The sequence below is a fragment of the Lysinibacillus sp. GW821-FHT14F06 genome, from assembly GCF_058803665.1.
This window is the reverse complement of the sequence record NZ_JBXAPF010000029.1, coordinates 1-57,671: the sequence shown is the minus strand read 5'-3', so window position 1 is coordinate 57,671 and position 57,671 is coordinate 1. Positions and strand designations below refer to the sequence as shown.

The following is a 57,671-nucleotide window of genomic DNA, read 5'->3' as shown; positions in this document are numbered from 1 at the left end:
CGACAAAATCATTCGACTAAATACGACAACAGCAAAAACCCATCTATTGAATAATAACTTCTAATAGATGGGTAAAATTTAGATTTTCTGGGATAAAGGGCAAATGAGTTCATTGGACAATTGCTTATAAGTTGGTAGCCCATTTGCATTGTCACAATTCACTCATTGCCTATGCTAGATAGTGCTAGCAGTATAATACACAACTAAGGAAAGTTATGTATAATTCACTAATATAACTGAGAAATTAACCTTCTCGTAACAGTAGACGAGCAACCATTTAAATAGTTACAAAAAAATCTATCAAATTTTTAATAGCCTTACATCAAATAAGGATTACACATTGTTAACTTTACCAGAATGAAGGATATTGTCGTGTTTCTCGTAAATTATTAATCACTATACCAAAAAAGACAATAATCAATGCACCTATTAGTACAGGCATCACCAAATAGCTCCATCCATATCCTCCTAAGATGATAATAATTGGGTTAGCTCCTGCGGGTGGATGAATAATTCCTGTAATCGCCATTATGAAAATCGTTAATCCTACACCTATGCTAATGGAAATAATACTTGTACCTAGAAGGGAATATATAGATAAGCCGATAAAGGCAGAAATAAAATGCCCTCCAATAATATTTCGCGGCTGAGACAATGGTGCATTCCAAACGACAAATACGAGGACACAGCTTCCTCCAAGTGAGGCCATTAGCCAAGGTGTCCCTGTGTAATTAGTCAGCCACAGTAGTACAAAAATACATATTAATCCTCCGACCGCACCTGTAATCGCGTCAGCAAAATTTGTTCTCGAAGGTGCATGTCCTCCTCCTTTCATTTTATTGATATATGCTTTAATACTATTTGTTTTTTCTCTTTTTTCTTGTAAACGCACAAAATCTGCCATGAGTCACCATCATTTCTATGTAAAAATAGAACTATAAGAATCTTTTAGCTATTTAAAGCTTGTTCTATTATAGCAACTAATCAATAGAAAACAATTTTTATTTGTCAACTTTTAGACAAAAGTCTTTGCCAACAAAAAGAAAGCAAACCAGAAATAGTTTTCATAGTTTGCTTTTGTGCTTATTTTTATCGATCAATCATATTGTTTCTTCACTGGTTTATAAATTCGTGCTTTTTTCAGTACAGTTTTTGGTACCTGGAAGGTTGCTGTTACAACTCCTGGATGACGACCAATTTCGATGGAGCCTGTAATGGTTGCTCTGTTCATTACCTCTGGCTCACTCATCTCAAACAGCTTTGCTGCACGACTTAAGGCATTATTTGTTGCCTCATTTAATGATGTTCCAGACCCAATAACTGCTACAGGGAATGCTTCCTCCACCTGTTTAACGCCAAATTCCTCCGCAAGCTCACGAGCACGGCGTTTTTCTTCCTTTGTAAAAGGTTTTGCTGTATAAGGTAGATCTTCAGTATTTGGCAATAAAATTGGACCTTCCAATGCCACTTTTTTCAATACACTAACCTGAAGTTGAACAATGCCAGCAACATCTGTTGTATGTCCTGCAATTTCACCGTCACCTTGCATGGCATGCATATCACCAATATAAACACCACCTCCAGGAACCTTAACTGGACAAATAATGGTTGCTCCCTCACGAACACGGCTTATATCCATATGTCCATCTGTACGATGTTTATCCAATTCCTCTTGTGTAAAGGCATATTCATGTGGTGCTCCAATTAAAAATGAACCAAAGTCACCTGCATTATGAGAGTCTGGCATAGCCTTTGATGGCGTCGTACCTAGTTGTCCTAAAAATGGACGCATTCTAGCCATCACCCCGATTAAATCACTCGGGGCTAATGCTACTACCGGATTTTGTATAGAATTTTCAGGTGTGCGCATATAATTTTTCGCATCCAGTGCAATACGACGTGCTCCTTCTCGACCAACAGTAACACCAACATTCCCCTTATGATCAAATGCCATCGTGTAGCCATTGGTCATTTTAAAAGGTGCCGTTTCTGTATTACATGTAGAACAGCGTATGGCATGCTGACCGATTCCCTTAACAATAGTGCTCGGATGAAGTTTACCGCAGCCTGGACATTTTACAGAGACGAATGGGTCACCAATAAATCGATCATTAATAACCTCATCATGTCCAGATGCTGTTGCCAATGAAGTCACTTGAATGGATTTAATTTTAATGACAATGGCATCTCCTACCTCTGCTCCTTCTACAAATACTGGTTTTGTCACTTCATGTCCGCCACGAATTGTAGGTGTCAGCATGGGTCCCCAGCAACCTGGTGTTGTATTAGCAATAATCGTTCCACCATCTTTAACAGGTCCAAGCATTTTCTGGGAAGGGTCTAAAATACCATCTATAAACTCATTTACGAATAATGTTTCGACGGCTTGCGGCGGCTGTTCGAAATTTTCATTTTCTATTCCTGTTTCTTTTTCTAGCACATGCAATTCGTTTGTCATTCTTCGTCACGCTCCTAGTTTGATTTTATGTATTTATGTTAAAAACGCTCTCCACAAATTGCAGAGAGCTATTCTTCCTTAATTGTTCATATATAAATCATAAACGTGTGAGAAATCTTCTTTTTTATATTTGTCCTTATGGTCAATCATCCAGCTATTTGCAAAGCGTGTAATTTCCTCAAATGATGTAGAAGGAGTGACGTTATCATTACCGATTCGTCCAATGGATGAGGAAGCAATCTGCAAGCTTTTTTCCGCTGCCTCTAGCTTGTAGGCATTTTGCTTTTGCTCATAGCTGATTGCATGTAACGCTTTATATAAGTCTTTAATATCATCAATAAAACGTTTATGAATGTCGATGGATAATGGAGAATTATCTATTGTAAATTTAATTTCGACATCAAGATCAATTGTTCCTGCTGTTTCGAGAAAAACTTCTGTAATAGAATACATAGAATAATCATAACGGCGTAGTAATCGCTTCTTGCTCATGGCACTTTCACCGTCTACATGAATAATCGCTCGATTGGTAAAGCAATACTCGTCTGCCTTCGTTTTAATTAAAAAATAAATTTTCTCGTCTATTTCATGCAAAATAAAATCATCTGCATCCGTTTTATCATAATCCTCACGCGGCACAACTACGCCAATATCCGACAATCCTAGTGCATCTGCTGCTATTTTTTTGAACATTTGCTTTCCCTCCTAGTTATTTAATACTCTCTTTACGATTTAAACTCTGTAAAAGTTTCAAAAGGTCTTTGTGTACTTTAAAGCACAAAGACCTTTATTCCCTTCATTTATTTAATTTATTGGAAGTGTGACAGGATCCATCTTCTTTATTTCCATTCCTTTTCCAGATCCTAGAGAGAAATAGATCACTGGAACAAATGTAATGGACTTAGCGGATGAGTTAATAGCTTGTATAGTAGCACTAGATTTGTAGGAAATACCCTTGTCACGACTTGTTGCGCCATTTCCATGCACTGTATAATTATTTCCTGCATCATCTTGTAGCTCATCAAATTGAACTGTCACTTCTGGCCATTTTTTCAGTATCTCTGGATCAATCTCATATTCATAATGAATAATTGTGGACATATCATTTTTTCCAAGGGCGGTAAATCTAGCAGTGATATCATAATTAGTAACAGTTTCATTTAATAACTGCAGCTCACCTGCAAGTTTTGAGACTTTAAAATGAAAGGCCCAATCACCTTTTACTATCTTATCTGTATTTACATAGAAAGCCTGTGGCGTCCAGCTTACCTCTACTTCCTCTGGTGTTTCTTTGTCAAAATAGGGTGTGACATTTGCTAACCCAACATATTTATTATCACTTATTTTCTCTAGTCGACTACCTCCTCCCATAGCCTCTGAGCCTTTTATATCAATAAAATTACCTTGAATAAATGGATGGGACCCCAAATCTGTATCACTCTCAAGAGCAAAAGAAATCGTGAGGGAAGTACCATCAAAAACTGCATTTTCGATCATCATTGATATGCCGTTGCTAGCTTGAACCTGACCAATCTCTGTAGCGTAATTATCAAAATTCTCGAACATTGTGTCTTTATTATTAAAATAACTAGAAATGTTTTTCATAAAAGGAATTTGTGAGGCTAGAGTCGGAAAAGCAGTTGTTACAGTTGTTACAGTGCCGATGCCAATGATTGCCGCAGCTGATAAATGACGTACCCATTTTGGTACACGCTTTTTACCTGTTTGCTGCTTAAGAACCCTTTGCTTTAGCCTTACCTTTTGCTGTGATGACAATTCTAGTGGTTCTATATTTTCAATATCTAAACTTAACCAATCTTTATAGCTTTTCGTCATATGAATACCTCCCTTAGCTTTATTGATGTAGCTAGCTTTTTCTTCCCTCGGTATAGCCGGTTTTCTACAGCTGCCTTTGATAAATGAAGTGTCTCTGCTATCTCAGTATTAGTTAGCTGTAAAAAATACTTCATCATAAAAATATCTCGATCAACACTTTCTAAGCAGCTAATTGCGAATAATAAATCATTTCGTTGCTCCTTTTTTAGAAATTCCTGCTCTGTCTCTTTTATATCAGGCTTTCGTGAAAGCTCCTCGTCTCCCTTTTCTCGTGCTTGTTGTTTTTCAAGCCTACGAAAAATATCTATCGCTTTATATTTTGTTAGCATACCTATCCATTTTTTAAAATCTTCAGGCTGACCTTCAAATTGTTTAGCATTTTGCCAAATAGCTAAAAACACATCATTCACACATTCTTCAATAGCATCTTTATTGATGTCTGAAAGAATTTTATAAGCTATTGCATTCACGAAACTAGAATAATGCTCTATCACATAATCAAGTGCATCTTCTTTTTTATTTTGTAAACGGCTAATGAAATTTTTAGCAGTGCACCTCATCATTTCGCCTCCCTATAAATCTTTTGAAAAAGCTTTTTCACTAACTATATCGAAGCCAAAGTGCTAAAACTCTCAACTTTTTAAACAATTTATTTTATAATGATTTTCATAAATGAGCATACTGTAAATTTAATAATTCATTAATCTTTGTTCGGCTTTCAAAAATTAAGGCTATACGCTATTCTTAAATCTCTAAGATGATTATAAAAATAAAAGGATGTGTCCCCATGCAAGAACCAACTATTTTAGTAGTGGATGATGAGGCTGATTTAGCCAATTTGCTAAAAGTCAGTCTGCAAAAAGAGGGCTATAAGCAAATTTATACCGCAGGCACTATTCAGGAAGCATGGACGAGCTTTCAGCAAACACAACCAAATATTGTGCTACTCGATGTGATGCTTCCAGATGGTGAGGGCTATGATTTATGTAGACGAATTCGAGAAGTATCGCATGTCCCAGTCCTTTTTATGTCAGCGAAAAATGAGGAAATTGATAAAATTTTAGGGCTGGCCATTGGGGGCGATGATTATATTACAAAGCCCTTTAGTCCAAAGGAGGTTGCCTATCGCGTTAAGGCACAATTACGTAGAGCTGGCTACCAAACACAGGAGACAACACCGAGTATTGTTGAAAAAGCATTACAGGTTGGACCATTCCAGCTAAATGCTGATGAAACTGAAGTACAGAAGGATGGGGTTTTATTGGAGTTAACGGCTAAGGAAATTGGTTTAATGGCATGCTTTATGCACAATCCTAATCGTATTTTAAGTAAAGAGACTCTTTTTGAGCGTGTGTGGGGAGAGGATTTTTTTGGTTCTGATAATACTGTCATGGTGCATATTCGACGTCTACGCGAAAAAATTGAGCAAGATGCCTCTAAACCTATGTTTATCACCACTGTAAAGGGACTTGGCTATAAATTCGTTATACCAAAAGAGGCACAAGGATGAGGTGGAAATTAACAGCACGCTTTCTCCTTTCAGTATTATCTATTGTCATCATCGTTATTTTTGTCAATACAGCTATTCTTATCGGCCTCCTTATTTATCGGCTAGCGAATGAAAATGATAGCTTTGTTCCATCTACAGAAGAAAGTTTTGTACGTGATTTCCAAAAATATATTGATATAAGTAATGAAAAGCCTTCAATAAGTAAAGAAGGACTTGAACACTTGCATCAGCGAAATGCTTGGATTCAGTTACTTGATGTGAATGGTCAAGTCATCGATTCCCAGTTTGCACCAGAAAAAGCTCCTTCACACTATGCACCCATAGACTTAATTCAAGTATATAAATATAAAGAATTCGATACTGATACTACGGTTTATGCTGGCAGTAAGGATGATGTTAGTTATCTCATTGGTATCAAAGGTAGTGGCGTTACAAGATTTGTTATGCATGTCTCTGGCACTTCATTTTTACAGTTTATTGGAAAATTCGGATTATTTATTGTTATTGCTGATTTATTAGTTGCCACATTGGTTGGCTGGCTTTTTGGTCGTACATTAACTAAGCCACTATATGCAATGATAGAGCGTATTCGTCATTTAAAAAATCATGAGCATCAAACTATTAAAATGCCTGGTGGTGTGTATAAACCAGTATTTGAAAATTTAAACGAGGTATCAAGAGAACTAGCTGCACATGAGCAGGAACGCAAGCGACTAGAATTAATGCGTGAAGAATGGATTAGCAATGTCTCACACGATATGAAAACGCCCCTTGCCTCTATTCGTGGTTATGCAGAGTTATTAGATGATGAAGCACTAGCTCCTCAAGAGCAAGCTGAATATGCACAAATTATTGAAAAACAATCATTGCATATGCAAGATTTGCTAGATGATTTAAATTTAACGATGCGCTTAAGACATCAGCAGCTTCCGCTCACACTAAGAGAAATTGACATGGTGTCTTTTATTCGTGAGATTGTAATTGATACATTAAATACACCACAATATGAGCTTGCCAATATTGAGTTTGAGGCAACCTCAAATAACAATTGCCATCAAATTGATGAGCATTTTATGCGCAGAGCTATCATGAACTTTTTACACAATGCTCTACTTCATAATGGTCCAGATGTAACTGTTCATGTGTCTGTGGATGAGAATACTATTACGATTTCTGATAATGGCAAAGGGATAGCAGCAGCAGATTTAGAGCATATTTTTGAACGCTACTATCGGGGTACAAATACAAAACAAACAACTGGCACTGGTTTAGGCACAGCTATTGCTAGGGATATTATTGAGGCCCATGGCGGAACTGTTACCATAACCTCTGATGAAGGAAAAGGTACAACCGTTACTATCTATCTGAAAAAGGAGCAGTCCTAGTGGCTGCTCCTCTTTGTTATTTCATTTGATCCTGCACCTTAGCAGGTAGCTCATGGAATTTCACTTCATCATAGGAAGTGACTTCCGTTTCTTTTTTTACATATAGCTTTAAATAGGCATCATGGCGTAAATTTTTCTGAGCGGAGAACTTTAATGTTTGTTCTTCTCCATTTTTATTGTAAGTAGGTATCTCGTACCAATACATTTTAAAGATTTCTCCGCTATTTGCCTTATATTCTTCCATCTCTCCATCAGTTGTAATATGGACATAGTATGTGTCTTTATTTAAACGGTTAAAGTCTACAGTCATCAATACTACCAATCCTGCAACAAATAGGATAAACAATGCACCTATTCCTAAAAATACTTTTTTCATATTAATTCCCCTGTCTTACAATTTTATAAAATGCACGTACGGTAAAGATATAATAAATAAAGTAAATAGCTGAGTACGCAACCATCCACAGTATTACTGGCTTCGTAATATTCATACCAAACAACTGTGAAAATGCTAGTAACGCAAATGCACTATGCACAATACCCACGATAAGTGGTGCGCTAAAGATAACAGCCACCTGTCCAGCCACTGTTTTTAAAATTTGCTTACTATTCACACCTATTTTATTTAAAATGGCATATTTCGCCTGATCTTCCTCTGCTTCTGTTAAAATTTTGAAGTAAATAATACTACCTGTTGCCGCTAGGAAAACTAAACCTAGGAAGCTGCCAACAAACAATAGTGCACCAACTGTCGCTAAACTATCCTCATAGCTTTGTGGAACACTAGAGAAGGATTCTTGTTGTTCTTTGGACAATTGTTTAAAAATATCTTGTGAGATGGCCTGCTGCTTTAAATCATTGTCCAATCCAACAACCTGCATCTTTACCTCTTCCGCATTAGTTTCAGCGAACTCTTGATCATTTACAACAAGTACTGTTCCAGCTGCTATAAAGTTTAGTACGCTTTCTGTGTACATTTTATCTACGTGGAAGGAATCTCCGTTTTGTAGCTTAAAGTCTTCCCCAGTAAAATCATGTGAAAATCGTTCATCGTAGGCTGCATCAAGTAATACGGCTGATCCATCTGTAATGTGCAGTTCTTGATCCTTACCTTGGAATTTCGCTAAACGATTATAATCCGATTCCTTCAGTAATGTATATTCAAAAAACGACAATTCATTATCGACACGTAATTTTTTCACAGCTAGTGATTCATTATATAAAACGTCTTTCTGAGTAAGTTCTACTGAATCGCCCTTCCACATAAATGTATTTGGCAACATCTGTCGTACAGTTGCTTCTGCATTGTAATACATACCGAAGACACCACCGCCAGCAGTAATCGTTGTTGCACTTAAAATCGCAATGATCGACAACGATTTCGCATTTGCTCGGATGCGATACAATAGCTGTGAGACACCTATTATATTTAAGCCCTTCCAAGACCAAGACGTTGCTCGTTTTAATGCTGTTAACACAAAAACACTAACACTATGGAATAGAAGATAAGTCCCTGCAATGGTTACTCCTATGACCATTAACGGCGTACCTAAAACAGTGAAGAATCGCCAAATTTCACTAGTAAACATATCAGAGGCAGCTGTATAATAACCAAATGCAATGAGTGCTGTCCCAAGTAAAGCAGCTACTAAAGATGCACGTGGAATTTGCTCACCCTGTTTTTCTGCATGAAATAAATCAATTAACTTAAATTGATAAATAACACGATAGCCTTGTAAGGATGTGAATAAAAACAATAGTGTAAAAATACCAGTTGTATTAATTAGTGCTTCCACTGAAAAAGTTAGGCTTCCAACAACCTCATAGCCCATTAACCGTACTAATATCATTAATAGCCCCTGTGACATAAAGAATCCTAGAACAATACCAAGTACTAGAGAGACTAGTCCTATGACTAAATTCTCGAAAAAGAGCATGAGGCCAATCTTTTGCTTACGCACACCTAATAATGAATAGAGTGCTACTTCCTTTTTCCGTTTCTTCATAAAAAATGAATTAGAATATGCCATAAAGATGACAATAAAGAACAATAGCACAACCGACGATGCGCTCATCAATCCTTTAATTTGCTGAGAGGATTGTTTTAAGGCTGACAGATCATCATTATATTTGAGCGTCACAAACGTGAAGTAAATAACAATACTAAATACCATCGAGGCAATATATAAAAAGTAATTCGACAAATTGCGTTGAATATTTTTACGCGCTAAGCTAAATAACGTCATTTACTCCACCCCCGATGCTAGACAGCACCTGTAGGATCTCTTGGAAAAATTGCTTCCTTGTTAGAGTCCCACGATGAATTTCCTTAGATAACTGCCCGTCCTGAATAAATAATATGCGCTGACAGAAGCTAGCTGCAAAGGCGTCATGGGTAACCATCATAATGGTAGCTGCTTGGGATTGATTTAAATCACTTAGACTTTCGAGTAAATCTGTTGCTGACTTTGAATCTAGTGCACCTGTAGGCTCATCGGCAAAGATTAATTTTGGCTCTGTCACTAACGCTCGTGAAGATGCTGTACGCTGCTTTTGTCCCCCAGAAATTTGATAAGGATACTTATCTAGTAAATCACTAATGCCAAACAAAGAGGCAATGCGATCAACCCTTGCGTTAATAGCCTTTGTTGGCATCTTTGCAATAGCCAATGGCAAAACAATATTTTCTCGAACCGTTAAAGAATCAAGCAAGTTATAATCTTGGAAAATAAACCCTAAATTATCACGACGAAAATCTGCTAACTCCGCATCCTTCATACGTGCTAGGTTGGTATCACCAATTATAATTTCACCAGTCGTTGGCGTATCTATTGTTGCTAATACATTGAGAAGCGTAGATTTCCCAGCCCCTGAAGGACCCATTACACCAACAAACTCTCCTTTTTCTACTTCAAATGATATATTTGACAGCGCTGTAAAAGTATTTGCGCCTTTGCCGTAAGTTTTTTCAACGTTTTGTACCTTTAATAATGGCGTCATATACGCTCACCTCTTCTTTCTGATCTTAGTATACGACCCCAAACTTACAGTAAATTTGTCGTAAGCTTACAGTAACCTTAAATCATTTGTTTGTTATCGAAAAATTAACGCGTTTTATCGAAACAATTCCTTCTTTTATCACCCAATTTTTAATAAATATCGACATAAAAAAAAATTCACACACAGATTGTGCATGAATCCTTCTACCTTATTCTAAGACTTTTTTAATATCATCCTCAAAGCTATGTGGCTTATCTGCTGATGCGTAACGACCAACAACCTCACCATTACGATTCACAAGGAATTTTGTAAAGTTCCACTTAATGCTGTTGCCTAAAAACCCTTTGGAGTGAGAAGTGAGATAATCAAAAATAGGATGCGCTTCCTTACCATTCACCTTGACAATTTCATGCATTGGAAACGTCACTCCATATGTCAGTCGACATTGTGATGCAGCTTCTTCCGCAGTTGCAAGCTCTTGCTTAAACTGATTTGATGGGAATCCGAGGACAACAAGACCTTCCTCCTGATATTTCTCATAGAGACCTTCTAATTCCTCAAACTGTGGTGTAAAGCCACATTTTGAGGCTGTATTGACAATTAGCATAGGCTTTCCCTTATATCGTTCTAGGTTATAGACAGTACCATCCTCTAAAGTTACGTTAATATCATAAATGCTCATTTCCCTACCTCCTATTTACAAACGTCCATTCTTTCTTGCAATCTGCTGCAATGGGTCCCAAACACCGTTGAATGGTGGTGCATAGGCTAAATCTAAATCTAATAAATCGGGTAGTGTCATTTTACTGTATAATGCTGTTGCAAAAACATCAATACGCTTATCAACACCAGAAGGTCCTACAATTTGAACACCTAACAACAGTTGATCTCGCTTTCTCACAACAATTTTTATATACATTCGTTGTGCACCGGGATAATAACCTGCAATATGGCGAGCCGATAATTTAAAAGCCTCATAGTCAAATCCCAGCTCTTTTGCCTTTTGCTCATTAATACCAGTTGTAGCAATTGTTAGATTGAAAAACTTTAAAATAGAAGTACCCACTATGCCACGAAACGGTGCAAATTTACCTGACATATTGAGTCCAGCCAGCCGCCCCTGCTTATTAGCAGTGGTTCCCAGCGGTATATAATCTAAGCGTTCCTTGACAATATTGAAATGCGTAGCACAATCACCAGCAGCGTAAATATTTTCGATAGAAGTCTCTAAATGGCGATTAACAATGATTGCACCATTTTTCAACATTGCAATACCTGTTCCCTCTAAAAATTGTGTATTCGGCTTAATCCCTGCAGCCATAATCACTAAATCCGTTTGGAAGGCACCTTTATCCGTCAACACTCGTTCTACACGGTACTGACCTTCAAACGCCTCTACGTTGGTATTTAGCAACAGGTCAATATCATTCTTTTTTGCCTCATCATGAACATGTTGGGCAAATTCTTCATCTAAAATTCTAGCAACATAGCTGCTTCGTTGAATTAATCTTACCTTTTTACCACATGCATGAATGGTTTCAGCCATTTCTAGACCAATATAGCCACCACCTATAATGGTAACAGTTTCTATATCTGGTGTTAAATCAGCTAGTAAATCCTCTAGCTGAGGAATTGTTTTCACCGTGTGTATACCTGCTAAATGCACACCTTTTTTCACTGGCATAGTTGGATTTGCACCTGTTGCGATAAGAAGTTTATCATAGGGAAGTTCAAAGGCTTCCCCAGATGCCTGTGTACCAAAAACTAGCTGCTTGTCTATGTCTATTCCATTTACTTCATGACCTACTCGTGCATCAATGCCATACTTATCACGAAATGTTTCTACATCTCTTGCAATAAGCCGCTTTGTCGATGAAATACGTCCATCTACTACATAAGGCAATCCACATTGCCCATATGAATAAATAAACCCACGCTCTAAGGATGTTATCTCTGCGCCTGGTACATTTCGATATATCTCCATTGCTGCTGACATTCCGGCAGCATCTCCCCCGATGATTACGTATTTCATTCAACAATCCCCCTTATTTTTTCTCGTTGCCACCAATCCAGCATATTCATCAATAAACAGATGATGCTTCCCCCCACTTATTAAGACACGAGCTACATGTATGACAATTATAAGTCTAATAAGTAGCGCAGCCAAAAATGCTACTAATGTAATTACTATTTGTAGCACATAGAAGGGCGAATCCATATTTAGCTTAATTTTCCCTAAAATCGCAATCATCTCTAAAAGACTGATCGTTGCTAATATCGCGAAGCAGCGTCGCCATGTTTTATGAATAATACCGTTGCCCTTTACACTTGTCATCGTAAAGCGTAGAACCTTCATACCAATGGTTGCACCACCTGTAATAGTTGGAACTAGACCAAATAGCAGCATATACAATAGGAACTTTAAAACAAATTCAAAAATGCTATTATTGGGTACTACCACCCCTGTTACTATCAAAATAAGTTGCACAATAAATAAATCAATAATGATGGCTAGCAATATAGATAGTGGTTTGACGATATCATTTTTTGCAATTTCTGCTGCCTTAGCCTGCACTGCCTCATGAGATGGAAACAGCGCCCATACAATAGGTGCTAAAAAGAATCCAAGCCATGCACCAACACTATTAAGCATTAAATCATCTACATCAAAAATACGGTACGCACAATTAAAAATGCCATAAACTCCTGTAACTTGTGTTACCTCATAAAACAATGTTAGCAAAAAGCTGATGATAAATGCACGTTTCCAGTACTCTCTTTTTTTAAGAAAATAACGCAAGTAGATCCCAAATGGCATAAGTAATAAGAAATTATAAAATGCTTGAAAAAATGCTGGTTGCTTCGTTATATAAAGCCATGTTGAGGGACTTGTTAGAACGATTCCACTATCCTTTAAAATATCTCTAATAAATTGAAATGGATGTAGATTATAGTGAACAGTATCTGCAGTTTGCAGAGAACAAGTATCACGAGTTGAAGGAAACGGTAATAGGACTAAACATAATGCTGATAAAAAGTAAAAAATAAAGGAGAACATAATAATCGTTTTAGATATGGATAAATAACCATATTTTCGATACGTATAAATTAGCCAAGGTATAAACAAAGCAAAGGATAAAAAAATAGTTATGAGAAAAGCCACCATAATCGAATGTGTATATAAAGACATAAAAGCACCTCTTCGTTTTAAATTCCCGTTTTTAACTCTAAAACTTAGTCTACCCTTTGAACTCAACACTACTATTTCAGCAATCTTACATAATTCTTAAATCAATTATGCCCCAGTGGATTGCGTCTGATTTATTTCGTGCTCGCTATATTCTGATACTTCGTTTTCGCATAGTGATCTGCTGAATCAAGATAAAAAAACAGGTAAAGAGTTGTTCTTTACCTGCATCCTTTAAATGGGTTATTAAGCTTTTGCTAATTCCTCTTTGCAGAAGGCTAAAATTTCATTTAATTCCTCTTCCTCTAATGCAAAGTCTAAATACTCACCCTCTGCCTTTTCCATAACAAAGTAGTTTAAAATAAATAGTTCTTCACCTTTTTCAGCGATTAGTACTCGTACTTCAATACCTGCTTCGTGGTAAAGCTCATCTTCTTCGTCCACTTCCACGTCTAAAATAAACTCGTAACGCTTCCCCTCAATTATGTTTGTTGGATCTAAAATTTCTTCCATTGAGAATTGTGTAATTTCCATAATACTAGCTCCTTTATGTTAACCTGTTCTTTTATATATTAAATCAAATTCAGCATGGGTCAACTAGAAAACTCGTATACACCTATCCTTAATTATGACACAATAAATTTAAAGAGATGCTTCTCTTACGGATACACTACATAAAAGGAGGCTTTTTCTTGAAGGAGCTATTATATTACCAAGACGTGATGCTGCGAAAATTTGATGCGACTGTTAGTAGTAATGGAACTGATGAAAATGGTCGAGACTTCATCGTGCTTTCAAATACTACATTTTATCCTACGGGTGGTGGACAACCGCATGACACAGGGACCATAAATGGTATTGAGGTTATTGATGTTGAAAAGGTGGGCGATGAGATAAGACATTATATTCAGGGTGACGCTTCCATTTTGACTGGAGACGTGCAAGGACAAATAAATTGGCAACGACGCTTTGATCATATGCAGCAACATGCGGGGCAGCATATTTTAACAGCGGCTTTTGTCGAACTGTTTAATATACAAACCGTTAGCTTTCACTTAGGCAGTGAACAGGTCACAATTGATTTAGCTGTGGATACAATTTCAGAAGAACAGCTTATAGAAGCTGAAGCTCTTGCCAACGATATTATTTTAGAAAATCGTCCAATTGAAACAAAGTGGATTACAGAAAATGAACTGGAGAACTATAATCTACTTAAGGATGTAGCCGTTACGGGAGATATTCGACTAGTGATTATTCCAAATTTTGATTATAACGGTTGTGGCGGGACTCACCCAACCTCCACAGGACAAGTTAGTGCAATTAAAATTTTGGGCACTGAAAAAATGAAGGGCAATCTTCGTGTCTCCTTTGTTTGTGGTCAACGAGTTTTAAAAGAGCTTGCCATGCGTAAAAAAGTACTAGCTGATGTGGCAAGGCAGTTAAGTGTACCTGAAGTAGAAGCCTCTGCTGCGCTTGTTAAAGTTTTATCAGCACAGAAAAATACGGAAAAAGCACTTGTACATGCAAAAGAAGAGCTGCTCCAATTTGAAGCAAAAGCACTCATTTCCACTTACAACCATATGGTTGCTGCAGCCTTTTCTCAACGTACGATGCAGGAGCTTCAAAAGCTAGCACGTATGATTGTTACTGAGCGGGCAGATGCTATCGTACTTCTTGTCACTGAAAACGAAGGCAAGCTTCAGTTTGTTGCGGCAAAAGGTCCAGCAACTGAAAGAAGTATGAAAGATATTGCGGCAAAGGCTTTACCACTCATAAATGGAAAAGGTGGTGGAAATGATCAAATGGTACAGGGCGGTGGAGAGCATTTAATCTCTAAGGAACAACTCCTTAAAGCCATGCAAGAAATCCTTATTTAACCCTTTAAAACAAAAAAGGAGCTGCCTTATCATCAGTGCAGCTCCTTCATCTATTTAAAGTTTAAATTTTTGGGTAGCACCATACAATCGTTTTGCCATTTCAGAAAGTTTAGCAGTTTGATCGTTCATCATTTCTACTGTTTTCATTTGCTCTGTTGTAGCATCTGTCACTTCATGCACGTAGTCACTTGCTGCATGAGCTGTTGCCGCCATCTCCTCCATCGAAGCTGACACTTCCTCCGTGTTCGCAGACATTTGTTCAGCCGAAGCATTCATTTCCTCGATTTGACTTGAAATTTCACCAACTGCATGTACCATTTCATCAAAACGCTTATCCAAAGTCTCAATAGATTCTAATCCACGATCAACATTTTCCTCACCTAATTCAGCGGCTTTCACTACTTCTAATGTGTAGGACTGTACTCTTTCTATAAGTACATTGATCTTTGTAGCCGATTCAGCTGTTTGCTCAGATAGCTTGCGAACCTCTTCTGCTACAACTGCAAATCCTTTACCCGCATCTCCTGCGCGTGCTGCTTCAATCGATGCATTTAATGCCAATAAATTCGTTTGGTCAGAAATATCCGTAATCATTTTTGAGATTAAGCTAATTTCTTCAGACTCTTGTTCCAGTTTACGGATGATTTCTAGTTCTACCGCAGTACCTTGTTGAATTTCATTCATTCGTGTAATGGATTGTTGAACAGCTTCGTTACTTTCGCTAATTTTCTGGGAAATAACTTGCGTATTTGAGGCAATTGTAGAAGCCACCTCTGCGACATTTTGAACCCCCAAAGCCATTTGTTCCATAGCTGACGCGCTTTCCTCTGCCATAGCTGTTTGGCTTTGCGCACCACGATCGACCTCATTTATTGCCCCAGCAATTTGCTTTGATTGTTTTGTTACAGCCTGCACATCCCCCATTAAATCGCATGAGGCTTCATTAACCGCAGTAGCTTCCTGACCCACATGCGAAATCATTTCCCGCATATTGTCCGTCATTTGGTCTAATGCTCTTGACATGGTCCCCATTTCATCAAGTCGTCTTAAATACTTATCAGGTATTTCCTGAGTAAAATCGCCTTCAGATAGCCCCTCAGTAATGCGTAAAACATGACGAAGCGGCTTACTGACAGATTGGGAAATTGCAAACGAAATGAGTAGCCCTAGTATAGAGACAACAATAGTTGTGATGATGAAGTTGGTTTTCAAACGTGAAAGACCTGACATCATTTCACCCTCTAGAGCAATAACACCCATTTTCCAGCCGTTTTCTAAAGTGTGATACCCTAAAAGGTTGGTTCCAGTTTCATCATTTTCAAAGGAAAAGTATCCTTGCGTATGATCAACCATTTCCTGTGCTGCTAATGCCCTTCCTGTCATTTCTCCAGTTTCTTCAGCGACTTGAATTGGATTATTTTGCTCTTTTACATAATCATGATTGTTATGACCGATAATAGTGCCTTTTGCATCTAACATAAAGGCATAGCCATTATCGCCTACTTTTATGTCCTCTACGATTTTTGATAAATAGTAACCATCAATTCGAGCCAATAATAATGCCTTTTCACCTGTAATTGTGTCGATAGGTGAAACGATTAAAATAACTGGTTCACCTGTTACACGACTTATCGTTACATCAGACATAACAGACTTGCCTGCGAACCCTTCCTTTACATATTCACGATCCCCTAAATCAGCTGTCGTATTATCTAAATAGTGTGCAATCCCATCAGCAGTAATAATCCCAAATCCTAAATAATTCTCATTATCTGCAAGGCGCTTCGTTAAATAGCTCTTTTGATCTTCAAAATTCATACTACGAATTGCTTCCTGCTCGGCAATTGCCTCTACCTCCACTAAAGTTAATTGGAAGTGCTCCTCTATGTATTTTGACACATCTGCCGCTCTAGAAACTAAATTAGATTCAACCTGCTCACCCACTGCCTTGGTGCTACTAATCATGGTAGAAGCACCAAGCGTTCCACATGTTACAAATACTAGAACTATAATTGCGACAACTAGTTTACCACCTATACCTTTAATCCACATATTCTCTTTTCTCACATCTCCCATATTTAACATCATTTTAGTATTTTTTTGTCCTTCTCCTTCAGAGTAAGGTCACAAAAAGAAGAAGTCAATAAAACTTTTCCAATAAGAATAATAAATGTTTAATAATGGTATATACACTACCGTTATAGTGCTTACATTTCTGAACAAATTATTCACATATTTCTTAATTACATTCGAATGGATTTTACTACTGGATATAAATAAATTTTTTTCCAAAAGGTTTGATTATAATTTACTTTTTTTGCTGATTATAAAAGATAGGAAAGTTTCTATACATTTGAGGGGAGGATTTCCATGAGTTCAGAAAACAATGTTTCACGTCGAGATTTTCTAAAAACAACAGGAATTGCAGCAGGTACATTAGTCGGAGGTGGAATAATCGGAGGACTTGTAGGCTATAACCTACCAGGCAAGGGAACTTCCACACTAGAGCATGGTCAGCATGGCACTACGAATGAAGCGCTTGGCTCACCAAAAGCAAAAATGTTCTTTATGAATCAAAGAGATTTTAATATTTTATCAAATGCTACGGAACGTATTTTCCCAGAAGATGATTTAGGTCCAGGAGCAAAAGGCTTAGATGTCCCTTACTTCATTGATCATCAGCTTGCAGGACAATACGGAAGTAATTCTAAAGAATATATGCATGGTCCATTTGCTGAAGGGGCCCCAACACAGGGCTACCAAAGCCGCTTAACACGTGGAGAAATTTTTAAGCAAGGAATCCAAAAATTAGAAGCCGAGGCTCAGAATCGCTACAAAAAAAGCTTCAATGATATAGATGGTAAACAAATGGATGAAATTTTAACAGCCTTCCAGAAAGGTGAAGTACAAATGAGTGGTGTCACTTCTGCATTCTTCTTTACGTTATTGCGAGCAGCAACATTGGAGGGGGCATACTCTGATCCTATGTATGGCGGAAACAAAAATATGGATGGCTGGCGTATGAAGAACTTCCCTGGTCATCAAATGGCATATGTATCACAAATTGAAGATCCGAAGTTCCAAAAAATTGAGCCTAGTTCATTAGGCGGTCATTAACAGAAGGGGGTTAGCAAATGGCAACAACATTACCTAGCGTAGACGTTGTAACTGTCGGTGTAGGCTGGACTGGCGGCATTGTCGCTGCAGAATGTTCGAAAGCTGGCTTGAAGGTCGTTGGCTTAGAACGCGGGCAAAAGCGTGGGACAGAAGATTTTATGAGTATTCATGACGAGTATCGTTATGCAATTCGATATGATTTAATGCAAAATCTTTCAAAAGAGACGATAAGCTTCCGAAACAATCGCAACATGAAGGCATTACCTATGCGACAGCTTGGCTCCTTCTTACTTGGAGAGGGACTTGGTGGCTCTGGCACACACTGGAATGGTATGACATATCGTTTCTTACCCTACGATTTTCAAATTAAAACATTAACAGACAAGCGCTATGGCCCAAATAAACTCGGACCTGATTATCTAATTCAGGATTGGGCTTTAACATACGATGAGCTGGAGCCATATTTCGACAAGTTTGAAAAAACAGCAGGTATTTCTGGAGATGGTAAAAACCCATTTAGTGGAAAACGTTCAAGTCCTTATCCTACAGGACCTATGAAAATGACACCGATGCTTGAGCAATTTGAAAAGGCAACAAAAAAACTTAAGTTATCACCCTATATGGTTCCTTCTGCAAACGTATCAGAGGTTTATAAGAACCCAGATGGTGAAACAATTAATGCTTGTCAATATTGTGGCTTTTGTGAGCGCTTCGGCTGTGAATATGGAGCAAAATCATCTGCGGAAGTAACGGTTGTACCAACTGCCTTAAAAACAGGGAATTTTGATTTACGCTATAACTCCAATGTTGTAGAAATTCTTAAGCAAGGCAATAAAGTAACCGGAGTTAGATATATAGATACAATATCTGGAGAAGAATTTATTCAACCTGCAAATGTCGTTGTTCTTACAAGTTATGTCTTTAATAACGCCAAGCTATTAATGGTCTCTAATATTGGGGAACGCTATGATCCAGAAATTGGAAAAGGAACACTTGGAAGAAATTATTGCTATCAAATACTTCCTGGTGCTGCTGGATTCTTTGATGAGCAGTTTAACACATTTATGGGGGCAGGCTCCCTTGGTGTAAGTGTTGATGACTATAATGGGGATAATTTCGACCATAGTGACTTAGATTTTATTCATGGCGGAAATATAGCACTGACGCAAACAGGAGCGCGTCCTATCGGTTCAAATCCAACTCCTCCTGATACACCAACATGGGGACCTGAGTTTAAAAAGCAATCTATTCACTACTATACACGCTCATTCGGTATTGGTGCTCAAGGTGCTTCCATGCCACATAAAGAAAATTATTTATCTCTTGATTCAACCTATAAGGATGCTTACGGTTTACCTTTAATACAGTTAACGTACAATTTTACAGATCAGGATCGTGCACTTCATAAATTTATCTCCGCTCGTGCAGCTGACATTATGAAGGAAATGGGCGCAAAAACAGTGGTTCCAAATGCTGAAATCACTGACTACAACATTGTACCGTATCAAACAACACATAACACAGGCGGAACCGTAATGAGTGTAAAGCCTGAGGATGGGGTTGTTAATAATTATCTTCAGCATTGGGGTGTAGAGAATCTATTTGCTGTGAGTGCTGGAAACTTTGCTCACAATAGTGGTTATAATCCTACTGGTACGTTAGGTGCACTAGCATATCGTTGTGCAGAGGGTGTAGTGAAATATAGTAAATCAGGCGGTTCTTTGGTGTAAAAAATATAATAATTAAAGGAGACGAGACTATGGGAGGTCTTGGAGCAATTGGAGTACCTGGACTAATTATTATTTTAGTCATTGTTTTAATTGTGTTTGGCCCAAAAAAACTGCCAGAAATTGGCGGAGCTGTTGGTAAAACGTTTGCAGAGTTTAAAAAGTCCACAAAGGGGCTTATGGATGATGATGATGATGAGCAAGCGAAAAAAACCGAAAAAAAATCTGATGCTTCGTAGGAGGTGTTCCTATGGATCCATATGAAGACAGAAAAAGAAAATATTTAAGTCCCCTCGATAAGAAAGAAGCTGAGCCTCTCACATCTGTGGAGGCTTTTGTTGAAACGCCAGCTGAAACAATTGAAAAGGCTATGGTGACGGATGAACCACTTTTTCCACTGGCTTCATTGCTTGAGCATATTACAGAATTACGCAAGCAAATTATTAAAGGGCTAGTGGTATTTATTCTATTTTTTATTGTGGTATTCTCTACAATTAATTTTTGGTTTCCTTATGTGACTCGAGGTCATTCACTTATTATTTTAGGCCCGTTAGAGGTAGTCAAGTTTTACATGACAATCTCTACCACACTTGCCTTTGGTCTTTCTATGCCATTTCTCGTTCACTTTTTATGGAGCTTCGTAAAGCCAGGTTTAAAGGAGGAAGAAAGTCGCTTTCTTGGACTCTATGCACCTGTCATGCTTGTACTCTTTTTAATGGGGATAGCCTTCGGTTATTTTATTGTTAATCCACTTAGTTACACATTCCTAGTGAACATAGGAGCTGCTAACTTTGATGTCATGGTGTCTGCAAGTGAATATATGCATTTTTTAGTTATGACCACAGTTCCTCTTGGACTGCTATTTGAGTTACCTATCGTCGCCCTATTTTTATCGTCCATTGGTGTACTCACAGCTGAATCTATGAAAAAAATCCGCGGCTGGTCTTATATTGCGATGGGCGTTGGTTCGGCAGTCATTACACCACCTGATTTTATCAGTCAGCTCCTTGTACTAATTCCGATGATTATTTTATACGAAATAAGTATTTATCTTGTGAAGCGTATTGAACGAAAACAGATAGAAAGCACTGCGTAGCAAAGACGCAGTGCTTTATTTTTTCTTTAATTCCATTACGACAATTTCTGGCAGATTAAAAATTCGAAAAGGTACAGAACTATTCCCTAATCCCCGGCTAACGACCATAGTTGTAGAATTTTCTTCATATACGCCTGCCGTATATTTTGGGAATAATCCCTGGCCCCTAGCGAAGATACCGCCAATACCTGGAATACGAACCTGTCCACCGTGAGCATGCCCTGCAAACACTAAGTCAATTCCATAATTTACATACGTTTTAAACACTTCTGGTCGATGTGCTAGTAAAATGGTTAGAACATCTGGTTGTACATGTTTTCCTACCATCTCTAGCATGTCTTCTGTTGTTCTACCCATTAACGGATCTTCTATCCCAATAATCGCTAAGCGCTCCCCGTCGCGCTCAATAAATGTCGATTCATTAGCTAACACATGTACACCTAACGATGAAAGCACCTCATAAATTTCTCTTACCTTATTAGTTGCTACTTCATGGTTTCCAAGTACATAGTAGACATCCGCAAGTCCCACTAATCCCCTAACAGCCTGCAAGCTTCGCTCCAAGTCATAGCGATTACTATCAATTAAATCACCTGTAATAAAAATAAGGTCAGGATTTGTTGTCTTCACCTTTGCTATGAGTTTCTCTTGTTGTTCACCAAAAAGAGCATCCTGTAGGTCTGTTATTTGGGTAATGCGTAGCCCATCGAAGCCAGCAGGCACTTTTTCCGACTCGAATACATGCTTGCTGACAACCAGCCAGTGATTGTTTACGTACAAAAAAATGACTATAAAAACAAAAAAGAAAACTACATATAATAATTTTTTCAATCGCAATCGCTCACCCTGTGGCTACTTATTCAGAATAATTCTGACTCTCCTATTATAAGCAAAAAACAAAGTACATGCACTTAGAATACTCAAATTGTCTATCTCAAATTCATTTTGCCTATATTTATTTCCTAACTTTTCACATGATATACTATGAACAGGTTATTATATATGCTAATTAAGCAGATAAAGGAACAATGATATAGATGAAAATACCCACTGACTTTGGATGAAAAAGGGTGAAATTATGTTAAAGGCTGTCATTGTAGACGATGAAATTTTGGCAATCCATTTGTTAGAGGCAATGCTAATGGAAAGCAATTCGGTTGATGTTATCGGAAAGTTTCTAAATCCCTTAGATGCCTATACAAACATTTTGAAGCTGAAGCCAGATATTCTATTTTTAGATATTGAAATGGCAGAAATGAGTGGGATTGAATTTGCCAGTAAAATAGAAGAACCAGCGCATTTGATGGATATTGTTTTTGTAACTGCCTATGAGCATTATGCTTTAGAGGCATTCAATGTCCAAGCAGTTGATTATATATTAAAGCCTATAGATAAAGAGCGGTTAATCAAAACCATTGATAGAATCCGTCAGCGAAGGGGTAAGCTTGGTTTTTCAGCAAATACTCTACTAGATGAAGATATTAAAATCATTGGCTCTTTTCACTTTCATGTTCATTCTGGCAGGGTTTATATCGTTAATACTTCATTAGCATTATCTACGAAGGAGTTTCAGATCCTATTCTTTTTAGCACAACGGCCAGGACAAATATTCCATCCCTCTGAACTGTACAAACTTATTTGGGCGGAAGATAGTATTGGACAAACAAAGGCGTTAAAGGTTCATATTAGTAATTTACGAAAAAAATTAGAATCTGCATCAGGACATCAAGCAAAAATTGTAACGGTAAGAGGTTATGGATATCAGTTACTCTTTGAATAATAATGATGAAAAAGCACGCCAATCTATTAAATATTGGCGTGCCCCTATTTAATATGCTATTTTTTTGCAGCTTCTTGAATTTCGTAAAATGCCCAATGCTTGGTAGGGACATCAGTAAATAATGGTGTTTGTGCTTCTGTCGTAACCTGACGTTCAAACAGTCGGTTTAATACCTTCACCGCCTGTGCACGGGTTAAGAAGCTATCCGGGTTGAAAGTGTCATTCGTAACACCTGTCATAATCCCTGATACATTTACAGTATCAATTGCTTTAGCCGCCCAATGATTAGCACTAACATCTTTGAATACTGTGCTTTGTGAAGCTGGTGTACAGAAAGTTGCATTTAAATTTTCAGCACAATGCTGCTCTATCCACCGAGCAGCTACTGTTGCCATTTGTGCACGAGTAATTGAGCCGTTTGGATTAAAACTAGTAGCTGTTACACCTTTAAATAATCCCGCTCCTTTGACAAACTCTATAGCATTTTTTGCATCATGTTGCAATGTATCTGTATATGTTACCTCTGCCTGTGGAACCGCATTTCCCGTTAAATGACGGGCAAACATACTCGCCATTTGAGCTCGAGTAACTGGAGCATTCGGGCGGAATGTGCCATCAGAATAGCCATTGATATAAGGTGTATATATGGCATGAACAGGAGCTGGTTCCTCCACTTTTTCCTTCCCTGGTAAATAAAGAATAGAGAAGGTCGAGAATTTATGAACCTCAAACTGCAAGCCAAGCACATCTTTTTGATAATCTACAATTTTCCCACGCAAGACTTCTTTTGTACCATCACTATGCTCAATATAGATAGCAAGATGATCAAGCTGTTCCTGTGTTAAATCTGTAGGTAGAGGTAAGGTTAAAGTGACAGCACGGCTTTGCATATTTGTTTCAATGGTCATTGGACGACCAAGCAACTCAACAACTGTACTTTCTACCAATTGCTGCACCACTGTTTCCCTTTTCGCTTGTTCTTTGATCTGCAGTTGTTTATCCTGCCCTTTTATAGGAACAAGTCGGAAATAGAGATCATCTTTAAACATTTCCAATGATGTTTTAGGCACTTCAATTCTAATGTTATCTGTGACAATTTCAAGATGGACTGCACCAGTTTGTAGTAGTGTCACCACATTTTTGGGTATGGACACATTGATCTGATTTACTTGATCCTGCTGGTCTGGAATGATAATCCGTGCTTTATCATTTCCCTGTTCCTTTAATTTCCTAATCGTCTCTGTTGCACTCTCTGTTGTTAATGTCACTTCATCCTTCATTGTGTTATCTACATTTTTTGTTCGTTTTATTGTTGTTTTAGAAACTAGGTCACCGTCACCAGACTCAACATCAACCACAATTTCCTCTACATTGGTTGAAGGTGTTGATGAATCTGATTCAGGATTTGGTGACGGATCAGTATTGCCACCACCTGTATTGCTACTAATCCATTTAGCATAAATCCTTGTGTTCGCTGTAATCGTATTATTAAAATTATATGGCGTTGTGTAAGCACTACTTGTATACCAGCCATCAAATGTATAACCAGCTTTCGTCGGTGCTGGCGTCGGCTGACTTGCTTTTCCGCCATGTGCTACTGACTGATTAGATACAGCGCTTCCTCCTGCTACATCAAAGCTCACTGTATGCCTCACAGTCACAGGGTTCCATTTTGCATACACCATCGTGTTCGTTGTTATTACACTATTAAAATCATATAACATTGTGTAAGCATTACTTGTATACCAGCCATCAAATGTATTGCCAGCTTTTGTTGGCACTGGCGTCGGCTGACTTGCTTTTTCCCCATGATTTATTGTTTGATTCGATACGGTACTTCCCCCAGCTACATCAAAGCTCACTGTATATTGATTAACTGCCCAGCGTGCAAAAAGTGTGATATTCTCGGTTGCTATTTTAAAGGTATCATTTGGTAGATAAAAAGTACCTGTACCATCCGCCTTTGAATTCCAGCCTATAAAAGAGTGTCCTGTTTTAACTAGATACCCATCATTAGCAGCTACAGTAACATTGTCGTTTTGGCTATATGTTGCATTATCTTGTGGTACAGTTCCGCCTGTATTACCGTTACCATCGTATAAAACAGTATAAGTTAAAGGTGAAATGATTTTAGCTGCTGATGATACTCCTTGATCCCCATCTAAAATTAATAGTCCATCACCTTTTGGCTGTACAGTAAAGGTATAGCTTCCTATACCATTTGTTTGGAATGCGGAAGTAAAATCAACACCTTCATGGACTTTTCCGGCTAATACATTTGTTGCTGCTCCAACTGCTGTCCCTCCCTTATACAGAAGCACATCATAGCTCTCCGCATTAGGAATGCTCTGCCATTTCGCAATATTTCCATTCCAGGCTAAACCATTTGTAATGCTTGCCAGTTTAACAATCGTCTGTGTATTAGAGGAGTTTGAAGAAATTCCATCTGAATATGCAATTCCGTCTCCCTTTGCTGTAACCGTAACTGAATATTCACCCGCTCCAGCCGTACGCATTGCTGCTAAGAAATTATGAGATGTTGTATTGGCTATTACATTGATGACATCACCGATTGGTGACCCATCTTTAAAGAGCTGTACATTATATGAGGATTCATCACCTATATCTGACCATGTCGCCATACCGACAGCGCTTAAGTTAACATTGTTCACTTTTTCAAGTGAAGGCAATGCTCTTATCACAGTAAGAGTATATTCTTTTGATACTACTCCATTTTCAGCAGTCACTATAATAGTAATAGTGTTACTACCTACATTTAGAGAAACTGTTTTCAATTGCCCATTTGCGATGGAGGCACCATTTAATGTAAGAGTTGCGTTATTATCTGCTGTTGGCGTTAAATCAATAGTTGCAACATTATGAGCTACATTGACTTGATACTCTAGTATACTATTTGTAAAATCCGGGTCTAAACTACCAGAAGAAATAAGTAAATTGTTTAAATAGGCATTATCACTTGGAAGTAAAGTTGTAAAACGCCATATATTATTAGCTGTTATACCTGCTATACCTTGATTGGCTGTATCAACGAAGGCCCCATCATCCATCAATCCATAATAAGTTGTTGCTTTTGTTAAATTATTGATTAATTGAATTGACACGATACTTCCATTCACTGTCACATTTGCTGCAGTGGCTTCTATCGTTTCTATTAGATTATTATCTTGATCATAGATACGAAGATGTTTTCCCGCAATACCACTCACACTCTTGCTAAATGTTAGCGTTAGCGTAGGATTAATAGAAATAGTTGTCGCATTGTTAATTGGCACTGTTGATACCAGTGTGGGAATCGGAACTTCAATGATATCTGTCACCGAAATAGTAAATATTTTTTCAAAAGATAGGCCGCCTTGATCTGTCACCCTAATCCTTACACTGTAGCTATTTTTTATTTCATAATCAAATGGACTATTCGTTTGTAGTTTATCCCCAGCTATGCTAAAGCTACTATTATCTGTTGAGCCCGCTCCACCTACTAAATTATACGTAAAAGAGGAACCTGCATCAGGGTCAGCGGCACTTAATGTTCCGACCTTGGTTCCTGATGGTTGATTTTCTTCTACTGATGTCGGGCTTAACGAAATATCTGTTGGGGCTTCATTGACATCTGTAATGGAAATAGTAAATGCTTTTTCAAAAGTCAATCCTCCATTATCCGTTACCCGAATTCGAACACTGTAACTGCTTTTTATTTCATAATCAAAGGAACTATTTGTTTGTAGCTCATCCCCTACTATGCTAAAGCTACTATTATCTGTTGAACCCACTCCACCTACTAAATTATACGTAAAAGATGAACCTGCATCAGGATCAGCGGCACTTATTGTTCCGACTTTGGTTCCAAATGGTTGATTTTCTTCTACTGAAGTTGAGCTTAATGAAATTTCTGTTGGGGCTTCATTGACATCTGTAATATTTATAGTGAATGCTTTTTCATATAAATTATTTGCGCTATCAGATACTTGAACCCGCACACTGTAGCTATTCTTCGTTTCATAATCAAACATCCCTGCGGTTTTTAGCTGATTTCCATCAATGATAAAGCTACTGTTATCTGTAGCTCCTGTACCAGCCACTAAACTGTAAATAAACGGTTCTCCAACATTAGGATCAGTTGTGCTAAATGTACCAACAACGGTTCCGACAGACTCATTTTCCGCTACTGTCAGCTTGCTTAGCGTAATATCTGTTGGACTCTCATTTAATTCAGTCACTGAAACGGTAAATATTTTTTCAAATGTTAATCCACCATTATCCGTTACCTGAATTCGAACACTGTAGCTGTTCTTTGTTTGATAATCAAACGAACTATTTGTTCGTAGTTCATTCCCTACTATGCTAAAGCTACTATTATCTGTTGAGCCCTCTCCACCTACTAAACTATACGTAAAAGAGGAACCTGCATCAGGATCAGCGGCACTTAATGTTCCGACCTTGGTTCCTGTTGGTTGATTTTCTTCTACTGAAGTCGGGCTTAATGTTATGTCGGTAGGTGCACTATTTTGCGCATCACCATAAGTAATTTTTAAAGAAGGTGCCAATGGTGCCACTTCAGGATCCATCGAGCTACTAAATTTAACTACAGTCATCTCATTTGAATCACTCGTTAATATAAATGTTACATTATTTCCAATAATTGCTGATGAATTTGTTACTAAATCTGTCACATCAATCAATTTTTCATAAACTTGTTCACCGTCACCTTGAGCTACAGCTTCATTTTTTGCAGGAATTCCCTGAATAAAATCGGGAAATTTGTTTCCTGGAGAAGCACTATCCCAATCATCATCATTACCTATTCTAACTTCTAGATTAGAAAAAGGTTTATTATCTTGATTTATTCCAGCTAAAGCAAGCTGAGCTGAAAGGATAGGTTGAGATGTATCAATACTAAATTTCAGGGCAACAAAATCTTTATTACTATTGATAGTTGCAACATTCATCATATAAGGGTCATTATATTTCGTAAGAATTTGACCGTTAGAATCCTTTTGGACATTCATCTGATCCACGGGAGATAACTGTACTGGAGAACCAGCACTTGCAGGTTGTATTCCTAAGGTTGAGAAAACCATTGCAGAAATGGTTATAATTATTAATATTTTATATACTGTTGTTTTTATAAAAGAAGCTAAATCCATTCTCACTCCCCCTTCTTATGGTTTCTGAGGAAATACTCCCTCTAAACAAATAATAAAGTTCATTGCGACAAAAGGCTGCATATTATTATGTGGCTGATTACCACCTTGTGGCTTTACTATATCTACTTTCATTGCGACTGGATTTTTTACATTAACATATGGTTTTGCCGAAATCGCTAATTCACTTCCCCAAATGGCATTAGTGGGGTTGTTGATACCACCTGCTACTACAGATGAACCCTGTACTCTATGTTTATGAATAGGCATTTGCGTTTCATTAAGTGTTACTGTACTTGTTCCTATTGGTTGCGCAAATGGCCTTGTTGTTAAACCAGGGCCATCTCCATAGTGCATGGGAGCACGCCCCCTTAAATCAGGTAACTGAAATGTTGTCTTACCATCGCCACCATAAGTTATTCCGATAATGGAAAATAAAGCATTATATTGAGCAATAGACAATAGTCTGCCATCACATAATGCCCAGTCCCTCGGAGCATAGTTTCCTGCAAAAATTCTAATTTCACCTAAATACGGATCTGCCATTCCCTGATTCCCCCTTATCCTCTACTTGGAAAAATACCCACTTTTGCGATACAAAAAGATACGCTTAAATAGGGCTGCATATTATTATGTGCTTTATTCTGTCCTGTAATTGATAAAGCAGCTTCATTCATAGCTGTATTATCCTTTTTAGCATAAATATTCTTTCCGTTAACTGCACCCCATGTATTGTTTTTTGGTGAAGGCTTATCTGTTGTTGATGAGTCTGCTGTTATTTGATGGGTATGAGAGGGTATCTCATTAATCGTCAATGTATGTGCTTCCTCTCCTCCTACCGTTCCGTAAGCAATCTGATTACCTTGATGTAATGGTACTCTTCCTTGTAAATTTGGAAGCGCAAAGGTTGTCTTCCCATCCCCGCCATACGTACACCCTAATAATGAATAAAGCGCAACATTTCCAGTTATCGGCAACAATTGACCATTACAAGGGAGCCACCCATTTGGTATTTTATCGAAACTAAAAAGACGTATTTCTCCTAAAAATGGCTCTGCCATTATACTCACTCCTTTTTATTGAAAATCCGGATAAAGACCCTGCTTTGCAATAATAAAATTAATGACTAATGATGGCATGATGTTACTATGAGAGTAAATCCCACCTACATTAGAAACTAACTCGTTGTTCATTTGTACAATATTACTGGAAACATTCGTTTGATAATTTGTGAGGGTTGATATACCCCATGTATTATTAGCTGGCGAATTCTCTGTTGCTTCAGTTGTTATATTATTGGCATAAACACCATGAGTATGTGCAGGTAAATTTTCCTCCGTTAACGTAACTGTCTCCACTCCACCTTTACTTGCCCATGGATACTGAGAACTATTATGAATCGGTAATCTTCCACGTAAATCAGGTAAAGCAAAATTCGTTGTACCATCTCCCCCGTATTTGACACCTATTAATGAAAAAAGTGCCTCATTACCTTTAATAGTCAGTAATTGACCATTGCATAATTCCCACCCTACTGGAGCATATTTACCGCTAAACATACGAATTTCGCCTATATATTGATCTGACATTATGCACACCCTCCCTTATTGTAATTTTAATGAATACTATTAAAATGCATTAGCAACACTCGCTAACACATCCTTATTCGCATCTTGAATAGACATCGACTGTTTGGATTTCCGTATCTAAAACCTTCGCTATCTCAGATGGTGTATGTTTCGTAAAGAACAGACACATTGCCTTGATCTTTTTGCTTGTTCTATAGAAAATTATAGATGCTATAAAATTCCATTAATTAGAATTTGTCCTCTATGAAATCATATTCCAGCAAAATAGTAGTGACTTTTTGCAGGGATAGCTTGATGTTGTAAACGGTGGCATCTCTTTATAGGCTAGTCACAATTCTCTAATACTTTTTTTGTTAAGTGTTCACTACATTTATAAGTAGCTGTATGTACTATACCTATTAAAGATTTTTGTAAATCTTATTGTAGTATCTTAGTTCTTCGAAATATTTTTCTTTTAATTGGTGAAAAATTCAATCTCATGCTTATTTATTGCCATCTCATTTTTAAATACATTTCATCAGTTGACACTACTTGAAATCCTAGTCTTTCATATAGATTTCTTGCAGGGTTTGTCTGAAAAACTTGCAATATCACTGGTTTATTTTCTTCTTTTGCCGTCTGCTGAAGTTTTGTAATTAGATATGTTCCTAATCCATTACCTTGGAAACTTGGCAAAATAGAGATATCAATAAGATGAAGATGTTGTGGTAAGTTTTCTGTTAACAACCTACCTGCATATTTATCATCTGAAAGAATAATACAGTGGCTTGCCTCAGGAAATTGTTGCTTATATGAGACCTGCTGTGCGTACCACTGCATTTCTAAAAAATGCTGTGTTTGTTCAGCAGACCATCCCCATAAATCTATCTCTTTTCGTCTAGTAGAAACATAGACTTCGTAGAGGAATGAATCATCATCTTTCGTAATAGGTTTAAGCTCTACTCTCATCTCGACTAAAAATCCTTAGTGGTTACAATGATAGATCGCACAAAGTTATGACCCTTTTCCGGTAGGTCTTCCCAGCTATCTATATGGAATTGATGATCGGCTAAGCATTCAGCTCTATTTTTACTTTTTTGGGGGATATCTAATGATAGCGAGATAGTGCCATAGGATTTTTCACCTGATGGTACCTTATCTCGCCAAGAGCACGAACATTCATAGCCATTTGGTCCAGTTGAAGCCTTAATACCTAATGCTTGAATAGTTGTATTAGGCGGAACATTAAGAGGCTCCTGCCCCTCAATATCCTCTGTATTCCAAATACCCCAAGTTCGCTGCTTATGAAAAACTTCTAATTCACGATCTGTTGCATTTGTAATCATTAACGAAAAAGTCCAAGTTGCCATTTTAACACTCTCCTCCTGTGGTTACTTTTTTCTTAGCATTGTCCATAACATCGTATTCATGTGTACGGTTCAAAATTGCGTAATCCCATTCGGATGCTCCGATTAATGTCGTCACATTATTTTTATCAGTTCGATATAAAAGAATCATTTTACTAAAAATCCAAGGTACAACATCCATATCTTTATCACTTGGTGCTTCAAATTCTCTTTCAATTGATTTTCTCTCTGTTTGCTGTTGCTCTTTTGTCACAGAATTTAGTATATTAAACTTCGCCCTTATTTCCGTCTGTAATTCCTGTGATACACTTGCCTTCACTATTTTCTCTTCAGAAACTGAAGCATTTTCCGTAAATTTCAATGCGGTCTCAATCGTGCTAACCTTTTCTACTACTCTCTTACTTGTAGTCGATATAAAACGTTCATCTTTTACTTTTATTTTCCCTCGTTTAGTGACCGTCTCAATTTTTGTAGCATCTGCTCTTAAGCAATTAACCTCTACAGAAAAATAATCATTCACTTCACGCTTCTTCAAATAAAGGCTATCAAAATCTAAATCATTGACCCCATCCCAAAGTTTTTTTGAAATTTTAAATGTAGACGTTTTAAATATTGCATTCTTTTCAAAGTGAACCCCGCTAGGAATATACTGATTTAGATCAATAGTTTCTACATTCTCAACAACTTTCAATGTTTCTATTTTGGACCAATCAGTATATAAACTATTAGGTACTTCCTTTTTTCTTATCGTGTCCATCTTATTCGAAATACGTATATCCCGAACAAAGTTATGTCCATCATGAGTAATACCCTTCCATTCATTTACCTCAAAATATCCATTTGCTCTGCAAGTTGCTTCATTGGGATTATTATATGGCACATTAACATAGAGGCTTACTACCCCATATGGTTCCAGCATTTTCTCTTCCTGATTCTTGTTATTATCCTTCCATGAACATGAAAATTCGTAGCCGTTTGGACCAAAAGCAGATTTGACCCCTACAGCCTGTATTGTTTCTCCTGCTTTAATTGATTGGGGTCCTTTATCCTCTTCACCATTTGTATTCCAGTATCCCCAGTGCAATTGTGATTCCACCAACTCTAAATCTCGATCCGTGTCATTTGTAACATTTAAACTAAATGTCCAAGCCATAATTTAGTACCTCCGATTTATATGTTTTAATATTCAGAAATTAAATACCCTGTTTATATGAAATATTTAATTCTTACTACCTAATAAAAAATCTAAAGGTTGCATTTTTTTGGTGACTTTTAACTTTTTTTTTATTATATTATAGGTCAATAGATTCCACTACGAATTCATTCCATTTTTTAGGTTAATTTTTCTTAACCTTTTGCTATGAATTATTGAAAGTTAGGAGCTAGATATGAAAAAAATTATCGCTATAGCTACTGGCTTCTTTCTAATAATTTTCCTTTTTATCCCTACTATTACATTAAGCGAAGAAAAAACTACCCTTTCTGCACAGCAAGGTATTTATTTACTACAGGAAATGGAGCTGCAAGATAAAAAATTTTATTTACGAGGACAATGGGAGTTTTATTGGCAGGAGCTGCTTCAGCCTGAGGATTTTCAGCATTCAAAGTTAAAAGTAAAACCTCAATACATAGAAGTACCAGGTACATGGGCGAAGACTGCTTATACTGGTATAGCTTTGTCAAATCATGGGTATGGAACATATCGATTGCATATTCAGTTAGATGAAAAAGAGAAGGACCATTTATTTTCACTCTATCTACCATCCGTCGCCTCTGCCTTTCAGCTTTGGGTAAATGGTAAACCTATAGCAAGAAATGGTAAGGTGGGCATAGACCGTCAAAGCATGAAACCAAGATCATTTTCGCAGGTAGTTACTTTTCAGCCTGAATCTAAAGATATAGAATTAGTCATGCAAGTATCAAATTTCTCTCAACGTAAGGGGGGAATGTGGTCTCCTATCATTTTTGGCTACGAACATGTTATTAAGGAGCATCGGGAATTCACTATTATACGAGATATCATCATTGCAAGCTCTGTCCTTGCACTAAGCTTTTATTATATTTCCTTATATTTATTTAGGGTTACTTCTCAGTTGCCAATTTTTCTAGGCATCTTTTGTTTATTAGTCTCTTTACGAGTATTGCTGGTTGGTAATATTCTCTTAATGCAATTATTTCCCTTATTTCCCTGGGAATTAAGTGTGAAAATTGAGTATCTAACTTTTTATATTGGATTTATGGTTGTATTTTTATTTTTAGCACATACCTTCCCTCACGAAATTAATAAAAAGATAGTAAAAATGACACTGTCTGTCTGTATAATTTTCAGTCTGACAACCTTATTTCCCGCTATTATTTTCACTCAATTTTTATCTACTTTTCAAATTTGGATAGGCTTCATGCTTTTATATTTGCTATATATTGTATCTCTCGCAGCTTTGCGTAAACGTGAAGGCTCTTACCTAAATTTCTTTACAATAGTTGTCTTAATGATTGCAATCATCAATGATTTATTTTTACATAATAGCTGGTTAGAAACCATTGATTTAACGCCCATTGCGGCTGCCCTTTTTCTATTTATTCAAACATTGGTAGTGGCGCAGAAGAGTTCTGAGGCATTTAAAAGAGCTGAATCCTTATCTGTGGAGTTACTAAAAATAAACGCCTCCCTTGAGCAAAAAGTGGCGGAGCGTACAAAGGATTTGCAGGAGAAAAATAGTCAGCTCTTGCACATTGAAACATCCAGAAAATCATTTTATTCATCTGTTGCACATGAAATAGGAACACCTATGCAAATCATGCAGGGCTATATTCAAATTATGCAGTCTAAAGTTGAATCTGAGGAATTACAGGAGTATTTAACTATCATTTATGAGAAATCCAAGTTTTTCCATCACTTAACTAAAGATCTTCAAGATTTAGCAAAAATGGATGAAGGGCAATTTGAATATACATTTGAGCATATAAATGTCCATTTTTTCTTAGAATACATAGTTAAACAACTGAAGCATTACATTGAAAATGAAGGTCTTCATTTTCAGCATTCAGCCTTACACACAATAGAGGGAGTTTCCATTTATGCCTGGTTAGATGTTACACGAATGGAGCAGGTATTTCTAAATTTAATTCAAAATTCCATTAAATTTACCCCTACGGATGGAACCATTGAAATTGATGTAGATTGTACACCCATCGTAAGAGATACGCTGCAAGGTTCTTTGTCGATTAGAGTTACAGATAACGGTCAAGGTATAGATGCTGAGTTATTACCTCATGTTTTTAAGCGCTTCATGAAAGGAAATGCCCCTAATAAGGCTCAAAAAGGATCTGGTCTGGGATTAGCCATTAGTAAGGAAATTATTCATAAGCATCAAGGAAACATCTATGTTGAAAGCGAGCTTGGTAAAGGCAGTACCTTCACAATAGTCATACCTGTAAACTTTGTAAAGGAGGATATACATGGCTAAAAAAATTATTATTGTCGAAGATGATGTAGATATTCAAAACCTTCTTAGTGTTGCATTAAAAAATGCTAATTTTTTGCCATACATATTTTCAAATGGTGAAGATGTCTTACAGCAATTTAATATTGTACAACCTGATCTTGTTCTATTGGATGCACAACTGCCTGGGATTGACGGCTTTGAGGTGTGTGCAGAAATTCGTAAATTTTCAAATGTCCCTATTATTTTTGTGAGCTGTTTAGCAGACGGCTCAGATATAATACGGGGGCTAGAGCTGGGAGGAGATGATTATGTCACAAAGCCATTTGATTTATTTGAATTAATTGCACGTATACATTCAAACATAAGAAGATCGCCTGTGTATGTCAATGAGACTATAAACCACAAACATGTAGACTCCGAGACCCTATCCATTGAAAACTTTCGCTTTCATGTTCACTCTGGGAAAGTGAATATTAATGATACTGTACTCATGTTGCCCACTAAGGAATTTCAAATTTTATTTTTTTTAGCGCAGCATCCTGAGCAAATTTTTCATCCATCTGAGCTTTATAGATTGATTTGGGGAGAGGATAGTATCGGACAAACCCAAGCAATAAAGGTTCATATCAGTAATCTCAGAAAAAAATTAGAGTCTATTTCTGGGCATCATGCCAAAATTTTAAATATACGAGGCTTTGGTTATCAGCTATTATTTCATCAAAATGACCATGTATAAATGATAAGAATCTGCTATATTTTAGCAGATTCTTTTGTTAGTCCACATTAGTAATCTAATTGGAATCGAGAGAAGATCTTCCACACTAGCTCATTTCGATTCGAGACATTTACTTTTTGAAAAATAACCTTCAAATGATCCTGTACAGTATAAATTGAAATACCAAGATTATAGGCAATCTCTTTTGTTGGAATCCCTTTAATAATTTCAAACACCACTTCCTTTTCCCTTGGTGTAAGATTGTAAGCCGTTATTAAAAAATTTAGCATTTCTCTCGAAGAAGCCTCATTTATTAATAAAGCAATTTGCTGTTCTTGATGGCTTGTCAGCATAAATGATGCACGAATAGTAATATAGCCTGTATCCTTAATAGGCACTATTAAAGAAGTATTGGTATTGTAATTATCAGCAAGCAGCTTTGCACATATCGCCTGAATAGGCTTTGGTACTTGCCATTCCGATAGGCTTTCATACTTTCTTAAAATTGATAATAATTCGCAAGCCTTAGTATTACTAGAATGTATTTTTAGCTCTTTATCAAAGATAACAATGCCTTGTTCTCCCTCTACAGCTGGAAGCCGCTCCTCAATAATATAATGATGGAACTCCTTTAACATCTCCCCCATAATGGGCATCACAATTTTTATAAGTACTAGATCTTTATCTTGAAATAAAGGCTGCTCACTTTCAGCTCTTTTGAACAGTGTTAAAAAACCGTAGCATTGTCCTTGATAAGTTAAAGCAGCTCGTATTTCATCACTAAAACCATTGGGCGCTAACACTTCTCTATAGCGAGAACTTTGGCTTGTCGCATCGCTTAGCCTACCTATATATTGACCACTGCGAACTAAGAATTCATATTTATTTATATCCTCTGAAGCATACTCCAACTCCATAATCTCCTGATGAATAGCCTCTATAGAATGTTCCGTAACAGCACCTACCGAAAAAAGTGTATGTGCATCCGTTAATGTACAGCAATATGCATCAAAATTTATTTGTGTTCGTAGAGCTTCTATCATTAATTGGCGGTATTCAAATGAATTTTTGCTGCGCTTTAAGCATTGTTCAGATTTTCTTCGCCAGTATTGTGCACCCTTCATAAAAATCTACCTCCCCCCAGAAATATGGGATAGTTCTTTTTTTCTGAGACATTATAATTGAGAATAATTCTTAATTAAATTGTACAAAAGTTCAACAGAGAGGAGTACTATTTTTATTTCATATTTACAGAACAATCCTATGAAATACTGAATAATCTCGCAAAAGAGTGATTACTATCTATTACCCTAAGAATTTAGGAGGTATAAAATGACCAAACCAATACACAACTGGAATGACTCTTCTGTCTCTGCGTACCAACAATCCATTCGTCAAAAAATTATTGGCTACGACCTTATATATGACATGATGGCCAATATATTTCATAACTTTCCCACTACACATAAAGTTTTAGTAGTAGGAGCAGGTGGTGGGCAGGAGCTACTAACATTAGGTGAGTCATTTCCTTCTGCTCATTTCACGGCAGTTGATACATCTAAGGTAATGCTAGAGCTAGCTGCTAAACAAATTGATTCTCTTCCATATGCACTTAATATTGAGTGGATTGACAGAGATTTACTGACATTAAACGTAAAGGAACTGTTTGATGTAGCTACCTGTCATTTAGTCTTACATTTTATGAAGGATCTTGATCAAAAGAAAGCCCTGCTTCAAAAAATAGCAGATAGCCTGAAGGAGAATGGTGTGTTATTTATATCATCTATAAATGCTGATTTAACTTCCTCAATGTTCAAGCATCAGCTCCGCTTTTGGCGAAGCTCAATGCTCCATAATGATATTTCCGAAAATCATTGGCATCGTTTTGAACAATCGTTTAACAATACAACCCATCCAATTAAACTCGATTCGCTTATTGATTTGTTGAAGGATGTCGGCTTTACAACAATCATTCCCTATTATAAAACACATATGATTGATGCTTTAGTAGCTATTAAGGGAGAAGAGTTTAAATGAATAAAGAGAATATCTTAATTGTTGGAGGCTATGGTGAAGTCGGAGGGAAAATTGCAAAACTCCTGTTACGAAACTATCCGAATAGAGTATTAATTGCTGGTAGAAATATAGAAAAGGCTAAGCAATTTTGCGCTCGCTACAATCATCTTGCAACCCCTATACAGATGGATGTGTCAAAGACTGTACTTCCGCAGCAACTAGAAGGTGTTGCGCTTGTGATTATGTGTTTAGAGCAACAAGATACTGCATTTGCTCAGCTATGCTTGAGAGAGGGGATTATGTATATTGATATTACTGCCAGCTATGCCTTTCTTAAAAAATTAGAGGATCTTCATCCAATTGCTGTACAACATCATTCTACTATTGTATACAGTGTTGGAATGGCACCAGGATTAACGAATTTAATGGCGATGCATGCCGCACAGCAATTAACTACTGTTGACCAGCTTCATATTTCAATTTTACTTGGAGCTGGGGATACACATGGCACTGCGGCAATTTTATGGATTTTGGACCAGCTGAATAAGCCCTACCATAGTATGTATCAGCATAAAAAGCAGACCGTCAATAACTTTACAAATAGGAGAATTGTTCATTTTAAGGGTGTTGGAAAACGCAGTCTCTATCAATTTAATTTTTCAGATCAGCATACATTAACCAAGCATTTTTCAACTAGTCAAATTGTTACGAGAATGGGCTTTGATATAGAGTCGCTCAATCGATTCGTCTCGTTTTTACAAAAAAGCCGTCTATCCTATATGCTGAAGTTCGACAAAGCTCAACATCTATTGGCATCAGCTATGCAAAAAATAAAAATTGGTTCAGATGTATGTGGCATTAAGGTGGAGGCCCTTGGTAGGGATCAGTATGAGGAGAGAGCTGTAGCAATAACATTTTTGGAGCATGATGAATCAATGGTAACAGCTAAAATTGCAGCAACTATCGCTACTGAATTACTTGAACATCATCAACCAGCAGGAGCCTATCATATTGAGGAATTGTTTACCGTCGAAACGTTAAAGAAACATTTTTCGTTTTCCTCATTTATAGTAGAATAGAGGCTTATTTTCTTAATATAAAAATGCACGATGATTATTAGAAATTTATCTAACAATCACCGTGCTTTATGGTCTAATCCGCTTTAATCCATAGACTTATGATTTTTTGATATAGCTATTTTAACGATGCAGCATTAAAACTATAAAACTTTCTCTAAAAAATCCTTTGCACGCTGTGTTGATGGCGCTGTAAAGAATTGTTCTGGTGGAGCATCCTCAATTAGCTTCCCGCCATCGAGGAATAGTACACGATCTGCCACCTCACGAGCGAAGCCCATCTCATGAGTAACAATCAACATTGTCATGCCTGTATCTGCAAGGTTTTTCATAACTGCCAAAACCTCTTTAACCATTTCTGGATCAAGTGCAGAGGTAGGCTCATCAAATAAAATTACCTTTGGATCCATTGCAAGTGCACGAGCAATGGCAACACGTTGCTTTTGTCCACCAGACAAACGGTTAGGATACTCATGACGCTTCTCAAATAGACCGACCTTTGTCAGTAAATTCTCTGCATTTTTTATGGCAGCCGACTTGTCCACTCCTTTCACATTAATGGGTGCATATGTTAAATTTTCTAGTACTGTTTTATGAGGAAAAAGATGAAAATGCTGAAAAACCATGCCGACTTCTTCACGTATTTTCATAATATTTGTCCCTTTATCCGTTAAAATATCACCGGCAATAGTAATTTTTCCGCTCGTCGGCTCTTCTAATAGATTTAAGCAGCGAAGAAATGTTGATTTACCAGAGCCGGACGGTCCGATAATGGCAATAACCTCTTTTTCTTTGATTTCGGTTGAGATTCCTTTAAGTACCTCATTTTGCCCATATGATTTATGAAGCTCTTCAATTTTAATCACTTTTTCTCATTCCTTTCTCGATTCGTTTACCAAGGAACGTTAAGACAAGGGTCATGATGTAATAAATTACACCAGCAAAGAGTAATGGCTCAAGGTAGCGATATGTTGAACCCCCAACAATATAAGCACGACGCATAATATCTAATGCACTAATGACCGTTACTACTGCTGTTTCTTTATTTAATGTGATAAATTCATTGACTAAAGATGGTAAAATATTTTTTACTGCTTGTGGGATAATAATATCCTTCATCATTTTTGCATAGGGAATTCCCAATGCTTGTGCCGCTTCCATCTGACCTTTATCAACAGCATTAATACCAGCACGAATAATTTCTGAAATATAAGCACCTGAGTTTAAGCCGAAAGCCATAATGGCTGTTGGAATTGGTTCGATTTGAATATCTAATAACTGTGGTACTGCATAGTAAATAATTAATAATTGTAGGACAAGTGGTGTACCTCGGAAAATAGATGTATAAAAATCCGCAAACCAACGTAAAACATTCACTTTACCAATTTTACATAGTGCGAGTAGTATCCCTACGATAAAGCCGATGATTGAGGCACCGATTGCAATTTGAAGTGTAACACCTATTCCTTTTAGGATATAAGGAATAGAGGGAACGATAGCTGAAAAATCTAAATTCACAGCATCTCCCTCCTTTCTTGATTTCTGTTAAGAATATGAAAAGCACAAGCGATAGCCCAAAATAGGGCTACCGCAGTCCATTTATTTATTCAACTTTTTCTAACCATTTTTCTTCTAGCTCTTGAATTTTACCTTCATCAGCTAATTCCTTTAATGCTTTGTTAATTTTATCTTTTAGATCGCTTCCTTTTGGAACAGCGATTGCTTTGAAATCTTCTGGTTGCTCTTCAACAGGGAAAGCAGCTAATTTGTCATTTGTTTTAAGATAACCTTTGGCAACGCCGCCTTCTAAAATTCCAGCATCCAAACGTTTAGACATCATATCCTGGATGATTTCAGGAATTCGAGTACGACCTTCAACAGTTGCATCTACTTTTTTCGCAATATTATTCCCTAAATTTTCTTGGATAGAAGCTGTTTGTACACCAATTTTTTTGCCAGCTAAATCAGCCTCTTTTTTAATACCGCTATCCTTTTTCACGATAATTACTTGTTCCGTCTCATTGTATTTATCCGTGAAATCAACCACTTGCTCACGTTCTGGGTTTGGCGTCATGCCTGAAATAACTACATCAATTTTGCCTGCTTGTAATGCTGGTACCAGGCTGTTAAAATCCATATCCTGCACTTGCATGTCTACACCAATTTTTTCACCAACTAATTTGATTAAATCAATATCAAACCCGATAATTTCTTCACCTTTTGCAGCATCAACATACTCAAATGGTGCATAGTCAGCTGAAGTACCTACTTTTAATACTTGCTTTTGCTCAGTACCCACATCAGCATTTGAATTTGTACTATTATCTTTATTTTCTTTTGCGCCACATGCAGCTAGTACACCAATTACTAGAACGAGCATTAGCAAGAATGATTTATTCTTCATCATCATAGATCTCCTTTTAAGTTTATTTTATTGTGTATGAGAATGGATTTCTCGAAAATAGTCGAATGGATAATTATTCATTTAAGAGAATAAAAAATCTATCTGCTAATTAAGATATACTCTTTTGAAATAATAATCAAGCTAAAGTGAATAATTTTTAGCTAAATATTATAAACATAATTTTCAGATAAGTCAATTTATTTTTGTTTTCAACATTACTAAGGTTACCTTTACTATTTTCCGTTTTATCAACTTTTATCCCACTATTGCACAATTCCCATAAAAAACTTTTAGCATCATTCAATTTCATCCTAAAAATGTAAAAAAGCATGTAGGAGATCTATATCTCCCACATGCACTAAATAACCTGCTGATCTCTATTCTAGTTTAATCCAAACAAATTTTGCCGATTTCTAAAAAACTATCTATTATTACAGACAGCTTTCTTCTGATTATTGTGCTGCTGCTTGAACCTCATCAAATGCCCAGTGTTTTCTTGGAACATCTGTGAATAATGGCGCTTGATCTGTTGGTGTAACTGAACGTTCAAATAAAAGATTTAATACTTTTACTGCTTGTGCTCTTGTTAAATAGCCATCTGGATTGAACGTATCCTTAGTCGTACCCGTCATAATGCCATGTGCACTAACTACTGCAATCGCTTCGGCTGCCCAGTGGTTAGTTTTTACATCCTTAAATACTTTTGTCTGAGACTTGTTCACTTCCCCATTTTCTGCTAACCAACGTGCAACCACTGTAGCCATTTGTGCACGTGTGATAGAGCTATTCGGGCTAAATGTTGTTGCTGTTGTGCCTTTAAATAAGCCTGTTTCCTTTACAAATTCAATCGCATCCTTCGCATCATGTGTTGTTGTATCTGTAAATGTCGCTGTTGCTTCTGGAATTAAATTTCCTGTTAGATGACGCGCCAACATACTTGCCATTTGAGCACGTGTTACAAATGCCTCTGGACGGAATGTGCCATCTGGATAGCCCTTAATATATGGCTCAGACACAGGATCTTCTACTGTAACTTCTTCCTCCACCTTTACTTCCTCTTTTGGCTGCTCCTTTTTCACAGGTGCATATATAATTGAGAATGTAGAGAATTTTATTACTTCAAATTGGATACCTTTTGTTCCTTCCTTGAAATCTACTATTTTCCCACGTACTACCTCTATTGTGCCATCACTATGTTCGATATAGATTGCTAAATTCGCTAGCTGCTCCTGTGTGACATCCTTTGGTAACGGCAATGTCAACGTTACTGGTCGATTCTGCATATTAGTTTCAATCGTCATTGGTTGTCCGAGTAATGTGATTGCTGCACTGTTTGTTAGTTGTTGTACATTTACCTCTGTTTTAGCACGATCTTCTAATTGCTGCTTTGTTGCTTGTGATTTGACTGGCACTACTCGGAAATAAATATCTTTGTCGAAATTCGCTAAAGATGGTGCAGGAATATCCAGTTTCACTGTTTCCATATCAATTCCTAAGCCTGTTTGCCCCTCTGTTAATAATTGTGCCGCCTCTCTTGCAATACCTACCGTTGTTTCACTTACTTGCTGCTGTGCGTCTGGAATAACAATACGCGACTTTTTGTTTTCTTGACTCGCCAGTTTTTCAATTGACTCTCTTGCATTTGCAGGTGTAAAGTTCACTGTATCCTTTATCACACCACCACTATTGTCGCGCGTAATAACTGTTTGTACGAGCACAGCATTCGGATTACTCGCATTCACTACATCTACCTTAATTTGATTAGTTGAAGATGGTGTTGATGGCGTTGAATCTGGCACAGATGGCGATGTTACATTCGGTGTTGATGTAGCATCCCATTTTGCATAAAGTGTGATATTTCCTGTTACTTTATCAGTTTGGAAATTCCACGGTGTTTGCAATGCACTATCTTTATACCAACCTACAAATGTATAGCCTGATTTTACTGGTACAGTAGGTGCCGAGACCCCTTCTCCTTGTGTCACGGCTTTCGATGCTACATCACTGCCTCCATTTGAGTTAAATGTGACGATATATGCTGGGAAACCTACTGAATAAATTGTCATTGCCTGTGGTATAGTGCCATCCCATAGTACAGATGGCTGCATTGACTGGTCTGTGTACCAGCCTGTAAATGTTGGTATTACAGTTTGTTCACTAAAAGCTGATTCGTCTATACTATCCACAGCCCCCTTAAACTCAGCTATTTCTAAGTTATTACTTCGAAATGCTGAAATACCTATTGCTGTGATTGTTGATGGTATTGTGACACTTGTTAATTTATTTGAAGCAAAGGCTGGTCCGTCAATTTCCTGCACACCTTCTGGTATCTCTACACTTGTCAATTCATTTTCTGCAAAGACTGCCCCATTAATCTTTTTAAGTGTTGATGGAATCTTGACATTTGTTAATTTATTCATTAAAAATGCATTACTACCGATTTCTTCGATTCCTTCTGGGATATCTACATATGTTAATAGATTTTCCGAAAAGGCACTATAACCAATTTTCTTCATTGTGGAGGGAATGATTAAGTTGGTTAACTGATTCTCTGAAAAAGCAGATACTTTAATTTCTTGTATACCTTCTGAAATAGTTACATTTGTTAACCCTTTCTTCTTAAAAGCGCCAGCCCCTATAACTGTTACATTTTTACCATTAATTTCAAATGGTATTTCCAAATCTGTTGGCACTTGCCCTGTATAGCCTGTAACCGTTACTGTTCCATCACCATTGTCGGATGTAGTAAATGGACTCGCTGATAGCCACTTTGCATGCAGTGTTACAGGCTCTGTTACTGTATCAGTTGCAAAATTCCATGGCGTTTGGAAGTCCTCACGATACCAACCATCAAAAATATAACCACCCTTTGTTGGATCAGTTGGCTTCGTTACAAGTTCTCCATCCATAACATCTTCTTTTTCTACTGCACTACCCTCATATGTTTCAAAGGTTACTTCATGCGGTGTTTGTGGTGTAGAGTAAACTTTTAGGGCTGTTGTTACAGTTTGTTGATCCCATAGTGATTGGCCATTACCGTTTATAAACCACTGAGTAGTATTCAATTCACCATTTTGAAACTGAAATGCCATAAGATCAATTGTCACTTCCTGATTTGTTGGTTGTTTAAACTCTATTTTCTTTAATTTATTAAATGAAAATGCTGAACCGCCAATCGTTTTTATATTAGATGGGAAAATAATGCTTTCCAGCTCATTTATTAAAAATGCGCTTATGCCTATGTCTATAGGACTTCCTGATTCAAAAATAAGGTTTGTTAATTTATTCTGCGAAAAAGAACTCACGCCTATCTTTTCTACACTTGATGGAATCGTGATAGACTCAATTTGATTTAAAAAAAAGGCACTATCTCCAATTTCATTTAAATTAGAAGCTGGCTCAAATATTAATGATGTCAGTTGACTATTTTCAAAGGAATTGTTGCCTATCTTTTGAACGGAAGAAGGAATTGTGACACTCCCTAAAGCATTGTTTGCAAAAGTTGCCATCCCTATTTCCTCTAACTTTGAGGCTTGCTCAAACGTTAAGGACGTTAATTGAGTCATAAAAAAGGCATGGTTACCTATCCTTTTAACAGAAGCAGGGATTTGGACACTCCCTAATGTATTGTTCATAAAAGCTACTAATCCTATTTCCTCTAAGTGAGAGGCTGATTCAAATGTTAAGGACGTTATTTGATTATTTGCAAAGGCACCATCTCCTATCTTTTGAACAGAAGCAGGGATTTGGACACTCCCTAATGTATTGCTGCTAAAGGCTGACATCCCTATTTCCTTTAACTCAGAGGCTGGTTCAAAAGTTAAGGATGTTAATAGACGATTTGCAAAAGCACCCTCTTTTATTACTGTTACTTTTTTTTCAACACTACCATCCTGTAGCGTGCGTGGAATAACTAAGTTTCCATCTGGGATTAGTCCTGCATATCCAATAATAGTTAAACCATCTGGATTCGTTTCTGTTAGGAATCCACCATCAGCTTTAGGAGATAATACCCCTAGCTGTGACCAAATAAGTACCACAATGATGAAGACGCTACTCCATTTTTTTATCATCTATAAACCTCCTCTTTCATGTGTTGTTTTACTTAGTATAAAAGAATCATGAGTTTTCTTGGCGTTAAGATTTCTTAACGTTCAGCCTGCATCTATTAATAAAGGAATCTATCTTGTATAATCCAACTAAAACCATGTCAAGTGAGTGAGTCAATGAAGGTTTAGGGGGTTTTTAAGGATGAAAAAATTATCAATACTGTTCGCAATTATTATCGGAGCACTGCTGCTAGCAGGCGTTATTCTTCCCTTATCCCAAACTAAATCCCATGGACCACTAGCGGTTAAAGGCGTGATGGATTTGCGTCATCATATATTTAACGATAATGCTCCTATCAAATTAGATGGCGTGTGGGCATTTATTCCGAATCGTTTGGTTGATGGTTCGAACTTCGATACCTATCCAAGCTATCTTGTAGATGTCCCTTCAGGATGGACTAAATATACAATTGATGGACAGCCGCTCCCCTCATTCGCCAGTGGAACTTATCGACTTAAAATTTTAGTAAATGATCCTAAGGATATTTTAGGAATTAAAACAAACGTCATTCGCATGTCCAATGCAATCTATATCAATGGACATCGAATTGGACAAAGCGGAGAGCCTGCTGAGAATGCCCGCTATATACCGCACAATACGCCGTATACTGCTTATTTTTCGCCTGATCAAAATGAACTGGAATTGATTGTGCATGTAGCAAATTTTGATTATGCACCAGGAGGGGGTATTATTAGCTCCATTTTTTTGGGGGATCAAACTAGTATTACAAAGCTTCGTGAAAGTGCATTATTCTACGATTTAATTACACTAGCAGCTTTTTTAACAATGTTTATCTACTTTTTTGGCTCTTATCTTTATTCTAAATTAGGGATTGAGCAGCTTTATTTTGCGTTATTTTGTTTTGCAAGTGCGCTTTACACGCTTACGCATGGCGAAAAGCTGCTACTAGCCATTGCCGAAATGAGCTATGCACCGTTTCAAAGTATACAGATGGCTTCCAGTGTCCTTGTTGGACTTTCTATTTTGCTCTATTTTTATCGAGCTTTGCCACAGTATATGAATTATCGGGTGGTAAAGGTACTATCTGTTATAGGTATATTCATGATGTTATTTATGATACTGCCAGCATCCATTAATTCTAAATTACAAAACGTTAATTCCTTATATGTATTTGTCAATATCATTTATATTTTCTATGTACAAATTATCGCAATCTACCGACGTGTTCCTGGAGTTATGTATTTAATAATAAGCTCGTTAGCCATCCTACTTTATTTTATCGTTGCTACATTAAATACACATATTAATCTTGAATTGAATGCCTTGCCGCCCTTGCTGCCATTTATTTGTTTAACAATGCTTTCTTTATATATTTCACATCGTTTTGCAGATTCATATTTAGAAAAAGGTAAGCTAACAGAGGCACTTATACGTGTAGATCAATTAAAAGACGAATTCCTTGCTAAAACATCTCATGAATTCCAAACACCTTTGCATGGCATTATTGGAATTTCTCAGTCTATGCTAAATGACAATAGCAAGCCTGATTTAGCTGTAGAACAGAAAGAGAAAGTAACACTTATATTTAATATCGCTGAACGCCTCTCCTATTTGGTTAACGATATACTTGATTTTTCTAAATTGAAGGAGAATGAACTAGCATTGCAGATGACATCTGTCGATTTATTTGCGACTACACATATGACTGTGGAAGTGCTGTCCTATACAATTAGCAAAGATGTAAAAATCTATAATCATATTGAACGTGGACGCTTTGTCCATGCGGATGAAAATCGACTTCGACAAATTCTCTATAACTTAATTCATAATGCAGTGAAGTATACAAATAAAGGAACAATCGATATTACTTGCTATGAGGAACAGGTATTTCTAGTGATTGACATTAAAGATACTGGATGCGGCATTGCACCCGAAAACTTAAAAACAATTTTTAGCCCATTTCAGCAATTAAGCCCTTCTGTTGATGGTACTGGATTAGGTTTACACATTACAAAGGAACTTGTGGAACGGCAAGGTGGCAAAATTAGCGTACATTCTATTGTCGGTCAAGGTACAACATTTTCTGTCAAACTGCTAAAAGCACAGCAGAAACATGAAGAATTACCAATAACGCCAATACAAACCTATCGACAACCTTTCCTAACATTCCCACATATTGTTGAAAATATTGGGAGGAAAAAAATTCTTATCGTGGATGATGATGCTGTTAATCTAAAAGTATTAATTGATATTCTGACACAGGAAAACTACTCTATTATTGCTGTTGATAATGGGCAGCATGTCTTTGATCAGGTCACACAACATCCTGATATAGATTTACTGATTTTAGATATTATGATGCCTACTATTTCTGGCTATGAGGTTTGCCAGCAAATTAGACAAAATTATACCTCTACAGAGCTACCCATTTTAATGTTAACAGCGGCCATGCGTCCAGAGGATATGATTGCAGCCTTTCAATCCGGAGCGAATGATTTTTTACATAAGCCGCTTGATATAGTAGAGCTCAAAACGCGTGTACGCAATCTTATTTTATTAAAGGATTCAGCAGAAACAGCAATTGCGATGGAAACTGCCTTTTTACAGGCTCAAATTAAACCACATTTTGTTTACAACGTACTAAATTCAATTTTATCGCTTAGTTATTTAGATTTGGAGCAGGCACGGACAATGATTACAAACTTTGCTATCTTTTTACGCAATAGCTTTGCCTTTGAAAATGCCAATAGCCTTGTTCCATTAGAAAAAGAGCTTAGTCTTATTGAGGCATATATAAATATTCATTGCACACGATATCCTGAGCAGTTAGAATGGGAAATTTGCATGGATGAGCCTATTCAGTGTCTAATCCCCCCACTCCTGCTTCAACCTTTAGTGGAGAACGCACTTCTTCATGGGCTGAAGGCAAAAAAAGAGGGTGGTAGGCTGCAATTATTGATTAAGCAAGAGCAGCAAAAGTTGATTTTTCAGCTTACAGACAATGGTATTGGTATATCACCAAAGCTTTTGCAGCAAATTCAAAGTGGTGAAACAACTGCTAGTCAAGGGATTGGCCTTGTAAATATCTCTAAACGATTAAAAAAATTTGAAAATGCTGCGATCCATTTTGAAAGTCTTGAAAATAAAGGAACAACTGTCGAAATTCATTTTCCAATTATTTCAATAGAAAGGATATGAGTATCTTGTTAAAAGCAATCATTATAGATGATGAAATTTTAGCCATTCGTTTATTAGAATCCATGCTAAAGGCAAGCTGCTCTATTGAGATTATCGGAACCTTCCTAAATCCAAAAGAGGCCTTAACAAATATTGATACATTAAACCCTGATATTCTGTTTTTAGATATTGAAATGGCTGAAATGACTGGTCTTGATCTTGCTTCTAAAATAGAGGATGCCTCACATCAAATAGATATTGTCTTTGTGACAGCGTATGAGCATTATGCCTTAGAAGCATTTGATGTACAGGCTACAGACTATATTTTAAAACCAATTGATTATGACCGATTATTGAAAACGATTGAGCGACTACACGAACGACGATATCCTATGAAATCCTTGATGTCGATCGAACATGAGTCTACTAAAATAATTCATACATTGCATTTTCATATACATTCAGGAAAAGTTTCAATTGGTGATACTGTATTCGCTTTATCAACAAAGGAATTTCAGATTTTATTCTTTTTAGCACAGCATAACCATCAAGCCTTTCCATCTGCTGAGCTATATCAACGTATTTGGGATGAGGATAGCATTGGACAAACACAGGCATTACGTGTTCATATTAGCAATTTAAGAAAAAAGTTAGATGCGATTCCAGGACAACCAGCTAAAATTGTGATGGCAAGAGGTTCTGGCTATCAATTAGTTTTTCAATATTAATCGTAATAGCGCTATCCTTTCGTTTTGTGGTTCTATCCACAATTTCTGAGATTCAATCCACCAATTTAGCTTGATTATCCAGCACTTTAAAACCTCTATCCACCAATTCAAAAAAGACTGCTTGCTTTTTTGGCAAACAGTCTTCTTTCTATTTTTCTTCTGGAAACAGCTTGGGCTTCAGTTCATCTTCACCAGAGCCTTCAGCCAAAGGAACCCTAGAGCGATAGGCGGCACGACAGATTAAGTGCCCTGCAACAGGGGCAGTTACAAAGACGAAGAGGATACCTAATATTAAACGTACACTTACAAAACCATCGTGTACCCAAAAGTAAATAAATGCACCTAATAAACATGTTAATACTGATAGCGTTGAACTTTTCGTTGCGGCATGGGAGCGTGTGTAAACGTCAGGTAATCGAATCATCCCATATGCACTAATAACACTTACTATGGAGCCAATCAAAATGAGGATGACAGCCGCCCATTCAATCATTTGATTTACGTTCAACAATCACACCTCTTTCGATATATTTTGTAAAAGCGATTGTACCGATAAATGCTAAAATACCTAATATCAAAATTGCTTCTAAATATGCCTTTGTTTTCAATACAATCGACACGATGGCGATTGCAGACAATAAATTTACACCAATTGTGTCAAGGGCGATAGCACGGTCAGGCATCGATGGTCCTCGAATAACACGATACAGTGACAGAGCAATGGAAACACTAAATAATGCTAAAGCTAAGAGTAAAATATTTTCAATCATTAACGTGTCACCTCCATTATTGCTTGTTCAAATTTACCTATAGAACGAATAACTGCATCCTTCGATTGCTCAATATCCATTGCATGAATATAGAACACATCGCCCTCCTCAGAGACCTCCATCACTACTGATCCTGGAGTGAGTGTGAGCAGTAACGCAAGTGCTGTTATTTCCCAATCTCCCCTTAATACAGTTTTGTACGTAAATATGCCAGGAGTAATCGTAAGTCTTGGCGTAGTTATTTGCTTTAGCACGCTATAGCTCGATAATAGTAGCTCCCAATTGAAGAGCCATAGTAATTTAATAATAGAAAACACACGTCGCAAATAAAATTGTGTGCCATAAAAGCTATGCAACGCATACAAAATTCCAATACCCACAATAAAGCCAATTAAAAATGTGGAAAATTGCGGAACTACCTCATCCTTTAGCAATAACCAAAGTGCTGCGATAAATAAATTAAGAATAAATTGCATTGCCATTATTTACTCACCTCACCCTGCCAAGCTTCTCCATCTAACACAGCATCAATATAAATCGATGGTGTATAAAGTGTTTCTGCTGCATCTGTTACATATGGCGCCATCCACTCAGCTCCAATCCCTAAACCAATTGTGCAAACTGCCAATAATGCTAACGGCAAGACAATGCGTTTTGGTAATGGCTTCTCATCTTCTAGACTAATAATTGTTTCTCCAAAGAATGACGAAAGAAAGATTCGTAGAAGGGAATACAAGACAATTAAACTTGATAAAAATCCTAGACCCAACAGGACAAAATTTCCACCTTCAATCGCACCTTGTCCAATTAAAACTTTGCCTAAAAACCCGCTTAATGGCGGTATACCAGCAAGTGAGCACATGACAATAAAGAATAACCAGCCGAAAAGTGGATAATTTCGAATTAGCCCACTCATATTATCTATTAACGTTTCACCAGTAACATAAATCATCATACCTACTGCCAAAAATAACATAGCTTTCGCTACCATATCATGCATTAAATAATAGGTTACCCCTTGTAGTGCTGACTCCGTGCCAATCGCAAGACCAGCTACTATAAATCCAACACCAATAAGGACATTATAAGAGGCAATAGTTCGTACATCTCGCCCTGCCAATGCGCCCATACAACCAGCAATTATCGTTAGTCCTGCCATAATCCCGAGTGCAGTATGTGTTACATCTGGATTGTTTGGAAATAGCAAAGTAAAGGTACGAACAAGCGCATAAATGCCAACCTTTGTTAATAACGCAGCAAAAAGTGCAGCAATCGCTGTTGGTGGTACACTGTATGAGCCAGGTAACCAAAAGAACAACAATAAACCAGCCTTTAAGCTAAAGACTATTAAGAAAATAAGAGCAACAGTTGTAATAACAGGATCTTCCCCAGCCTCCATTACACGGACAGAAATGTGTGCCATATTTAATGTTCCAACAGTTCCATATAAAAAGGCTAATGCTACTAAGAAAATCCAAGAGGCAACAATATTGATAAGTACATATTTTAATGCCTCACGAAGCTGAATTTTATCGCCACCTAAACTTATAAGCGCATATGAGGCCAGTAACATTACCTCAAAGCACACAAACAGATTAAATATATCCCCCGTTAAGAATGAACCATTAACTCCTGCTACCATAAGTAATACGAACGGATAGAAATACATTTTTTCATAGCTGCTGCCAATCGTAAACAAGGCATATAGCACACAAAATACTGCAACAATATTCGCTATTAAAACTAGTAAAACGGCAAATGAATCTGCAACAAATAGAATACCAAAGGGTGGTCCCCATCCACTAAAATCGATCCGCAACACACCCTGCTCCTGAATAGCTATCAATAACACGATACTAATCAAAACCACAAAGCTTAATGTTAATACACTAATAATGCGCTGCAGGATAATATGTTCACGTAAAAAAACTAGTAAAATTGCCGTAATAACGGGTACAATTAATGGTAAAACAATCATATTACTCATCTGGCGTACCTCTCAATTCGTCAAAATTCCCTGAACCATTTGTTTTATAGGCACGATAGCCAAGAACAAGCACAAATGCTGTCACTGCAAAGCTAATAACAATTGCAGTTAAAATTAATGCTTGAGGCAATGCATCGGTATAGGGACCTTCTGATTCTCCTAAAAGTGGAACATCCCCTTTTTTCAGCCCGCCCATTGTTAAAATTAGGAGATGGGCTGCATGTGATAAAACCGCAGTTCCTAAAATTACGCGTAATAACTGTTTCGAGAGGATTAAGTACGTCGCAACAGCTACTAATACACCAACTAATACAAGTATTAAAGATTCCATTGGCTACTCATCCTCACTTATACTTAAAATAATTGTCACCACAACACCTACGACTGTTAACGCTACACCAGCCTCAAAAACGGTGACAGTCGAAAAGCCCATTTTTCCAAATATCGGAACATCAATATAGGTATGTGCCTGTGTTAAAAATGGCACATCAAAAAATAGTGATCCGATAGCCGTTCCCGTAGCAAGTAATACACCTAGTGCTGCCATTTTTTTAAAATCAAATGGCATTCCTTTATGCACTGTTTCAATATCATAGGCTAAATACAACAGAACAATACCTGAGGCAAGTACAAGACCACCTATAAAACCTCCACCTGGAGCATGATGACCTGCAAAGAACAAATAAACACCTAAGGTTAAAATAATGAATACGACCGCTTTAGTTATCGTACGTAAAATAACGTCATTAATTTTCATGGTCAGTCTTCTCCTTTCGTGGCTTTAGTTTCGTGAGTGTATACACGCCTAAGCCAGCAATTAGAAGAACGACAACTTCTAGCATCGTATCAAATGCCCTGAAATCGCCAAGTATCGTATTTACAATATTCGAGCCACCTGCTAGCTCATAGGCATCATTAAAGTAAGTAGCGACCGGCTCAAAGCGATCAAAGTGAACTACGGCTAAGCCTACCAATGTAACGGTAGCACCAACTAAAATAGATATTGTGGCATTTGACCATTGGACCTTTTTATGGGCTGATTCAGGCATTAAATCAGGTAAATATTTAAAACATAGAAGAAACAAAGCGGTCGTCACAGATTCAACAACTAATTGCGTTAACGCTAAATCAGGAGCACGGAAAATAACAAAGAAAAAGGCAATTGAATAACCAAGTACACCATTTAACAACATGGCTGTCACACGACCCTTTGCGAAAATCATCCATATTGCTGCGAATACCATTACAAACACTAGAATCAGCTCATAGGATTCAATTGTGGAATCCTTAGCAAAATCAAATGCAATAGCATCTGACCAAATAAAGTAGCCAGCAATAAGTGCAACGAAAAATACATATATATAGATAAAATAATGAGTTAAATTACCTGTCATATAACGATTAGTCAGCTTTGCTGAGCCATTTTCACTCATTTCAATGAGACGATTGTAATACGTATTAAACGTATATTTTTGAGAGAAAATTCGATATAAAGGCTTCCAGCTTTTTAACGTTTTAAATAATATAGCCCCAATAATGATTACTCCTAGTGTCATTAATAGCTCCGTATTAATGCCATGCCATGCATGAATATGCGGTGTTAGCTCACTTGTTGATGGGAAAGTTGGATATATACTTGCCATTGCTGGCTCTAAAATATAATGTCCTAGCACATTTGGGAAGAAAAAGATTCCTACTACAAGGATGCTTAGGATAATTGGAGAAATTAGTATACCAATTGGCGCTTCATGTGGTTTTTTATCTATCTTATCTGGCTGTAATTTTCCAAAGAATGTGCGGCTTATTAAAATTAAGCTGTAGACAAATGTAAAGATACTCGCCACCCATGCGATAATCGGAAATAATAGCCCTGCATCAGTAATGGAAAATGCTTCTACATTACGAATAGCCAGCATTGCGGCAAAAAACATTTCTTTACTTAAAAAACCATTAAACGGTGGTAATCCAGCCATCGAGAAACCACCAATTACAGCAATTGTAAACGTTACAGGCATCAATGCCATTAAGCCGCCAAGACGGCGTATATCACGTGTCCCCACCTCATGATCGACAATCCCTACCATCATAAAGAGTGCACCCTTAAAAGTGGAGTGATTCACAAGATGAAATAACGCCGCAAAGCTTGCCTGCGTATATATAATGGTATTTTCAGCATAGCCGTAATAATGACCAACCGATCCTAGACCAAATAAGCTCATAATCAACCCAAGCTGACTTATTGTTGAAAAAGCTAATAAGGCTTTTAAATCCGTTTGGCGTACGGCATTAAATGAGCCCCAGAATAATGTTGCAAGACCAATCACACTAACAAGCCAGAACCAAATGGCCTCGCCTCCAAATACAGGGGAAAAACGTGCAACTAAATAGATTCCAGCCTTTACCATAGTTGCGGAGTGTAAATAAGCACTGACAGGAGTTGGTGCCTCCATTGCATCAGGTAGCCAAATATGGAATGGGAATTGTGCTGACTTTGTAAAAGCACCGATTAATATAAGGATTAATGCTGGCGTAAATAGTGTATGATCACGTATTACTTCTACATTGGCTACGATTTCACGAATACTAAATGATCCTGAAGCCACAAAAAGCATTAAAAAACCAGCTAGCATAGATAGACCACCAAAAACAGTAATTGTCATGGCTTTTCTCGCACCAGCTCGCGATGCCTTTCGATGATGCCAAAATGCTATTAACAAAAATGATGACACACTTGTTAATTCCCAAAACGTGTATAGCACCATTAAATTATCTGAAAAAACGACGCCAAGCATAGCGCCCATGAATAGTAATAGATAGCAGTAAAAATGATGAAGAGATTCTTTCGTTGATAAATAAAAAATAGAATATAAAATAACCAAACTACCTACACCAGTAATCAGTAAGCCAAAAATCATACTGAGACCGTCTAGGTATGTTGTGAAATTTATATTAAAAGAGGGAATCCACTCATATGTATGAATAAACGTTTTACCCCCAGCGATTTGAGGAATATAGCGAGCGAGTAAAAGAAACAAAATGAATGGAACGGCTAACACAAACCAGCCAAGATGTGCAACACGCCTCAGTCGCCTATAAAGAAGTGGAATAAGCGCAGCGCAGACAAATGGAAAAAGTATTGCAATAAGAACTGTAACCAAATGAAAACCTCCTACTTTCGAATTCGTCCTACAGACAGTTGCTTGATTTTAATGATGCCGATAATCAATTACGCCCTAGCGTAATTGCGTCCGGATTTTTTTCGAGCTTGCTCGAAAAGCTCCTCTTCAAAATCTGTGATATCCGCCAGGGGCTTTATCTTGATTCAGCGGGCGTTTGTACGTCCACTGAATAGGAAAAAAATCGCATTTACCTCCCAACCTATAGAGGTGGGAGTATTCTGTTGAATCAAGATAAAGTATTCCCGAATCTGCTGAAGATAGTACGCTTTATTTCTTAGCAATCAAAATCAAGTACGTCGTTGAGGACACTTTATTTATTTCAGCTAGTATTCATTACCTACTGAAAAAATGCTGTTATGAATATAGTAAAGCTAAACGAATATATCAGAAATTCCTTTGAATAATCCTTAAGGGGTTTTAGAAGATATCATAATGTGATGAATTAACAGTGAGAAATAGGATTTTTTATTGCAACTTAATTTATGATTCAGTAAGCTTTTTAGTGTAATGCTGTAAGAAAAGAATAGGGGAACTTAGAGTTGGTAACTAAAGTACCTTTAAATTGGGAAGCTTATTAAAATTAAACGCAATTTTACTAAGGAATACCGAGAGACTTGACTATCTATTTAACTCACTGCATAATAGTGTGGCATATAGAGACAATTCTTTTAAATGCGCAAAATGCATAAATAAAATACCTGTGAGTTATAGATATAAACTTAATTTCTCAAGGCTTTCTCGATATATTGTCATTAACTTTTATACATTTTTAAGTATACAATATAAATGAGCATAATGCACTGTAACAGCATCAATTTTAGCTGTTTTAGGATAATTTTTCCAAAATCGACAGTGGAAATAACAAAATAACAACAAGATAAGAGGTGTAAATGTTTTATGAAGCATGTGAAAGGGCGTTTAGACGAAAGTATTTTAGTTTGTGTTTATTACGGGCTTAATGGGGAACGCTTAATACGCCGTGGACATAAAATGGCCACAATGTTAGATTGCCCACTCTATATTCTTTCTGTAGACTCGCAGCCCCTTGATGCATTTGATGCAGAAAAATCTAGCTATATTGAGCAATGGAAAAAGCTATCAGATGAGCTAGATGTTGAAAAATTCATTTTATTAGATGATGAAAAACGCCCTATACAAAAAGTTATCGCAGAAGTAGCAAAGAATTTTGGAATATCACAAATAATTGTAGGCCAAAGTGCACAGAGTCGCTGGGAAGAGATCACAAAAGGCTCATTCTTAAACGTTCTGTTAAAAGAGGTTCCCTTTGTCGATTTCCATATTGTTGCGGTTCAGCGTCCAACTGATGATGATGCGAATGACATATATGAGAAGGGTGTACGTGCTTATTTAATTAAAGAGCATGAAAATTTTAAAGTAGCATTTACATGTCCGAAGTATGTATCGATTGAGGGTATTTTCTTTAAGGAAATTGGCACCGACTTTGACAATGGCATTTTTAAATTTACCTATAACGATAAAATGCATGAAGTTCATATATCAGAGGGTGACGTTATAGATAAAGAAAATCTACCAGCAGAGTTTTTATCACCATTACGACAATAAAAACGCGTTCTCAAATTTTAAATGCCCTTTCTAGGTTCTTTAAAATTTTGAGACGCGTTTTAGTTTTTATACTGCTGACGCAGGTTTATCTTTTGGTAAGAAAAAGGCTACTAATAGCAATAAAGGCAACAAGGAAACGACCATCATTGTAAAATCAATTCCCTTATGATCCATTAAAACACCAATGACCATAGCACCGATTGCTCCCATACCGAAAGCAAAGCCCGTTGTTAAGCCAGCCATTGTACCAATTTTTGAAGGGACTAGCTCTTGTGCGTATACAACTGTCACTGAGAAGCTAATCATAATGAGAGTACCAATAATCACTAAGAATATCATAGCTGCCCATAACGGAACATATGGAAGTGCCAGACAGAATGGCATCGGTACGATAACAGATAATAATATAACATTCTTTCTACCAATTCGATCAGATAATGAACCGCCAAAAAATGTTCCAATAACACCAAATGCCATAAAGCTGAAAATAAGAATTTGCCCAAGTCGAAGGCTAACATCATAATGATCCATCAAATAAAATACATAAAAACTTGTAATATTGGTTGTATAAAATGATCGTGCAAAAATAATAGTAAATAATAACGTCAGCGCAATACCCACTTGATTTTTTGTTAATGGAGGTAAGGTGGATACTAATACACGCTTTTTCTTTGCTAGACGTTCCTGCTCCAACCTCTTTTTATACCATGCAGCAATTTTACTTAATACAACGATACCAATCGCTGCTACTACTAATACCATCGCCGCACCACGTTGACCAAAAACACTAAAAATATAGGCACTAATCAATGGTGCCAGTGCTTGACCTGAATTACCACCCACTTGATAAATCGATTGTGCAAGCCCTCTTTTAGAGCCCGCTGCCATAAATGAAACACGAGAGCCCTCTGGATGAAATATAGCAGAGCCAAAGCCTAAAAATAATACCGCTATAATAATTACCCAATATTGGGTTGTAAACGCGATGATAGTAATACCTATGAATGAACTTATCATACCGATTGGCAAAGCATAGGGCATCGGCTTTTTATCACTAACAAAACCCACTACTGGCTGTAATGCAGAAGCGAACATATTTAATACAAATGAAATAAGTCCAATTTGTGTAAAGGTTAAACCTAAATCACTCTTGAATATCGGGAACATCGCTGGTATTACCGCCTGCATCGTGTCATTAATAAGATGGGCAACAGCTATTGCAATCATAATAGGATAGATTGGATCATTAACACTTTCTACTGATTTGTTCATGCTGCACACCCACTTTCTAATTTTTCTCAAATTACAATCATAATCAATTTCGCCTTGGCGTAATTGTAGCTGCCGCTATGCTTTCGCTACAGAAAACATTTGTTGCTGTCGCTTCGCTTTCGCACAGATTAAAACCGTGTTGCTGTCGCTTCGCTTTCGCACAGATTAAAACCGTG

At 37.1% G+C, this 57,671-nt stretch carries 49 protein-coding genes; 15 read left to right on the top strand and 34 right to left on the bottom strand.

Going from position 1 to position 57,671, the window contains the following annotated elements; all coding sequences use genetic code 11:
* Nucleotides 1-349 precede the first annotated feature (349 nt).
* The 5 genes from AC1RNS_RS20470 to AC1RNS_RS20450 all read right to left on the bottom strand — a co-directional run bounded on the left by AC1RNS_RS20470 (nucleotide 350) and on the right by AC1RNS_RS20450 (nucleotide 4,857).
* Nucleotides 350-904 carry an HPP family protein gene (locus AC1RNS_RS20470; protein ID WP_492995353.1) on the bottom strand — a complete coding sequence of 185 codons (555 nt, stop codon included), beginning with the start codon at nucleotides 902-904 and terminating at the stop codon, nucleotides 350-352.
* A 192-nt stretch (nucleotides 905-1,096) separates the two neighbouring features.
* On the bottom strand, nucleotides 1,097-2,458 hold the full coding sequence (locus AC1RNS_RS20465; RefSeq protein ID WP_492995352.1) for an acetamidase/formamidase family protein: 1,362 nt from the start codon (nucleotides 2,456-2,458) through the stop codon (nucleotides 1,097-1,099).
* Nucleotides 2,459-2,536: 78 nt separating this feature from the next.
* Nucleotides 2,537-3,151 (bottom strand): PH domain-containing protein, encoded by a 615-nt coding sequence (locus tag AC1RNS_RS20460; RefSeq protein WP_492995351.1) that lies wholly within the window; start codon nucleotides 3,149-3,151, stop codon nucleotides 2,537-2,539.
* A 111-nt stretch (nucleotides 3,152-3,262) separates the two neighbouring features.
* Complete coding sequence (locus AC1RNS_RS20455) at nucleotides 3,263-4,294, bottom strand: DUF4179 domain-containing protein (RefSeq protein WP_492995349.1); 1,032 nt, start codon at nucleotides 4,292-4,294, stop codon at nucleotides 3,263-3,265.
* Entirely contained in the window at nucleotides 4,291-4,857 is a 567-nt protein-coding gene (locus tag AC1RNS_RS20450; RefSeq protein WP_492995347.1) for a sigma-70 family RNA polymerase sigma factor, read from the bottom strand. Before AC1RNS_RS20450 ends, AC1RNS_RS20455 begins: the two co-directional genes overlap by 4 nt.
* A gap of 224 nt (nucleotides 4,858-5,081) precedes the next feature.
* On the opposite strand from AC1RNS_RS20450, the gene AC1RNS_RS20445 reads away from it, so the two are divergent.
* Both AC1RNS_RS20445 and AC1RNS_RS20440 read left to right on the top strand, forming a co-directional pair.
* Nucleotides 5,082-5,804 carry a response regulator transcription factor gene (locus AC1RNS_RS20445; protein ID WP_492995345.1) on the top strand — a complete coding sequence of 241 codons (723 nt, stop codon included), beginning with the start codon at nucleotides 5,082-5,084 and terminating at the stop codon, nucleotides 5,802-5,804.
* Complete coding sequence (locus tag AC1RNS_RS20440) at nucleotides 5,801-7,189, top strand: sensor histidine kinase (protein ID WP_492995344.1); 1,389 nt, start codon at nucleotides 5,801-5,803, stop codon at nucleotides 7,187-7,189. The genes AC1RNS_RS20445 and AC1RNS_RS20440 overlap by 4 nt, the downstream gene beginning before the upstream one ends.
* Before the next feature lie 16 nt (nucleotides 7,190-7,205).
* Here the strand turns inward: AC1RNS_RS20440 and AC1RNS_RS20435 are convergent, their stop codons facing one another.
* From AC1RNS_RS20435 to AC1RNS_RS20405, 7 genes are all read right to left on the bottom strand, one after another.
* Entirely contained in the window at nucleotides 7,206-7,565 is a 360-nt protein-coding gene (locus tag AC1RNS_RS20435) for a YxeA family protein (RefSeq protein WP_492995343.1), read from the bottom strand.
* A gap of 1 nt (nucleotide 7,566) precedes the next feature.
* Entirely contained in the window at nucleotides 7,567-9,435 is a 1,869-nt protein-coding gene (locus tag AC1RNS_RS20430) for an FtsX-like permease family protein (protein WP_492995342.1), read from the bottom strand.
* Nucleotides 9,422-10,189, bottom strand: coding sequence for an ABC transporter ATP-binding protein (locus tag AC1RNS_RS20425; RefSeq protein WP_492995340.1), 768 nt, complete (start codon nucleotides 10,187-10,189; stop codon nucleotides 9,422-9,424). The genes AC1RNS_RS20430 and AC1RNS_RS20425 overlap by 14 nt, the downstream gene beginning before the upstream one ends.
* Nucleotides 10,190-10,397: 208 nt before the next feature.
* On the bottom strand, nucleotides 10,398-10,871 hold the full coding sequence (locus tag AC1RNS_RS20420) for a glutathione peroxidase (protein WP_492995339.1): 474 nt from the start codon (nucleotides 10,869-10,871) through the stop codon (nucleotides 10,398-10,400).
* Between the two features lie 15 nt (nucleotides 10,872-10,886).
* Nucleotides 10,887-12,221: an FAD-dependent oxidoreductase gene (locus AC1RNS_RS20415; protein ID WP_492995338.1), complete on the bottom strand. Its 1,335-nt coding sequence runs from the start codon at nucleotides 12,219-12,221 to the stop codon at nucleotides 10,887-10,889.
* Nucleotides 12,222-13,379 carry a VanZ family protein gene (locus tag AC1RNS_RS20410; RefSeq protein ID WP_492995336.1) on the bottom strand — a complete coding sequence of 386 codons (1,158 nt, stop codon included), beginning with the start codon at nucleotides 13,377-13,379 and terminating at the stop codon, nucleotides 12,222-12,224.
* 243 nt (nucleotides 13,380-13,622) lie between these two features.
* The gene (locus AC1RNS_RS20405; protein WP_492995334.1) at nucleotides 13,623-13,910 is read right to left on the bottom strand and encodes a DUF6509 family protein; all 288 of its coding nucleotides are present in this window, start codon (nucleotides 13,908-13,910) and stop codon (nucleotides 13,623-13,625) included.
* A 158-nt stretch (nucleotides 13,911-14,068) separates the two neighbouring features.
* Between AC1RNS_RS20405 and AC1RNS_RS20400 the strand changes: the two genes are divergently transcribed.
* On the top strand, nucleotides 14,069-15,253 hold the full coding sequence (locus tag AC1RNS_RS20400; RefSeq protein WP_492995332.1) for an alanyl-tRNA editing protein: 1,185 nt from the start codon (nucleotides 14,069-14,071) through the stop codon (nucleotides 15,251-15,253).
* 54 nt (nucleotides 15,254-15,307) lie between these two features.
* Here the strand turns inward: AC1RNS_RS20400 and AC1RNS_RS20395 are convergent, their stop codons facing one another.
* Nucleotides 15,308-17,329 (bottom strand): methyl-accepting chemotaxis protein, encoded by a 2,022-nt coding sequence (locus tag AC1RNS_RS20395; RefSeq protein ID WP_492995331.1) that lies wholly within the window; start codon nucleotides 17,327-17,329, stop codon nucleotides 15,308-15,310.
* A 294-nt stretch (nucleotides 17,330-17,623) separates the two neighbouring features.
* On the opposite strand from AC1RNS_RS20395, the gene AC1RNS_RS20390 reads away from it, so the two are divergent.
* From AC1RNS_RS20390 to tatC, 4 genes are read left to right on the top strand one after another with little or no spacing between them, the layout of a single operon-like run.
* Nucleotides 17,624-18,370 (top strand): gluconate 2-dehydrogenase subunit 3 family protein, encoded by a 747-nt coding sequence (locus AC1RNS_RS20390; RefSeq protein ID WP_492995329.1) that lies wholly within the window; start codon nucleotides 17,624-17,626, stop codon nucleotides 18,368-18,370.
* A 17-nt stretch (nucleotides 18,371-18,387) separates the two neighbouring features.
* Nucleotides 18,388-20,100, top strand: coding sequence for a GMC family oxidoreductase (locus tag AC1RNS_RS20385; RefSeq protein WP_492995327.1), 1,713 nt, complete (start codon nucleotides 18,388-18,390; stop codon nucleotides 20,098-20,100).
* A gap of 29 nt (nucleotides 20,101-20,129) precedes the next feature.
* The gene (gene tatA, locus AC1RNS_RS20380; protein ID WP_492995326.1) at nucleotides 20,130-20,336 is read left to right on the top strand and encodes a twin-arginine translocase TatA/TatE family subunit; all 207 of its coding nucleotides are present in this window, start codon (nucleotides 20,130-20,132) and stop codon (nucleotides 20,334-20,336) included.
* Nucleotides 20,337-20,347: 11 nt separating this feature from the next.
* Nucleotides 20,348-21,193 (top strand): twin-arginine translocase subunit TatC, encoded by an 846-nt coding sequence (gene tatC, locus AC1RNS_RS20375; protein WP_492995325.1) that lies wholly within the window; start codon nucleotides 20,348-20,350, stop codon nucleotides 21,191-21,193.
* Between the two features lie 15 nt (nucleotides 21,194-21,208).
* On the opposite strand, the gene AC1RNS_RS20370 is transcribed toward tatC, so the two are convergent.
* On the bottom strand, nucleotides 21,209-22,024 hold the full coding sequence (locus AC1RNS_RS20370; RefSeq protein ID WP_492995324.1) for a metallophosphoesterase: 816 nt from the start codon (nucleotides 22,022-22,024) through the stop codon (nucleotides 21,209-21,211).
* A 247-nt stretch (nucleotides 22,025-22,271) separates the two neighbouring features.
* Here AC1RNS_RS20370 and AC1RNS_RS20365 point away from each other — a divergent pair, with 247 nt between their 5' ends.
* The gene (locus tag AC1RNS_RS20365; protein ID WP_492995323.1) at nucleotides 22,272-22,973 is read left to right on the top strand and encodes a winged helix-turn-helix domain-containing protein; all 702 of its coding nucleotides are present in this window, start codon (nucleotides 22,272-22,274) and stop codon (nucleotides 22,971-22,973) included.
* A gap of 56 nt (nucleotides 22,974-23,029) precedes the next feature.
* Here the strand turns inward: AC1RNS_RS20365 and AC1RNS_RS20360 are convergent, their stop codons facing one another.
* The 7 genes from AC1RNS_RS20360 to AC1RNS_RS20330 all read right to left on the bottom strand — a co-directional run bounded on the left by AC1RNS_RS20360 (nucleotide 23,030) and on the right by AC1RNS_RS20330 (nucleotide 32,223).
* Nucleotides 23,030-28,138, bottom strand: coding sequence for a cadherin domain-containing protein (locus tag AC1RNS_RS20360; protein ID WP_492995322.1), 5,109 nt, complete (start codon nucleotides 28,136-28,138; stop codon nucleotides 23,030-23,032).
* Nucleotides 28,139-28,153: 15 nt separating this feature from the next.
* Nucleotides 28,154-28,681 carry a phage tail protein gene (locus AC1RNS_RS20355; protein WP_492995320.1) on the bottom strand — a complete coding sequence of 176 codons (528 nt, stop codon included), beginning with the start codon at nucleotides 28,679-28,681 and terminating at the stop codon, nucleotides 28,154-28,156.
* A 14-nt stretch (nucleotides 28,682-28,695) separates the two neighbouring features.
* Nucleotides 28,696-29,196, bottom strand: coding sequence for a phage tail protein (locus AC1RNS_RS20350; RefSeq protein WP_492995318.1), 501 nt, complete (start codon nucleotides 29,194-29,196; stop codon nucleotides 28,696-28,698).
* A 15-nt stretch (nucleotides 29,197-29,211) separates the two neighbouring features.
* Nucleotides 29,212-29,724: a phage tail protein gene (locus AC1RNS_RS20345; protein WP_492995316.1), complete on the bottom strand. Its 513-nt coding sequence runs from the start codon at nucleotides 29,722-29,724 to the stop codon at nucleotides 29,212-29,214.
* Nucleotides 29,725-30,210: 486 nt separating this feature from the next.
* On the bottom strand, nucleotides 30,211-30,672 hold the full coding sequence (locus tag AC1RNS_RS20340) for a GNAT family N-acetyltransferase (protein ID WP_492995314.1): 462 nt from the start codon (nucleotides 30,670-30,672) through the stop codon (nucleotides 30,211-30,213).
* Nucleotides 30,673-30,677: 5 nt separating this feature from the next.
* Nucleotides 30,678-31,073, bottom strand: a complete 396-nt coding sequence (locus AC1RNS_RS20335; protein ID WP_492995313.1) for a hypothetical protein — start codon at nucleotides 31,071-31,073, stop codon at nucleotides 30,678-30,680.
* A gap of 1 nt (nucleotide 31,074) precedes the next feature.
* Nucleotides 31,075-32,223 carry a hypothetical protein gene (locus tag AC1RNS_RS20330; RefSeq protein ID WP_492995311.1) on the bottom strand — a complete coding sequence of 383 codons (1,149 nt, stop codon included), beginning with the start codon at nucleotides 32,221-32,223 and terminating at the stop codon, nucleotides 31,075-31,077.
* A 235-nt stretch (nucleotides 32,224-32,458) separates the two neighbouring features.
* Here AC1RNS_RS20330 and AC1RNS_RS20325 point away from each other — a divergent pair, with 235 nt between their 5' ends.
* A complete protein-coding gene (locus tag AC1RNS_RS20325; RefSeq protein ID WP_492995310.1) occupies nucleotides 32,459-34,537 on the top strand; it encodes a sensor histidine kinase in 2,079 nt (692 codons plus the stop codon).
* Nucleotides 34,530-35,252: a response regulator transcription factor gene (locus tag AC1RNS_RS20320; protein WP_492995309.1), complete on the top strand. Its 723-nt coding sequence runs from the start codon at nucleotides 34,530-34,532 to the stop codon at nucleotides 35,250-35,252. Before AC1RNS_RS20325 ends, AC1RNS_RS20320 begins: the two co-directional genes overlap by 8 nt.
* A 47-nt stretch (nucleotides 35,253-35,299) precedes the next feature.
* Here AC1RNS_RS20320 and AC1RNS_RS20315 read toward each other — a convergent pair whose 3' ends face one another.
* Nucleotides 35,300-36,355: a helix-turn-helix transcriptional regulator gene (locus AC1RNS_RS20315; RefSeq protein ID WP_492995307.1), complete on the bottom strand. Its 1,056-nt coding sequence runs from the start codon at nucleotides 36,353-36,355 to the stop codon at nucleotides 35,300-35,302.
* A 208-nt stretch (nucleotides 36,356-36,563) separates the two neighbouring features.
* Here AC1RNS_RS20315 and AC1RNS_RS20310 point away from each other — a divergent pair, with 208 nt between their 5' ends.
* Nucleotides 36,564-37,268 (top strand): class I SAM-dependent methyltransferase, encoded by a 705-nt coding sequence (locus AC1RNS_RS20310; RefSeq protein WP_492995306.1) that lies wholly within the window; start codon nucleotides 36,564-36,566, stop codon nucleotides 37,266-37,268.
* Nucleotides 37,265-38,326, top strand: a complete 1,062-nt coding sequence (locus AC1RNS_RS20305) for a saccharopine dehydrogenase family protein (protein WP_492995305.1) — start codon at nucleotides 37,265-37,267, stop codon at nucleotides 38,324-38,326. The genes AC1RNS_RS20310 and AC1RNS_RS20305 overlap by 4 nt, the downstream gene beginning before the upstream one ends.
* A gap of 140 nt (nucleotides 38,327-38,466) precedes the next feature.
* Here AC1RNS_RS20305 and AC1RNS_RS20300 read toward each other — a convergent pair whose 3' ends face one another.
* From AC1RNS_RS20300 to AC1RNS_RS20285, 4 genes are all read right to left on the bottom strand, one after another.
* Complete coding sequence (locus AC1RNS_RS20300; protein ID WP_492995304.1) at nucleotides 38,467-39,189, bottom strand: amino acid ABC transporter ATP-binding protein; 723 nt, start codon at nucleotides 39,187-39,189, stop codon at nucleotides 38,467-38,469.
* Nucleotides 39,182-39,841 (bottom strand): amino acid ABC transporter permease, encoded by a 660-nt coding sequence (locus AC1RNS_RS20295; protein WP_492995303.1) that lies wholly within the window; start codon nucleotides 39,839-39,841, stop codon nucleotides 39,182-39,184. Before AC1RNS_RS20295 ends, AC1RNS_RS20300 begins: the two co-directional genes overlap by 8 nt.
* An 85-nt stretch (nucleotides 39,842-39,926) precedes the next feature.
* Entirely contained in the window at nucleotides 39,927-40,727 is an 801-nt protein-coding gene (locus tag AC1RNS_RS20290; RefSeq protein WP_492995356.1) for a transporter substrate-binding domain-containing protein, read from the bottom strand.
* A 452-nt stretch (nucleotides 40,728-41,179) separates the two neighbouring features.
* The gene (locus AC1RNS_RS20285) at nucleotides 41,180-44,800 is read right to left on the bottom strand and encodes a leucine-rich repeat protein (protein ID WP_492995302.1); all 3,621 of its coding nucleotides are present in this window, start codon (nucleotides 44,798-44,800) and stop codon (nucleotides 41,180-41,182) included.
* A 178-nt stretch (nucleotides 44,801-44,978) separates the two neighbouring features.
* On the opposite strand from AC1RNS_RS20285, the gene AC1RNS_RS20280 reads away from it, so the two are divergent.
* On the top strand, nucleotides 44,979-47,996 hold the full coding sequence (locus AC1RNS_RS20280) for a hybrid sensor histidine kinase/response regulator (protein ID WP_492995301.1): 3,018 nt from the start codon (nucleotides 44,979-44,981) through the stop codon (nucleotides 47,994-47,996).
* 5 nt (nucleotides 47,997-48,001) lie between these two features.
* Complete coding sequence (locus AC1RNS_RS20275; RefSeq protein WP_492995299.1) at nucleotides 48,002-48,703, top strand: response regulator; 702 nt, start codon at nucleotides 48,002-48,004, stop codon at nucleotides 48,701-48,703.
* Nucleotides 48,704-48,851: 148 nt separating this feature from the next.
* On the opposite strand, the gene AC1RNS_RS20270 is transcribed toward AC1RNS_RS20275, so the two are convergent.
* Genes AC1RNS_RS20270 through AC1RNS_RS20240 form a run of 7 tightly spaced genes read right to left on the bottom strand, consistent with a single transcriptional unit; the run spans nucleotide 48,852 to nucleotide 54,618 of the window.
* A complete protein-coding gene (locus tag AC1RNS_RS20270) occupies nucleotides 48,852-49,211 on the bottom strand; it encodes a Na+/H+ antiporter subunit G (RefSeq protein WP_427539505.1) in 360 nt (119 codons plus the stop codon).
* The gene (locus tag AC1RNS_RS20265; RefSeq protein ID WP_054771958.1) at nucleotides 49,189-49,473 is read right to left on the bottom strand and encodes a Na(+)/H(+) antiporter subunit F1; all 285 of its coding nucleotides are present in this window, start codon (nucleotides 49,471-49,473) and stop codon (nucleotides 49,189-49,191) included. Before AC1RNS_RS20265 ends, AC1RNS_RS20270 begins: the two co-directional genes overlap by 23 nt.
* Entirely contained in the window at nucleotides 49,473-49,955 is a 483-nt protein-coding gene (locus tag AC1RNS_RS20260) for a Na+/H+ antiporter subunit E (protein ID WP_492995298.1), read from the bottom strand. The genes AC1RNS_RS20265 and AC1RNS_RS20260 overlap by 1 nt, the downstream gene beginning before the upstream one ends.
* On the bottom strand, nucleotides 49,955-51,460 hold the full coding sequence (locus AC1RNS_RS20255; RefSeq protein WP_492995297.1) for a Na+/H+ antiporter subunit D: 1,506 nt from the start codon (nucleotides 51,458-51,460) through the stop codon (nucleotides 49,955-49,957). The genes AC1RNS_RS20260 and AC1RNS_RS20255 overlap by 1 nt, the downstream gene beginning before the upstream one ends.
* Nucleotides 51,453-51,791, bottom strand: coding sequence for a Na(+)/H(+) antiporter subunit C (locus tag AC1RNS_RS20250; protein WP_286926359.1), 339 nt, complete (start codon nucleotides 51,789-51,791; stop codon nucleotides 51,453-51,455). Before AC1RNS_RS20250 ends, AC1RNS_RS20255 begins: the two co-directional genes overlap by 8 nt.
* A gap of 3 nt (nucleotides 51,792-51,794) precedes the next feature.
* Nucleotides 51,795-52,217 carry a Na(+)/H(+) antiporter subunit B gene (locus AC1RNS_RS20245; protein WP_492995295.1) on the bottom strand — a complete coding sequence of 141 codons (423 nt, stop codon included), beginning with the start codon at nucleotides 52,215-52,217 and terminating at the stop codon, nucleotides 51,795-51,797.
* Nucleotides 52,207-54,618, bottom strand: coding sequence for a Na+/H+ antiporter subunit A (locus tag AC1RNS_RS20240; RefSeq protein WP_492995293.1), 2,412 nt, complete (start codon nucleotides 54,616-54,618; stop codon nucleotides 52,207-52,209). The genes AC1RNS_RS20245 and AC1RNS_RS20240 overlap by 11 nt, the downstream gene beginning before the upstream one ends.
* Nucleotides 54,619-55,536: 918 nt before the next feature.
* On the opposite strand from AC1RNS_RS20240, the gene AC1RNS_RS20235 reads away from it, so the two are divergent.
* Complete coding sequence (locus AC1RNS_RS20235; RefSeq protein ID WP_492995291.1) at nucleotides 55,537-56,223, top strand: histidine kinase; 687 nt, start codon at nucleotides 55,537-55,539, stop codon at nucleotides 56,221-56,223.
* 66 nt (nucleotides 56,224-56,289) lie between these two features.
* Here the strand turns inward: AC1RNS_RS20235 and AC1RNS_RS20230 are convergent, their stop codons facing one another.
* Nucleotides 56,290-57,495: an MFS transporter gene (locus AC1RNS_RS20230; protein WP_492995290.1), complete on the bottom strand. Its 1,206-nt coding sequence runs from the start codon at nucleotides 57,493-57,495 to the stop codon at nucleotides 56,290-56,292.
* Nucleotides 57,496-57,671: the final 176 nt, after the last annotated feature.

Coding starts and splice junctions, on each gene's coding strand:
- AC1RNS_RS20470 (WP_492995353.1), bottom strand. CDS start 904: ATGGCAGATTTTGTGCGTTTACAAGAAAAAAGAGAAAAAACAAATAGT.
- AC1RNS_RS20465 (WP_492995352.1), bottom strand. CDS start 2,458: ATGACAAACGAATTGCATGTGCTAGAAAAAGAAACAGGAATAGAAAAT.
- AC1RNS_RS20460 (WP_492995351.1), bottom strand. CDS start 3,151: ATGTTCAAAAAAATAGCAGCAGATGCACTAGGATTGTCGGATATTGGC.
- AC1RNS_RS20455 (WP_492995349.1), bottom strand. CDS start 4,294: ATGACGAAAAGCTATAAAGATTGGTTAAGTTTAGATATTGAAAATATA.
- AC1RNS_RS20450 (WP_492995347.1), bottom strand. CDS start 4,857: ATGATGAGGTGCACTGCTAAAAATTTCATTAGCCGTTTACAAAATAAA.
- AC1RNS_RS20445 (WP_492995345.1), top strand. CDS start 5,082: ATGCAAGAACCAACTATTTTAGTAGTGGATGATGAGGCTGATTTAGCC.
- AC1RNS_RS20440 (WP_492995344.1), top strand. CDS start 5,801: ATGAGGTGGAAATTAACAGCACGCTTTCTCCTTTCAGTATTATCTATT.
- AC1RNS_RS20435 (WP_492995343.1), bottom strand. CDS start 7,565: ATGAAAAAAGTATTTTTAGGAATAGGTGCATTGTTTATCCTATTTGTT.
- AC1RNS_RS20430 (WP_492995342.1), bottom strand. CDS start 9,435: ATGACGTTATTTAGCTTAGCGCGTAAAAATATTCAACGCAATTTGTCG.
- AC1RNS_RS20425 (WP_492995340.1), bottom strand. CDS start 10,189: ATGACGCCATTATTAAAGGTACAAAACGTTGAAAAAACTTACGGCAAA.
- AC1RNS_RS20420 (WP_492995339.1), bottom strand. CDS start 10,871: ATGAGCATTTATGATATTAACGTAACTTTAGAGGATGGTACTGTCTAT.
- AC1RNS_RS20415 (WP_492995338.1), bottom strand. CDS start 12,221: ATGAAATACGTAATCATCGGGGGAGATGCTGCCGGAATGTCAGCAGCA.
- AC1RNS_RS20410 (WP_492995336.1), bottom strand. CDS start 13,379: ATGTCTTTATATACACATTCGATTATGGTGGCTTTTCTCATAACTATT.
- AC1RNS_RS20405 (WP_492995334.1), bottom strand. CDS start 13,910: ATGGAAATTACACAATTCTCAATGGAAGAAATTTTAGATCCAACAAAC.
- AC1RNS_RS20395 (WP_492995331.1), bottom strand. CDS start 17,329: ATGGGAGATGTGAGAAAAGAGAATATGTGGATTAAAGGTATAGGTGGT.
- AC1RNS_RS20390 (WP_492995329.1), top strand. CDS start 17,624: ATGAGTTCAGAAAACAATGTTTCACGTCGAGATTTTCTAAAAACAACA.
- AC1RNS_RS20385 (WP_492995327.1), top strand. CDS start 18,388: ATGGCAACAACATTACCTAGCGTAGACGTTGTAACTGTCGGTGTAGGC.
- tatA (WP_492995326.1), top strand. CDS start 20,130: ATGGGAGGTCTTGGAGCAATTGGAGTACCTGGACTAATTATTATTTTA.
- tatC (WP_492995325.1), top strand. CDS start 20,348: ATGGATCCATATGAAGACAGAAAAAGAAAATATTTAAGTCCCCTCGAT.
- AC1RNS_RS20365 (WP_492995323.1), top strand. CDS start 22,272: ATGTTAAAGGCTGTCATTGTAGACGATGAAATTTTGGCAATCCATTTG.
- AC1RNS_RS20360 (WP_492995322.1), bottom strand. CDS start 28,138: ATGGATTTAGCTTCTTTTATAAAAACAACAGTATATAAAATATTAATA.
- AC1RNS_RS20355 (WP_492995320.1), bottom strand. CDS start 28,681: ATGGCAGATCCGTATTTAGGTGAAATTAGAATTTTTGCAGGAAACTAT.
- AC1RNS_RS20350 (WP_492995318.1), bottom strand. CDS start 29,196: ATGGCAGAGCCATTTTTAGGAGAAATACGTCTTTTTAGTTTCGATAAA.
- AC1RNS_RS20345 (WP_492995316.1), bottom strand. CDS start 29,724: ATGTCAGATCAATATATAGGCGAAATTCGTATGTTTAGCGGTAAATAT.
- AC1RNS_RS20340 (WP_492995314.1), bottom strand. CDS start 30,672: ATGAGAGTAGAGCTTAAACCTATTACGAAAGATGATGATTCATTCCTC.
- AC1RNS_RS20335 (WP_492995313.1), bottom strand. CDS start 31,073: ATGGCAACTTGGACTTTTTCGTTAATGATTACAAATGCAACAGATCGT.
- AC1RNS_RS20330 (WP_492995311.1), bottom strand. CDS start 32,223: ATGGCTTGGACATTTAGTTTAAATGTTACAAATGACACGGATCGAGAT.
- AC1RNS_RS20325 (WP_492995310.1), top strand. CDS start 32,459: ATGAAAAAAATTATCGCTATAGCTACTGGCTTCTTTCTAATAATTTTC.
- AC1RNS_RS20320 (WP_492995309.1), top strand. CDS start 34,530: ATGGCTAAAAAAATTATTATTGTCGAAGATGATGTAGATATTCAAAAC.
- AC1RNS_RS20315 (WP_492995307.1), bottom strand. CDS start 36,355: ATGAAGGGTGCACAATACTGGCGAAGAAAATCTGAACAATGCTTAAAG.
- AC1RNS_RS20310 (WP_492995306.1), top strand. CDS start 36,564: ATGACCAAACCAATACACAACTGGAATGACTCTTCTGTCTCTGCGTAC.
- AC1RNS_RS20305 (WP_492995305.1), top strand. CDS start 37,265: ATGAATAAAGAGAATATCTTAATTGTTGGAGGCTATGGTGAAGTCGGA.
- AC1RNS_RS20290 (WP_492995356.1), bottom strand. CDS start 40,727: ATGAAGAATAAATCATTCTTGCTAATGCTCGTTCTAGTAATTGGTGTA.
- AC1RNS_RS20285 (WP_492995302.1), bottom strand. CDS start 44,800: ATGATAAAAAAATGGAGTAGCGTCTTCATCATTGTGGTACTTATTTGG.
- AC1RNS_RS20280 (WP_492995301.1), top strand. CDS start 44,979: ATGAAAAAATTATCAATACTGTTCGCAATTATTATCGGAGCACTGCTG.
- AC1RNS_RS20265 (WP_054771958.1), bottom strand. CDS start 49,473: ATGATTGAAAATATTTTACTCTTAGCTTTAGCATTATTTAGTGTTTCC.
- AC1RNS_RS20260 (WP_492995298.1), bottom strand. CDS start 49,955: ATGGCAATGCAATTTATTCTTAATTTATTTATCGCAGCACTTTGGTTA.
- AC1RNS_RS20255 (WP_492995297.1), bottom strand. CDS start 51,460: ATGAGTAATATGATTGTTTTACCATTAATTGTACCCGTTATTACGGCA.
- AC1RNS_RS20250 (WP_286926359.1), bottom strand. CDS start 51,791: ATGGAATCTTTAATACTTGTATTAGTTGGTGTATTAGTAGCTGTTGCG.
- AC1RNS_RS20245 (WP_492995295.1), bottom strand. CDS start 52,217: ATGAAAATTAATGACGTTATTTTACGTACGATAACTAAAGCGGTCGTA.
- AC1RNS_RS20235 (WP_492995291.1), top strand. CDS start 55,537: ATGAAGCATGTGAAAGGGCGTTTAGACGAAAGTATTTTAGTTTGTGTT.
- AC1RNS_RS20230 (WP_492995290.1), bottom strand. CDS start 57,495: ATGAACAAATCAGTAGAAAGTGTTAATGATCCAATCTATCCTATTATG.